General features: G+C 75.3%; 55 protein-coding genes (1 of these 55 only partly in view). 31 read left to right on the top strand and 24 right to left on the bottom strand.

Annotation, left to right across the window (positions count from 1 at the left end; all coding sequences use genetic code 11):
- Positions 1-13: 13 nt before the first annotated feature.
- The 4 genes from ASF82_RS07700 to ASF82_RS07715 form a co-directional block, all read right to left on the bottom strand.
- On the bottom strand, positions 14-1,315 hold the full coding sequence (locus tag ASF82_RS07700) for an ABC transporter permease (protein WP_082514479.1): 1,302 nt from the start codon (positions 1,313-1,315) through the stop codon (positions 14-16).
- The gene (locus tag ASF82_RS07705; RefSeq protein ID WP_200931990.1) at positions 1,312-2,004 is read right to left on the bottom strand and encodes an ABC transporter ATP-binding protein; all 693 of its coding nucleotides are present in this window, start codon (positions 2,002-2,004) and stop codon (positions 1,312-1,314) included. The genes ASF82_RS07700 and ASF82_RS07705 overlap by 4 nt, the downstream gene beginning before the upstream one ends.
- A gap of 11 nt (positions 2,005-2,015) precedes the next feature.
- Positions 2,016-3,125 (bottom strand): peptidoglycan-binding protein, encoded by a 1,110-nt coding sequence (locus ASF82_RS07710; protein ID WP_162240266.1) that lies wholly within the window; start codon positions 3,123-3,125, stop codon positions 2,016-2,018.
- Positions 3,126-3,229: 104 nt separating this feature from the next.
- Positions 3,230-3,865 (bottom strand): hypothetical protein, encoded by a 636-nt coding sequence (locus ASF82_RS07715; RefSeq protein ID WP_056056045.1) that lies wholly within the window; start codon positions 3,863-3,865, stop codon positions 3,230-3,232.
- Positions 3,866-4,047: 182 nt separating this feature from the next.
- Between ASF82_RS07715 and ASF82_RS07720 the strand changes: the two genes are divergently transcribed.
- The gene (locus tag ASF82_RS07720) at positions 4,048-4,701 is read left to right on the top strand and encodes a response regulator transcription factor (RefSeq protein ID WP_056056153.1); all 654 of its coding nucleotides are present in this window, start codon (positions 4,048-4,050) and stop codon (positions 4,699-4,701) included.
- Positions 4,698-5,948, top strand: a complete 1,251-nt coding sequence (locus tag ASF82_RS07725; RefSeq protein WP_056056047.1) for a HAMP domain-containing sensor histidine kinase — start codon at positions 4,698-4,700, stop codon at positions 5,946-5,948. The genes ASF82_RS07720 and ASF82_RS07725 overlap by 4 nt, the downstream gene beginning before the upstream one ends.
- A 93-nt stretch (positions 5,949-6,041) precedes the next feature.
- Here the strand turns inward: ASF82_RS07725 and ASF82_RS07730 are convergent, their stop codons facing one another.
- The 3 genes from ASF82_RS07730 to ASF82_RS07740 form a co-directional block, all read right to left on the bottom strand.
- Positions 6,042-6,644, bottom strand: a complete 603-nt coding sequence (locus tag ASF82_RS07730) for a nitroreductase family protein (RefSeq protein ID WP_056056155.1) — start codon at positions 6,642-6,644, stop codon at positions 6,042-6,044.
- 111 nt (positions 6,645-6,755) lie between these two features.
- A complete protein-coding gene (locus tag ASF82_RS07735; protein ID WP_056056048.1) occupies positions 6,756-7,802 on the bottom strand; it encodes a low specificity L-threonine aldolase in 1,047 nt (348 codons plus the stop codon).
- Between the two features lie 34 nt (positions 7,803-7,836).
- A complete protein-coding gene (locus tag ASF82_RS07740; RefSeq protein ID WP_082514480.1) occupies positions 7,837-8,973 on the bottom strand; it encodes a carbonic anhydrase in 1,137 nt (378 codons plus the stop codon).
- 14 nt (positions 8,974-8,987) lie between these two features.
- Between ASF82_RS07740 and ASF82_RS07745 the strand changes: the two genes are divergently transcribed.
- Both ASF82_RS07745 and ASF82_RS07750 read left to right on the top strand, forming a co-directional pair.
- Positions 8,988-9,572, top strand: coding sequence for a hypothetical protein (locus ASF82_RS07745; RefSeq protein ID WP_056056052.1), 585 nt, complete (start codon positions 8,988-8,990; stop codon positions 9,570-9,572).
- 90 nt (positions 9,573-9,662) lie between these two features.
- Entirely contained in the window at positions 9,663-10,583 is a 921-nt protein-coding gene (locus tag ASF82_RS07750) for an AEC family transporter (protein ID WP_056056054.1), read from the top strand.
- Here ASF82_RS07750 and ASF82_RS07755 read toward each other — a convergent pair.
- The 6 genes from ASF82_RS07755 to ASF82_RS07780 form a co-directional block, all read right to left on the bottom strand.
- A complete protein-coding gene (locus tag ASF82_RS07755) occupies positions 10,580-11,938 on the bottom strand; it encodes a lipopolysaccharide biosynthesis protein (protein ID WP_056056056.1) in 1,359 nt (452 codons plus the stop codon). The genes ASF82_RS07750 and ASF82_RS07755 overlap by 4 nt on opposite strands.
- On the bottom strand, positions 11,935-13,281 hold the full coding sequence (locus tag ASF82_RS07760) for a hypothetical protein (protein ID WP_056056058.1): 1,347 nt from the start codon (positions 13,279-13,281) through the stop codon (positions 11,935-11,937). Before ASF82_RS07760 ends, ASF82_RS07755 begins: the two co-directional genes overlap by 4 nt.
- A gap of 15 nt (positions 13,282-13,296) precedes the next feature.
- Positions 13,297-14,583, bottom strand: coding sequence for a glycosyltransferase (locus tag ASF82_RS07765; protein WP_056056061.1), 1,287 nt, complete (start codon positions 14,581-14,583; stop codon positions 13,297-13,299).
- Positions 14,580-15,260, bottom strand: coding sequence for a sugar transferase (locus tag ASF82_RS07770; protein ID WP_082514488.1), 681 nt, complete (start codon positions 15,258-15,260; stop codon positions 14,580-14,582). Before ASF82_RS07770 ends, ASF82_RS07765 begins: the two co-directional genes overlap by 4 nt.
- A complete protein-coding gene (locus tag ASF82_RS07775; RefSeq protein ID WP_056056063.1) occupies positions 15,247-16,401 on the bottom strand; it encodes a DegT/DnrJ/EryC1/StrS aminotransferase family protein in 1,155 nt (384 codons plus the stop codon). The genes ASF82_RS07770 and ASF82_RS07775 overlap by 14 nt, the downstream gene beginning before the upstream one ends.
- Before the next feature lie 133 nt (positions 16,402-16,534).
- A complete protein-coding gene (locus tag ASF82_RS07780; protein ID WP_056056065.1) occupies positions 16,535-17,371 on the bottom strand; it encodes an exodeoxyribonuclease III in 837 nt (278 codons plus the stop codon).
- A 153-nt stretch (positions 17,372-17,524) separates the two neighbouring features.
- Here ASF82_RS07780 and ASF82_RS07785 point away from each other — a divergent pair, with 153 nt between their 5' ends.
- The 5 genes from ASF82_RS07785 to ASF82_RS07805 are packed head-to-tail and all read left to right on the top strand — an operon-like array spanning position 17,525 to position 22,411.
- The gene (locus tag ASF82_RS07785; RefSeq protein WP_156369998.1) at positions 17,525-17,773 is read left to right on the top strand and encodes a hypothetical protein; all 249 of its coding nucleotides are present in this window, start codon (positions 17,525-17,527) and stop codon (positions 17,771-17,773) included.
- The gene (locus ASF82_RS07790; RefSeq protein WP_056056069.1) at positions 17,758-18,390 is read left to right on the top strand and encodes a GntR family transcriptional regulator; all 633 of its coding nucleotides are present in this window, start codon (positions 17,758-17,760) and stop codon (positions 18,388-18,390) included. Before ASF82_RS07785 ends, ASF82_RS07790 begins: the two co-directional genes overlap by 16 nt.
- A gap of 54 nt (positions 18,391-18,444) precedes the next feature.
- Complete coding sequence (locus ASF82_RS07795; RefSeq protein WP_056056071.1) at positions 18,445-19,746, top strand: O-antigen ligase family protein; 1,302 nt, start codon at positions 18,445-18,447, stop codon at positions 19,744-19,746.
- Entirely contained in the window at positions 19,743-20,294 is a 552-nt protein-coding gene (pyrE, locus tag ASF82_RS07800) for an orotate phosphoribosyltransferase (RefSeq protein WP_056056073.1), read from the top strand. Before ASF82_RS07795 ends, pyrE begins: the two co-directional genes overlap by 4 nt.
- Positions 20,291-22,411 carry a septum formation family protein gene (locus ASF82_RS07805; protein ID WP_056056075.1) on the top strand — a complete coding sequence of 707 codons (2,121 nt, stop codon included), beginning with the start codon at positions 20,291-20,293 and terminating at the stop codon, positions 22,409-22,411. Before pyrE ends, ASF82_RS07805 begins: the two co-directional genes overlap by 4 nt.
- A 27-nt stretch (positions 22,412-22,438) precedes the next feature.
- On the opposite strand, the gene ASF82_RS07810 is transcribed toward ASF82_RS07805, so the two are convergent.
- Positions 22,439-23,251 (bottom strand): HAD-IIA family hydrolase, encoded by an 813-nt coding sequence (locus tag ASF82_RS07810; RefSeq protein WP_056056078.1) that lies wholly within the window; start codon positions 23,249-23,251, stop codon positions 22,439-22,441.
- 110 nt (positions 23,252-23,361) lie between these two features.
- On the opposite strand from ASF82_RS07810, the gene ASF82_RS07815 reads away from it, so the two are divergent.
- The 6 genes from ASF82_RS07815 (at position 23,362) to ASF82_RS07840 (ending at position 27,378) form a co-directional block, all read left to right on the top strand.
- On the top strand, positions 23,362-23,607 hold the full coding sequence (locus ASF82_RS07815) for an acyl carrier protein (RefSeq protein WP_056056082.1): 246 nt from the start codon (positions 23,362-23,364) through the stop codon (positions 23,605-23,607).
- Entirely contained in the window at positions 23,604-24,623 is a 1,020-nt protein-coding gene (locus tag ASF82_RS07820) for a 3-oxoacyl-ACP synthase III family protein (RefSeq protein ID WP_056056084.1), read from the top strand. The genes ASF82_RS07815 and ASF82_RS07820 overlap by 4 nt, the downstream gene beginning before the upstream one ends.
- Before the next feature lie 88 nt (positions 24,624-24,711).
- Entirely contained in the window at positions 24,712-24,945 is a 234-nt protein-coding gene (locus ASF82_RS07825; RefSeq protein ID WP_056056085.1) for a phosphopantetheine-binding protein, read from the top strand.
- The gene (locus ASF82_RS07830; protein ID WP_056056087.1) at positions 24,942-25,691 is read left to right on the top strand and encodes an SDR family NAD(P)-dependent oxidoreductase; all 750 of its coding nucleotides are present in this window, start codon (positions 24,942-24,944) and stop codon (positions 25,689-25,691) included. Before ASF82_RS07825 ends, ASF82_RS07830 begins: the two co-directional genes overlap by 4 nt.
- Positions 25,688-26,359, top strand: coding sequence for an acetyltransferase (locus ASF82_RS07835; RefSeq protein WP_056056089.1), 672 nt, complete (start codon positions 25,688-25,690; stop codon positions 26,357-26,359). Before ASF82_RS07830 ends, ASF82_RS07835 begins: the two co-directional genes overlap by 4 nt.
- Positions 26,356-27,378: a 3-oxoacyl-ACP synthase III family protein gene (locus ASF82_RS07840; RefSeq protein ID WP_056056091.1), complete on the top strand. Its 1,023-nt coding sequence runs from the start codon at positions 26,356-26,358 to the stop codon at positions 27,376-27,378. Before ASF82_RS07835 ends, ASF82_RS07840 begins: the two co-directional genes overlap by 4 nt.
- Before the next feature lie 78 nt (positions 27,379-27,456).
- On the opposite strand, the gene ASF82_RS07845 is transcribed toward ASF82_RS07840, so the two are convergent.
- A complete protein-coding gene (locus ASF82_RS07845; protein ID WP_056056093.1) occupies positions 27,457-28,917 on the bottom strand; it encodes a polysaccharide biosynthesis tyrosine autokinase in 1,461 nt (486 codons plus the stop codon).
- A gap of 60 nt (positions 28,918-28,977) precedes the next feature.
- Here ASF82_RS07845 and ASF82_RS07850 point away from each other — a divergent pair, with 60 nt between their 5' ends.
- Complete coding sequence (locus ASF82_RS07850; protein ID WP_082514483.1) at positions 28,978-30,309, top strand: glycosyltransferase family 4 protein; 1,332 nt, start codon at positions 28,978-28,980, stop codon at positions 30,307-30,309.
- A gap of 10 nt (positions 30,310-30,319) precedes the next feature.
- Here the strand turns inward: ASF82_RS07850 and ASF82_RS07855 are convergent, their stop codons facing one another.
- On the bottom strand, positions 30,320-32,068 hold the full coding sequence (locus ASF82_RS07855; RefSeq protein ID WP_156370000.1) for a nucleoside-diphosphate sugar epimerase/dehydratase: 1,749 nt from the start codon (positions 32,066-32,068) through the stop codon (positions 30,320-30,322).
- A 206-nt stretch (positions 32,069-32,274) separates the two neighbouring features.
- Here ASF82_RS07855 and ASF82_RS07860 point away from each other — a divergent pair, with 206 nt between their 5' ends.
- Positions 32,275-32,937 (top strand): RNA methyltransferase, encoded by a 663-nt coding sequence (locus tag ASF82_RS07860; protein ID WP_056056098.1) that lies wholly within the window; start codon positions 32,275-32,277, stop codon positions 32,935-32,937.
- Between the two features lie 68 nt (positions 32,938-33,005).
- Positions 33,006-33,422 (top strand): DUF3151 domain-containing protein, encoded by a 417-nt coding sequence (locus ASF82_RS07865; RefSeq protein WP_056056100.1) that lies wholly within the window; start codon positions 33,006-33,008, stop codon positions 33,420-33,422.
- Between the two features lie 10 nt (positions 33,423-33,432).
- On the opposite strand, the gene ASF82_RS07870 is transcribed toward ASF82_RS07865, so the two are convergent.
- The 3 genes from ASF82_RS07870 to ASF82_RS07880 are packed head-to-tail and all read right to left on the bottom strand — an operon-like array spanning position 33,433 to position 36,985.
- Positions 33,433-35,520, bottom strand: coding sequence for a YhgE/Pip family protein (locus ASF82_RS07870; RefSeq protein ID WP_056056102.1), 2,088 nt, complete (start codon positions 35,518-35,520; stop codon positions 33,433-33,435).
- Positions 35,517-36,293: a hypothetical protein gene (locus ASF82_RS07875; RefSeq protein ID WP_056056103.1), complete on the bottom strand. Its 777-nt coding sequence runs from the start codon at positions 36,291-36,293 to the stop codon at positions 35,517-35,519. Before ASF82_RS07875 ends, ASF82_RS07870 begins: the two co-directional genes overlap by 4 nt.
- Complete coding sequence (locus ASF82_RS07880; RefSeq protein ID WP_235491228.1) at positions 36,290-36,985, bottom strand: TetR/AcrR family transcriptional regulator; 696 nt, start codon at positions 36,983-36,985, stop codon at positions 36,290-36,292. The genes ASF82_RS07875 and ASF82_RS07880 overlap by 4 nt, the downstream gene beginning before the upstream one ends.
- A gap of 331 nt (positions 36,986-37,316) precedes the next feature.
- Between ASF82_RS07880 and ASF82_RS07885 the strand changes: the two genes are divergently transcribed.
- Both ASF82_RS07885 and ASF82_RS07890 read left to right on the top strand, forming a co-directional pair.
- The gene (locus ASF82_RS07885) at positions 37,317-38,282 is read left to right on the top strand and encodes a GDSL-type esterase/lipase family protein (RefSeq protein ID WP_056056107.1); all 966 of its coding nucleotides are present in this window, start codon (positions 37,317-37,319) and stop codon (positions 38,280-38,282) included.
- A 246-nt stretch (positions 38,283-38,528) separates the two neighbouring features.
- On the top strand, positions 38,529-39,299 hold the full coding sequence (locus ASF82_RS07890) for a hypothetical protein (RefSeq protein ID WP_056056110.1): 771 nt from the start codon (positions 38,529-38,531) through the stop codon (positions 39,297-39,299).
- Positions 39,300-39,347: 48 nt separating this feature from the next.
- On the opposite strand, the gene ASF82_RS07895 is transcribed toward ASF82_RS07890, so the two are convergent.
- The gene (locus ASF82_RS07895) at positions 39,348-39,581 is read right to left on the bottom strand and encodes a hypothetical protein (protein ID WP_056056112.1); all 234 of its coding nucleotides are present in this window, start codon (positions 39,579-39,581) and stop codon (positions 39,348-39,350) included.
- A 307-nt stretch (positions 39,582-39,888) separates the two neighbouring features.
- Positions 39,889-41,082 (bottom strand): xylose isomerase, encoded by a 1,194-nt coding sequence (xylA, locus tag ASF82_RS07900; protein ID WP_056056114.1) that lies wholly within the window; start codon positions 41,080-41,082, stop codon positions 39,889-39,891.
- A 261-nt stretch (positions 41,083-41,343) separates the two neighbouring features.
- Here xylA and ASF82_RS07905 point away from each other — a divergent pair, with 261 nt between their 5' ends.
- The 6 genes from ASF82_RS07905 (at position 41,344) to ASF82_RS07930 (ending at position 49,340) form a co-directional block, all read left to right on the top strand.
- Positions 41,344-42,360 (top strand): LacI family DNA-binding transcriptional regulator, encoded by a 1,017-nt coding sequence (locus ASF82_RS07905; RefSeq protein ID WP_056056116.1) that lies wholly within the window; start codon positions 41,344-41,346, stop codon positions 42,358-42,360.
- Between the two features lie 124 nt (positions 42,361-42,484).
- A complete protein-coding gene (locus tag ASF82_RS07910; RefSeq protein WP_056056118.1) occupies positions 42,485-43,777 on the top strand; it encodes an ABC transporter substrate-binding protein in 1,293 nt (430 codons plus the stop codon).
- Positions 43,778-43,783: 6 nt separating this feature from the next.
- Positions 43,784-44,824 carry a carbohydrate ABC transporter permease gene (locus ASF82_RS07915; protein ID WP_082514485.1) on the top strand — a complete coding sequence of 347 codons (1,041 nt, stop codon included), beginning with the start codon at positions 43,784-43,786 and terminating at the stop codon, positions 44,822-44,824.
- Positions 44,824-45,738 carry a carbohydrate ABC transporter permease gene (locus ASF82_RS07920; protein WP_056056121.1) on the top strand — a complete coding sequence of 305 codons (915 nt, stop codon included), beginning with the start codon at positions 44,824-44,826 and terminating at the stop codon, positions 45,736-45,738. The genes ASF82_RS07915 and ASF82_RS07920 overlap by 1 nt, the downstream gene beginning before the upstream one ends.
- Before the next feature lie 67 nt (positions 45,739-45,805).
- Positions 45,806-48,109 (top strand): alpha-xylosidase, encoded by a 2,304-nt coding sequence (gene yicI / locus ASF82_RS07925; protein ID WP_056056123.1) that lies wholly within the window; start codon positions 45,806-45,808, stop codon positions 48,107-48,109.
- Positions 48,110-48,137: 28 nt separating this feature from the next.
- Positions 48,138-49,340, top strand: a complete 1,203-nt coding sequence (locus ASF82_RS07930; RefSeq protein ID WP_235491229.1) for an ROK family protein — start codon at positions 48,138-48,140, stop codon at positions 49,338-49,340.
- Positions 49,341-49,449: 109 nt separating this feature from the next.
- Here ASF82_RS07930 and ASF82_RS07935 read toward each other — a convergent pair whose 3' ends face one another.
- Positions 49,450-50,172, bottom strand: coding sequence for a metal-dependent transcriptional regulator (locus tag ASF82_RS07935; protein ID WP_056056128.1), 723 nt, complete (start codon positions 50,170-50,172; stop codon positions 49,450-49,452).
- Between the two features lie 95 nt (positions 50,173-50,267).
- Positions 50,268-51,734, bottom strand: a complete 1,467-nt coding sequence (xylB, locus tag ASF82_RS07940; RefSeq protein ID WP_056056130.1) for a xylulokinase — start codon at positions 51,732-51,734, stop codon at positions 50,268-50,270.
- A gap of 123 nt (positions 51,735-51,857) precedes the next feature.
- Here xylB and ASF82_RS07945 point away from each other — a divergent pair, with 123 nt between their 5' ends.
- Positions 51,858-53,144 carry an adenylosuccinate synthase gene (locus tag ASF82_RS07945; RefSeq protein ID WP_056056131.1) on the top strand — a complete coding sequence of 429 codons (1,287 nt, stop codon included), beginning with the start codon at positions 51,858-51,860 and terminating at the stop codon, positions 53,142-53,144.
- Between the two features lie 53 nt (positions 53,145-53,197).
- Here the strand turns inward: ASF82_RS07945 and ASF82_RS07950 are convergent, their stop codons facing one another.
- Entirely contained in the window at positions 53,198-53,806 is a 609-nt protein-coding gene (locus ASF82_RS07950; RefSeq protein ID WP_162240268.1) for a maleylpyruvate isomerase family mycothiol-dependent enzyme, read from the bottom strand.
- A gap of 76 nt (positions 53,807-53,882) precedes the next feature.
- Between ASF82_RS07950 and ASF82_RS07955 the strand changes: the two genes are divergently transcribed.
- From ASF82_RS07955 to ASF82_RS07970, 4 genes are all read left to right on the top strand, one after another.
- Positions 53,883-54,509, top strand: a complete 627-nt coding sequence (locus ASF82_RS07955; RefSeq protein WP_056056135.1) for a GNAT family N-acetyltransferase — start codon at positions 53,883-53,885, stop codon at positions 54,507-54,509.
- A 21-nt stretch (positions 54,510-54,530) separates the two neighbouring features.
- The gene (locus ASF82_RS07960) at positions 54,531-54,950 is read left to right on the top strand and encodes an organic hydroperoxide resistance protein (RefSeq protein WP_056056163.1); all 420 of its coding nucleotides are present in this window, start codon (positions 54,531-54,533) and stop codon (positions 54,948-54,950) included.
- A 177-nt stretch (positions 54,951-55,127) separates the two neighbouring features.
- Positions 55,128-55,484 carry a chorismate mutase gene (locus ASF82_RS07965; protein ID WP_056056136.1) on the top strand — a complete coding sequence of 119 codons (357 nt, stop codon included), beginning with the start codon at positions 55,128-55,130 and terminating at the stop codon, positions 55,482-55,484.
- Positions 55,485-55,489: 5 nt separating this feature from the next.
- Positions 55,490-55,580: the 5' end (the start) of a beta-propeller fold lactonase family protein gene (locus ASF82_RS07970; RefSeq protein WP_162240269.1), read on the top strand. Its footprint extends 1,001 nt past the window's final position; only the first 91 of its 1,092 coding nucleotides appear in the window; its start codon is at positions 55,490-55,492; its stop codon lies beyond the right edge, outside the window.

The raw sequence follows: 55,580 nt of genomic DNA on the forward strand, positions 1-55,580 counted from the left end.
GACGGGCCCCCGGTCACGCGGCGGCGAGCGCCGACGTCGGCGGGATGCGCGCCGCGCGCGACGCGGGCCACCAGCCGCTGACGCCCCCGATGACGACGGTCGCGAGGAGCCCGCCGACCACGGCCCAGGCCGGCACGACGACCGGCCAGCCCTGCACGAGGCCGAACCCGGCCGTGACGGCGACCCCGAGGGCGACGCCGACCGCACCTCCCAGGCCCGACAGCAGCAGCGACTCGACCAGGAACTGGTCGCGCACGTGCCGCCGCCGAGCCCCCAGGGCGCGGCGCACGCCGATCTCGGCGCGCCGCTCGAGCACGGTGATGACCATCGTGTTCGCGACCCCGATGCCGCCGACGAGCAGCGCGACGCCGCCGATGCCGAGCAGCAGGCCGGTGAACGACTCCTCCGTCGCCTGCTGCGCCGCGAGGGCGTCCGAGGGGCGGGCCACGTCGACGGACGCCGGGTCCTCGGGCGAGATCGACGCGGCGAGCAGGTCGCGGACGGCACCGACGCGGGCCGGGTCGGCCCGGGCGAACACCTGCGTCGGGTGCCCGTCGAAGCCGAACTCCGCCGCGGCCGAGCCGCTCGGCACGAAGGCCGACGCGTCGAGCTGGGGCGCGAGCGGCAGCGGGTCGAGCACGCCGACGACGGCGACCCAGCGGCCGCCGATCCAGACCCGGGTCTCGGGCGCGACGTCGGTCACCCCGAGGGTCGCGGCGGCGGTGGCGCCGAGCACGACCTGGGGCAGCTCGCTCGCCGCGTCGCCGAACCACCGGCCCGACGCGAGGTCGGCGTGCAGCACCCCGCGGAGGTCGCCCAGGGCGACGTCGAGCGAGATCCCGCCGGAGGCGGCGGCCGGCACCCGGTCGGTCCGGTACACCTTCTGGTCGTCGACGCGCCCGACGCCGGCGACGCCCTCGACGTCGCCCCGTCGGTCGAGCGCCGAGAGGGCCGTCTCGGGCAGCGGCGCCGTCTCGCCGCGGGCGTCCGTGCCCGGAGCGGCCACGAGCAGGTTCGTGCCGAGGCCGTCGAGCACCCGGTCGAGGGCCGCCTGGCTCGACGACGAGATGCCGACGACGGCGATCATCGCGGCGATGCCGATCGCGATGCCGAGGGCCGACAGCACGACCCGGGTCGGCCGGGTGCGCAGCCCGAAGACGCCGAGGCCCAGCAGGTCGCGGGCCGAGACGTGCCCGGGCCGGGCGCGGGCCGGGCGAGGGGCCCGGGCCGGGCGCGCGCTGCGGCCCGGTCGTGGACCAGGAGCCGTGCGGGAGTCGCGCTCCGGCCCCGCTCCCGGGGCCGCCGCCCCCCTCACGAGGCGACCTCGGCGTCGACGAGGCCGTCGCGCATCGCGACCCGGCGCGGCAGCGCCGCCGCCAGCTCGCGGTCGTGGGTGATGACGACCACGGTCGTCCCCGCCGCGTTGAGCTCGCGGAGCAGCGTGACGACCGCGGCGCCGGAGACGGAGTCGAGCGCGCCGGTCGGCTCGTCGGCCAGCAGCAGCGTCGGGTCGCCGACGACCGCGCGGGCGATCGCCACGCGCTGCTTCTCGCCGCCCGAGAGCTCGTGCGGCCGGTGGTCGAGGCGGTGCCCGAGCCCGACGCGGGCCAGGGCCTCCCGGGCGCGCTCGCGACGCTGCCGTCGCGGCACGCCCCCGTAGAGCAGGCCGTCCGCGACGTTCTCCGTCGCCGTGGCCCCGGCCGCGAGGTGGAAGTGCTGGAAGACGAAGCCCACGTGCTCGGCCCGGAGGCGCGACACGGCGTCGTCGGTCATCTCGGACACCTCGTGGCCGGCGATCCGCACCGAGCCGGAGCTCGGCCGGTCGAGCGTGCCCATCACGTTGAGCATCGTCGACTTGCCCGAGCCGCTCGGGCCGACCACGGCGACGAGCTCGCCGCGCCGCACGACGAGGTCGACCCCGCCGAGCGCGGTCGTGTCGCCGTAGGTGCGCGTCACGGCGCGCAGCTCGAGCACGGGCGCCCCGCTCTCGGTCGACGCGCTCACGGTCGCCCCGCTCACGAGGGCACCACGACCTCGTCGCCCTCGGCGAGCCCCTCGCCCGAGACCTCGACGCGCCCCTGGGCGAAGGCGCCCACGGTCACGGCCACGCGATCGACCGAGCCGTCGGCCGACCGCACCTCGACGACGTAGCCGCCGTCTCCCGCCGCCAGAAGCGCGGTCACGGGCACCGAGAGGACGTCGACCCGCCGTTCGCCCTCGACCACGAGGTCGACCGAGCCGGCGGTCGCGGCCCCCTCGGGCAGCTCGGCGTCGAGCCCGACGGCGACGGTCACGCGGTCGGCGCCGGTGCCGGAGCCCGCGCCCGCGCCCGACCCGGAGCCGGCACCCGAGCCGCCGGCCCCGGAGCCGCCGCCGGCCCCGCCGCCGGAGCCCGCGCCTCCCCCCGGCCCCTCCACCGAGCGCACGGTGCCGGGCACGCGCGCGCCGCCCGGCAGCCCCACCTCGACGGGCGCGCCGACGCCGAAGCGGCCCTCGTCGACCGGCGAGACCTCGGCCGTGACGACGAGGGTCGTGGAGGTCCAGCTCCAGACGACCTCGCCGGCCGGGTCGCCGACGCGGCCGACGACCTCGGCGACCCGGACGTCGCCCGGCACGAAGGCGATGTCCGCCGCGCCGAGGGTGCCGGTGACCTCGCGGTCGCGGTCCTCCTGCCAGGCGCGGACGGCCCGGGCCGTGCGCCGCCCGAACACGTCGTCGTCGGCCACGTCGTAGCCGAGCGCGAGCAGGGCGTCGTTGAGCTGGGCCACGTCGGCGCCCTCCGTGCCCTGCTCGAGCGTGCGCCAGAGCGGCACGGTGCCGTGCATCGACCGCACGGGCGACTCGTCGACCGCCCAGAGCACACCGTCGAGCCCGATCACCTCGCCGTAGGAGGGCAGCTGCGTGATCGTCCCCTCGCCCGGCGCCACGAGGGGCGTCGGCGAGCCGTGCCCCAGCGTGCCGGCGATCGTGCGGGAGTCCACGAGGTCGCCGCGCACGACGGGCGCGGTGGGCAGCCCGGCGGCCGGGGAGGCGCTGCTGCTCGCCGCGTCGTCGCCGGCTCCGTCGGCCGAGCCGGTGAGGCCGCACCCGCTGAGCAGGAGGGCCCCGGCGACCGTCCCGGCCACGAGGGCCGTCGCGGCGAGGGGACGGCGTCGCGTGCCTTCGCCCGGGCCGCCGACCCGGCGTCGGCCGGCGCGCCCCGGGTGCCCGGCCCCGCGACTCACCCTCGTCATCGGCCGGCCCCGGCGCTGTTCGGGCCGTGCTCCTCCGAGCAGGCGAGGAAGGCCTCGTCCTGGGCCCCGCGCGCCGAGGGGTCGGTGCTCATCGACGTGCCCGACGGGAAGACCCCGTCGACCGGGTCGGCGAAGTCGGTGAAGCCCTTCTCCCGCACGCAGCGGGCCACCTCGAGGTTGGCCTCCTGCAGCTCGGCGAGGTCGTCGGCCGAGGGGGCGGGCTGGCCGCCCTGGTCGGCGGGCAGCTCGGCGCGGCAGTCGGTGAAGGCGGTCACGTAGGCGTCGATGTCGACCCCCGCCGGCGGGGCGATCACCATGCCGCGGCTGAGGTCGGGGTCGTCGACGTCGAAGCCCGCGTCGCGGAGGCACGACCCGAGCTGGGCGCTGGCGCTGGCGCTGCTCGTGCTGCCCGTCGCCCCGGACGAGGCGCCGGCCGTCGGGTCGTCGGCCGCCGTGCTGCACGCCGCGAGCACGGGAGCGACCAGCAGCAGGGCCGCTCCGAGGAGGGCCGCCGAGGAGGCGCGGCGCTGGCGGACGCCCCCGTCGCGCCGGCTCGTCGGGGTCGCCGTCGCGGTCGCCGTCGCCCGGCGGGCGGCCGTCGTCGTGGTCGAGGTGGTGGGGGAGGTGGTCATGGCGAGGTCCTCTCGTCGGGGGTGAACGAACGGTGACCACTCCACCTGCCGGGCCGTCTCCGGAGCGTGCCGCGCGGAGTTACGTCCACGAAACACCACGGTGTGTACGATGCATGTGACATGTCGTCATGATCTGCCCGACCCGCGGGCAGGGCGGTTCGACCGAGAGAGAGGGCGATGCCGTGCGCGTGCTGGTCGTCGACGACGAGGTGGCCCTGGCCGACCTCGTGGCTGCGGGCCTCGCCCGCCAGATGATGGCGGTCGACGTGGCCTACCGCGGCGACGACGCCGACGAGCTGCTCGCCGTCAACGACTACGACGTCGTCGTGCTCGACCGCGACCTGCCCGGCATGCACGGCGACGCCGTCGCGCGGGGCGTCGCCGAGCGCGGCAGCCCCACGCGCATCCTCATGCTCACCGCGTCCGGCGGCCTCGACGACCGCGTGCGCGGGCTCGAGCTCGGCGCCGACGACTACCTCGCGAAGCCCTTCGAGTACCCCGAGCTCGTCGCCCGGGTCCGCGCGCTCGGCCGCCGATCCGCCCCGGCTGCGCCGCCCGTGCTCCGGTCGGGCGACATCGTGCTCGACACGTCGCGGCACCACGCCACCCGGGGCGGCCTCGACCTCGGCCTCTCGACGAAGGAGCTCATGGTGCTCGAGGTGCTGCTCCGCGCCGACGGCCGCGTCGTCAGCGCGGAAGAGCTGCTCGAGAAGGCATGGGACGCCCACGTCGACCCCTTCACCAACGCCGTCCGCGTCACGATGAGCAAGCTGCGGAAGAAGCTCGGCGACCCCGACCCCGTCCGCACGCTGCCCGGCCGGGGCTACGTCCTGTGACGGGCCGGTCAGGAGTCGCGGGTCGGCTCGCCGCCCTCGCTCCCCGTCACTGGGGCATCGGCCTGCGCACCGCCGTCACGTTCGGCGTGGTGTCGGCGCTGCTCGCCGCCCTGGTCGTGGTGCTGGTGTCGGCGACGACCACGGCCGGCATCACGGTCGGCCTCGTCGCGGTGGCGGAGTCCGCGGCGTCGCCCGCGACGCCCCTCGCGCCCGACGGAGCCGCCTGCGACGACGGCGGGTGCGCCTCGACCCGGGTGGTCGAGGGGGCGGACGGCGTGCCGGTGGCCACGGCCGTCGGCGACGTCGTCGTCGCGCAGCAGTGGCCGGCCGCCGCCCTCGGCGTCGCGCTCGCCGCCGTCGTGGCCGGGGTCGTCGGCTGGTTCGTCAGCCGCCGCCTGCTCCGACCGCTCGACGCGGTCGTCGAGACGACCCGGCGCATCACGGCGAGCACGCTCCACGAGCGGGTGGCGCTCGCCGGCCCTCGCGACGAGGTCGCCCGGGTCGCCGACACCATCGACGGCCTGCTCGACCGCCTCGAGGCGTCGTTCGAGGCCCAGCGGCGCTTCGTCGCCGACGCCTCGCACGAGCTGCGCACGCCCCTCGCCGTGCAGCGGGCCGCGATCCAGATCGGCCTCGACGACCCGACGCCCGCCGAGCTCGAGCGGACGAAGCGGCAGCTGCTCGACGCGAACCGCCGCAGCGAGGCGCTGCTCGAGAGCCTGCTCGCGCTCGCGACGGCCGATCGCGGGCTCGCCGACGCCGGGCGCGAGGTCGGGGTGGGCGACGTGGTCGACGAGGTGGTGACCGGCCTGCTCGACCGGGCCCGCGCCTCCTCGGTGGAGGTGATCGTGGCCCGCGGCACGTTCGGACGGGTGCGGGGCGACGAGGTGCTCGTCGGGCAGCTCGTGCGCAACCTGGTCGCGAACGCGGTCGACTACAACGAGCCCGGCGGCTGGGTGCGCGTGCACGGCGGGCCGGGGGCCGTGCTCGTCGTCGAGAACACGGGGCCGGTGGTGGACGAGGCGGAGGCGGCGACGCTCACGCGCGCCTTCGTGCGCGGTGCGGGGCCTGCCCGGGTCGGTGGCGGCGGGCTCGGCGGCGGCGGCCAGGGCGCGGGCGAGGGCGAGGGCGACGAGCGGCACAGCGGCCTCGGGCTCGCGATCGTGGCGTCGGTCGCGGTGGCGCACGGCTGGCCGCTGAACGTCGAGCCCCGGGCGGAGGGCGGCCTGCGGGTCACGGTGGGCTGACCCTGCCCACGGCGCCGAGCGGTCACGACCTGCTGCTCCCACCGTGACGGGGGAGCAGATCGTGACCACTCGATGGCGACCTCGACCGGGCGGCTAGCTGCGGGCGATGACCAGCTCGCTGAGCGGCAGGCGCGTGCGGGGCGCGGTCTCGCGCTCGGCGAGGGCCTCGGCCAGCTTGTCGGCCGTGTCGACGACGCCGACGGCGGTGATCGTCATCGGCTTGAGGTTCTCGGCCAGGTCGAACGCGGCGACGATCTGGTCCCACTCGACGCCGGCCATCTGGTGGGTGTGCAGGCCCTCGGCCTGCGCCTGCACGACGAGGTGCGCGACGGCCGCGCCGAGGTCGTACTCGGCGTACGAGCGCAGGTCGCCCTCGACGGTCGAGGTCTCGGCGATGCCGACGACGAGGGCCGACGCGTTCACGGCCCAGGCGGCGTTGAAGCCGACGAGGGCGTGCACGATCGTGTCGAAGTGGTGGGTGCCGCGGCGGGCGACGATGAAGCGGCGGGGCTGGAAGTTGTTCGCCGACGGCGCCCAGCGGGCGGCCTCGAGCAGGGCGTCGAGCTGCGCGTCGGTGACGGTCGCCTCGGGGTCGAACGAGCGGGGGCTCCAGCGGGCGTCGAGCTCGGCGACGATCGGCACGATCGTGTCGGCGGAGCGGGCGGTGGTGGGCAGGGCGGACTCGGTGATCGACATGGCGCCGGCTTTCTCGAGGAGGGGCTGGGAGGAGGAGGCGCGTCGTCGGGCCACGCGCACCACAACGTCGTGCGCCGCCCCAGTATTTCGTGCCGAGCGTGCACCGGCTCGCTAGGCCGTCAGGCGCCGGGCGTCGGCGAGGAACGCCTCGACGTGCTCCTCGGTCGTGTCGAACGAGCACATCAGCCGCACCTCGCCCGTCGTGCGGTCCCAGTCGTAGAAGTGGTGCGCCTCGCGCAGCGGCTCGACGACGTCCGCCGGCAGGACGGCGAAGACGGCGTTGGCGTCGACGCTCTGCGTCACGGTGACGCCCGGCACGTCGGCGAGGCCGGCCGCGAGCTGGGCGGCGCGGGCGTTGGCCCCGCTCGCCGACCGCAGCCACAGGTCGTCCTCGAACATCGCGAGGAACTGCGCCGAGACGAAGCGCATCTTCGAGAGCAGCTGCGCGTCCGTCTTGCGCAGGTAGGCCAGGCCGACCCGCGCCTCCTCGGCGAAGGTCACGATCGACTCGCCCAGCACGAGGCCGTTCTTCGTGCCGCCGAGCGAGACCGAGTCGACGCCGACGTCGCGCGTGATCGCGCGCAGCGGCACGCCGAGCGAGGCGGCGGCGTTCGCGAGACGGGCCCCGTCGAGGTGCACTCGCATGCCGAGGGAGTGCGCGTGGTCGGTCAGCGCCCGCAGCTCGTCGGGCGTGTAGACGGTGCCGAGCTCGGTGCTCTGGGTGATCGTGACGGCGAGGGGCTGTGAGCGCTGCTGGTCGCCCCAGCCGTGCGCCTGCCGGTCGACGAGCTCGGGCGTGAGCTTGCCGTCGGGCGTCGGGACGGTGAGCAGCTTGAGGCCGCCGAGGCGCTCGGGCGCGCCGCCCTCGTCGGTGTAGACGTGCGCCGAGGCGGCGCAGACGACGGCGCCCCAGCGGGGCACGAGAGCCTGCAGCGCCGCGACGTTGGCCCCGGTGCCGGTGAGGACGGGGTCGATCGTCGCGCCCTCGCCGAACTGCTCGACGACGACCTCGCCGAGCCGGCGCGTGTACGGGTCGGCCCCGTACGAGCCGACGTGCCCGCCCGCGGCGTCGACGATCGCCTGCAGCACCTCGGGGTGCGCGCCGGCGTAGTTGTCGGAAGCGAACGTGTGGGCTGCGGGGTCGTGGAGTCGCGTCACCCGTCCATCCTGCCGCCTCGCGGGCGGCGCGGTGTCAGAGCACGGGCGCCGTGCCGGTCAGCAGGCGGTCGCCGAGCTCCTGCACGGGGCGGGCCGTGTCGCCCCCGCCGGCCAGCACGGCCAGCTGCTCGGCGCTCATCGTGACGGGCGAGCTGAGCACCGCCCAGCTCACCCCCTCCGTGCACGGAGGCGTCGTGAGGCTGCCGTCGTAGCGCACGTGGTCGAGAGTGCCGGGCAGCAGGGTCGCCAGGTCGACGCGGGGGTCGTCGAGGTCGTCCGTGGGGAGGTCGTCGTCCCGATCGTCGTCGAGGTCGTCGCCGGGGCGGGGCGCGCCGCCGCGGGGGTCGATGCGGGCCCCGGTCTCCGTGGTCGCCGAGGCGCGGGAGGCGAGGTCGTCGGCCGGTGCGGCCGCCCGTGGCCCCGGCGCCTCGGCGACCACCGCCGCGACGACCGGCTCCCAGGCGGGGGAGTGCTCGCCGACCTGCACGAGCAGCCCGACCACGGCGAGCGACCCGTCGGCCGCCCGGTGCACGAAGTGGACCTCGCCGGACGCCGGGCGGCCGTCGACGACGTGCTCCGACGGCGCGTGTGCGTGGAACTGCACGAGTTCGTGGGCCCGGCCGTCGAGGGCGGCCGTGGCGGCCCCCTCCGTCTCGAGGTGCGCCCCGTGGCCGTCGTCGTCGACGTCGAGCTCGACCGGGCCCCAGGCGAGCGAGAGGGTGGGAGCGGCCGCGGGTGAGCCGGCCGCGTCGGTCGCCGGGCCCGCTCCCGGCACGGCCCCGGCGAGGTCGACCGGCGACTGGCGCAGGCCGGTCGCGCAGGTGCTCCAGGCGCTCGACAGCGAGCCCCACCGGTCGGGCCCGGTCTCGCCGCCGTAGCTCCAGGTCGCGCTCGCGGGCGGCACGCGCACGGGGTCGAACGGGGCCTCGGCCCCGCCGCCGGGCAGCGAACAGCCCGCCAGGGCCGCGACCGCCAGCCCGGCGCCCACGGCCAGGGGCAGCCGGCGTCGTCGTCGGCCGTCGGCTCGACGGTCGACCGTCGACCGGTCGTCGTTCCGGCCGCGCGCGGAGCGGGAGGCGGAGGGGGAGGAGGGGGAGGTCGAGGAGGCGCGGGGCACGTCGGATCCGATCGTCGAGCAGGTGCGGCGCACCTTGTGGAATCGGAATATCATACGTAGAGTCAGTGATGAAGAAGTTCACGGGCCCGGCCGAGAGGTCGGCACGACCCGTCCCCGCCGGCACCCGCTCCGCGCCGGTCCCCCCGACCCGCATCCGCCCCACCAGCGGCCGCCCTCCCGAGAGGTCCCTCACCATGTACTTCGCCCACGCGCCCAAGCTCGTCCTCACCGGCTCCTCCGACCTGCTCCGCCCCCTGGGCGACCGGGCCGCCGTGCTCGGGGCCGAGGTCGTCGTCGTCGACGCCGACCCCGGCCTCCCCGTGGGCGACGTCGACGGGTTCGACGTCGCCGTCGTGGGCGTCGGCGGCGTGGCCGAGGCCGCCCGCGACCTCGGGCGTGCGACCGAGGTGCTCGCGCCCGGCCTGCGGCGCGGCGCCCTGCTGATCGTCAGCTCCCCGGCCGGCCTCCGCTCGCTCGAGAGCGAGGGCCGGGCCTTCGCGGCCTGCCTCGCCGAGCGGTCCGGCCTCGACCTCGGCGACGAGTTCTCCGTCGTCGCGAAGGAGGGCGACGCGATCACGTGGCACACGGGCGAGGAGGGCGCCGAGGTCGCCCGGTACCTCGTGTCGCGCATCGCGGCCGTCCCGACGGTCTGAGCCCCTCGGGCTGAGCCCTGAGCCTCGCGGGCTGAGCCCCGCGGGCGCCGGTCGGCGTCGCAGGGCCGCCGCCTGCGCGAGGATGGACGCATGGGCGGAGTGCTGATCGGGTTCGCGATCATCGGCGCGGTGATCGCGACCGGCTGGGTGGTCGGGCGCATCGACCTGCTCGGCCCCTCCGGCCACCAGGTGCTCTCGCGCCTCGTCTTCTTCGTGCTGACGCCCTGCCTGCTCTTCTCGACCATCTCGCAGGCCGACGTCCACGTCCTCTTCTCGCGCCTCCTCGTGGTGTCGGCCAGCGCCTCCCTGCTGGCGGCCGTGATCTCGGTGCTCGTCCTGCGCCTCGTGCTGCACCGCTCGGCGGCGGAGACGACCATCGGCACGATGGGCGGGGCCTACGTCAACGCCAACAACATCGGCCTGCCGGTCGCCACCTACGTGCTGGGCAGCGCGACCTTCGTGGCCCCCGTGCTGCTGTACCAGCTGCTCGTGATCACGCCGGTCGTCCTCGCGGTCATGGACACCGTCACGAACCGGGGCAGCAGCCTCGGCCGGGCGATCGTGCGGCCCCTCACCAACCCGCTGCTGATCGGCTCGGCCCTCGGCGTGCTGGTGGCCGTCACGGGCCTCGAGATCCCGGCGCCGGTGCTCGAGCCGTTCCTGCTCGTCGGCGGGGCGGCGGTGCCCGTGGTGCTGCTCTCGTTCGGCATGTCGCTCTCGGGCACGCGCCCGCTGCAGGCTCGCGAGGGGCGCCCCGACGTCGTGCTCGCCACGGTGCTCAAGCTCGGGGTGATGCCGGTCGCCGCCTGGCTGCTCGGCGACTTCGTGTTCGACCTGAGCCGCGACGAGCTCTTCGTGGCCGTGGTGCTCGCCGGCCTGCCGAGCGCGCAGAACGTGTTCACGTACGCCCAGCGCTACCAGACCGGCGTGGTCGTGGCCCGTGACACGGTGCTCGTGACGACGGTGCTGTCGGTGCCCGTCCTCGTGCTCGTCGCGGGGCTGCTGGCCTAGGTGCCGGGGCTGCGGGCCACCGCCACCGCCTCCGCTCCCGCCTCCGCCTCCGCCTCCCGGTCGTGGCGGCGGGCGGCCGTCACGACCAGCAGCAGCAGCGCCCCGTAAGAGACCGTGCCGGCCGTGACGAGCGCCGCCACCGTCTGCACGGGGGTCGCTCCGAGCGTCGCCACGACGCTGACGCTGCCGAGCGTCGCCACGAGCCGCGCGGCGTCCCAGCACAGCTGACGCCCCTGCCTCTCGAGCAGCGTCAGCACCCGCCCGACCGGCACGACCGCGAGCTGCGCCGCGCACGAGACGGCGAGCAGCTGGACGTACGGCACGGCCGGGGCCCAGGCCGCCCCGAAGGCCGGCACGACGACCAGGGGGGAGGCGGCGGCCACGACCCCGGCACCGGCGACGCCCGCCGCGCCGGTCCGGAGCACGCTCGTCACGACCAGCCGCGTGAGCCCTGCGCTCCGGCCCCTGACCAGCACCCCGACGCGCCCGTCGACGTGCTGGCCGAGCACCTCGGCCAGCAGCCCGACCGGCGTCGCGACGACCCTCGAGCCCAGCGCCACGAAGCCGAGCGCTACGGGCCCGGCCGCGGCCGCCAGCACCGCGGTGGGCAGCTGCAGGCCCGCGGAGTTCAGCAGGCCGGACCAGGTCGACACGAGGGGGAAGCGGCGGTACCGCCGGGCTGCGGTCGCGACGGCCCGGCGGGTGGGCACCGCGCTGCGGGCCGCCGGGTGCGGGGTCGACGGTCGGCGGGACCTCGCGCCCGCGGAGCCGAGCAGGCCCGCCGCCCGCCCGGCCGCGAGCCCGAGCACGAGCCCCAGCGCGCCTCCGGCCGGTGCCAGCAGCACGCTCGTGGCCACCTGGCCGAGGCCCTGCGCCGCCGACCGCGCGGCCGCCGACCGCCACGCGCGTCGACGGGTGAGCAGGGCGCCCACCGTGCGCTGCGCACCGATCAGCGCCACGACGAGGGGCAGCACCCACCAGAGCTCGACGAGGGCGGGCGAGCGGAGCCACTCGGCCGCCCGGTGCCGGAGGGCGCCGCTCAGCACGGCCACGACGACCGTCACGAGCAGCGTCGACAGCCCCGCGAGGCCGACCAGCGCGCGGGCGAGCGCGTCGGATCGCGCCGCCACCACGGCGCGGTCCCAGCCGGTCGTGGCCACGGCCCCGCCGATCGCCGCCAGGCTCGTCACGAGGGCGAGCACCCCGAGGTCGGCCGGCGAGTAGAGCCGGGTGAGCAGGGGGGAGGCGGCCAGCACGGCCCCCTGGCCCACCCCGGTGCCGAGGAGCAGCACGGCGACGGGACGCCGGGCGAGAGCGCGCAGGCGGGCGACGAGGCGACGATCGCGCGCGCTCATCGTGGCGCCCCGGCCCGACGGGGCGACCAGCCCGTGCGGGGCGCGACGGCGAGCAGCACGGCGGCCGCGAAGACGCCGTGCGTGAGCATCGACGTCAACAGGGCGGTCTGTGACAGGATGATGCTCGGCATCACGACCAGCACCGTTGTGACCGGCACCGGCAGGCCCGCCGAGCACCGGTCGAGGAACCTCAGGTAGACGGCGAGGACGGCGACGGCCCCGACGACCCCGGCCCAGCCGAAGTTCGAGAAGCCGTCGGCCACGAGGTTGGCGTTCGCGGCGAGGCCCGAGCCGGGGAGGAGCTGGTCGCCCACCTCGAGCGACGGGGGCAGCCGCCCGTGCCCGCCCGTCCAGGGCCCGAGGACGGAGAGCGCGAGCAGGGCGGGAGGCGCGGTCGAGTAGTGCTCGACGAACGCGGCGGAGAGGGTGCCCGGCGTGACGAGGAACCTCCTCGACAGGACGCTCGTCCAGGTGTCGCCGCCCTGCGCGGCGTCGGCCGCCGTCGCGCCGACGAGCACGGCGACCGGGGCGACCGCGAACCCGGCGGCCCGGAGCCGGTCGAGGCGCAGCAGCACGAGGGCCCCGACCAGGATGAGGGGCGTGGAGAACAAGACCATCTTGAACCCGGTCGCCGAGAAGATCAGCACCTGCCCGAGCGCCCCCGCCGCCACGAGCCACGGACTGCGCGTCGCCACCCCGCGCACGACGAGGTAGGGGTTGACGACGTACGACTGCGGGCTGAGGAGGTAGCCGAGCGGCCCCGCGTCCGCCATGGCGTCGCGGAACTCGTCGCGCACGTCGTAGATGGAGTCGAGGCTCGGCACCCGGAGGCGCAGCCCCGTCGTCACGGCCATCAGCCCGTACGTCGCGGCGGAGAACGCCCCGAGGACGACGCCCAGGGCGCCCGGCGTCAGGGGAGGGACGAGGGGGGTGCTCGGCAGCGGGCGCCGCACCGTCCACCCCACGGCGGCCCACAGCGCCCCGACGACGAGCGTGAGGGTGAGCGCCGTCCGCGTGTCGAGGTAGCCGGAGTAGTGCGGCGTCAGCATGGTCGGCACGACGGCGACGCCGAAGACGATCCAGGTGACGGCGTGGGAGGGGCGCTCGACGCGACGGGGGAGGCTCGCCGCCACCGCGGCCGCGGCGACGACCGCGAGCACGGAGACCGCGGGAGGGCCCGGCACGTAGGAGTACCCGAGGTAGCCGAAGGTCGGCACGATCAGGTGCTCGAAGACGTGGCGGAGGGTGAGCGCGTAGACGACGAGGCAGCAGCCGACCGTGACGGCGTGGGCGGTCAGGCTCCGAGCCGCCGCGACCTCAGCGACGACGGGCACGGAGGGCACGGCCGCCTCGGCCGCTCACCGGGCGGGGCCGGGGCGGGTGGCACCACGGCGCACCCGCACCGAGCCCGGGGCGACGGGGCCGTCGCCGACGGCCGCCCGGTCGGGGGCGCCGAGCGCGGCCCAGACGCCGAGCAGGGCGGGTTCCTCCTTCGCCCAGTCGAAGACCTCGACCGCGGCTCGTCGGGCCGCGGCGCCCTGCCGGGCCAGCTCGTCGGGGTGCTCCGCGTACCACGCGAGGGCCCGGGCGACGGCGTCCGGGTCGGTCGGGTCGACGAAGCGCACGCAGCCGTACGGCTCGACGACCTCCCGCCAGACGGGGAAGTCGGAGCACACCACCGGGAGGCCCGCGGCGAGGTACTCGAAGAGCTTGGTCGAGAAGACCTTCTCGTAGGCCGTGCCGGGCTGCAGCACCACCACGCCGACGCGGGCGTCGAGCAGGAGGTCGCGGGCGTCCTCGGGGGAGAGCAGGCCGTGGACGGTCGCCCGCCCGGCCGCCACGGCGTCGTCGAACACCGAGAGGGCGTCGTCGGGGTAGGGCCCGCCGGCCACGTCGAGGTGCCACCCCGCGGGGAAGGCCGGGCTCGTGGCGGCGTCGGCCATCACGCGGGAGCCGCGGGCCTCGCTCACGACGCCGATGAACGCGGCGCGCGGCGCGCGGTCGGCCAGGGGCCGGAGGGCCTCCTCCTCGGCCCGCAGCCGCGGGAAGTTGTGCACCACGGTGGTCTTGTGGGCCGGGTAGTCGCGGGCCGTGATGGCCGTCGCCACCACGACGTGGTCGCAGGCCCGGCCGGCGAACCAGACGAGGAGGCGTGACAGCAGGACGAAGGGTCGGCGGAGAGCCTCGGGAACGTAGTCCTTGTCGGCGGTGGCCTCGCTGATCACCTCGTGGGCGTCGAAGACGACCCGTCGGCCGGCGAGCTTCAGCACGGGGACGACGAAGAGCAGCTCGGGGTCGTGCAGGTGGACCACGCCGGCGCCGGAGCGGAGGGCCAGGAGCGCTGCCCGCGACGTCGAGAGCACGACCCTCGCCGCTCGCCGACGTCGGGGCAGCAGGACGACGTGCACGCCGGTCTCGGGGACGGTGGTGGGGCTGTCGACGGCGACGAGGAGGGTCCGGTGGTGCTTCGCCGCGGTGGCGGCCTCGCGCATGTGCACGCGGTTGTCCGTCCAGCGGTGGACGCTGCTCAGGTGGGCGACGTCGAAGGCGGGCCCGCGGCGGCCGCGGAGCAGGCGCCGCAGCGCTCGAGCGATCCCGGGTCGACGGGCCTCGGGGACGGCGAGGGCGGGAGGGGACGAGGTCATGCGGGCTCCTGGTGGGCGTCGGCGGGGGGCTTCGGGGGGAGGAACTCGGCGGAGGTCGCCTGGCCGTGCTGCGCGGTCCCGCGCCGCCCGAGGACGACGCCCACGGTGCGCGCGAGGATCACCAGGTCGAGCCGGGTGCTCCGGGCGTCGACGTACGCGACGTCGAGCGCGAGGCGCGCGGGCCAGTCGAGGGCGTTGCGCCCGCCGACCTGCGCCAGGCCGGTCACCCCGGGGCGCACGTCGTGGCGCCGCGCCTGCTCGGCCGAGTACCGGGCGAGGTAGCGGACGGGCAGGGGGCGCGGCCCGACGAGGCTCATGTCGCCCCGCAGGACGGCGAGCAGCCCGGGCAGCTCGTCGATGCTGGTCGACCGGAGGAGGGCCCCGAGACGGGTGAGGCGCTCCGCGTCGGTCTCGTGCCCGCGCGCGGGGTCGACCTCCCTCATCGTCCGCAGCTTGGCCAGCGTGAACGGGGAGCCGTGCAGCCCGGCGCGACGCTGTCGGAAGACGACGGGCCGGCCCAGGTCGACGGCGACCGCGGCGGCGGCGACGGCCAGCAGCGGAGCGGTCGCCGTCAGCACCAGGGTCGCCCCCGTGACGTCGAGGGCGCGCTTGGCCCGGTCGCGGAGGGCCGCCCGGGCGCGCCCGCCTCCCGCGCGGGAGGCGTCACGCGCGGCCACGATCACCGGCTCCGGGTCGGGAGAGGGCGGTCGCGAGCGCGGTCAGCACGTGGTCGAGGTCGTCGCGGTCGAGCGACGACCCGCTGGGGAGCGTGAGGCCGGTGGCGAAGAGCTCGTCGGCGACGCCGGAGACGCGGCTCTCGGAGGCGTGGAAGGCGCCCTGCCGGTGCAGCGGCTTCCAGAGGCGTCGCGTCTCGATGCCCTGCTCCGCGAGCGACCGGGCGACCTCCGCCGGTGCGAGGCCCGACGCCGGGTCGAGCACGACCGACGTCAGCCAGCAGTTGTCGTCGGCGTCGTCGTCGGCCGCGAACAGGTCGACGCCGGGCACGGCCCGCACGAGCTCGCGGTACGCCCGCCGCACCGACCGGCGCCGGGCGGCCATCTCGGGCAGCCGAGCGAGCTGGGCCCGGCCCAGCGCGGCGAGCACGTTGCTCAGCCGGTGGTTCCAGCCCACCTCGGCGTGCTCGTAGTGGTCGACGGGCAGGCGGGCCTGCGCGGCGAGGCTGCGGGCCCGCCCGGCGATCTCGTCGTCGTCGCAGGTGACGGCGCCCCCGCCCGAGGTGGTCACGATCTTGTTGCCGTTGAACGAGATCGCGGAGGCGAGGCCGTGGGCCGCGGCGGGGCGGCCGGCGTGGCGGGCCCCCAGCGACTCCGCGGCGTCGACGACCACCGGGAGGCCGTGGCGCGCGGCGACGGCGGCGATGGCGTCGTGGTCGGCGGCTCGGCCGTAGATGTCGACCGGGAGCACGGCCGAGACGGGCACTCCCCGACGGCGGAGGTCGTCGAGGGAGTCGGCCAGCAGGGCCGGCGAGAGGTTGCCCGTGTCGCGGTCGACGTCGACGAAGAAGGGGCGGGCGCCCGCGTGGTGGATCGCGTTGGCGGTCGCGGCGAAGGTGAACGTGGAGGTCGGCACGACGGTGCCGGGGCCGACCCCGGCGACGACGAGCGCCAGGTGGAGGGCCGCCGTGCCCGACGACGTCGCGACGACGTGCGCCCGGTCGACGGTCTCGGCGAGCTCCCGCTCGAAGGCGTCGACCTCGGGGCCGAGCGGTGCGAACCAGCTGCCCTCGCCCACCCGACGGAGCGCCTCGCGCTCGAGCGGCCCGACGTCGGGCGGTGACAGCAGGACGGTTCGGCGCATGGGGCTCCTGACGCTCGGTCGCCCGCTCGTCAGGCTCCTCGTGATGCGTCAGTGTACTACGTGACATTTCACGCGTCGACCGATCCGTCTGCCCTGGCCCGCCGATCGTGCGGTCAGCCCGGCGCGCGCGGGGTCAGAAGATCATGGGCCGGTCGTCGTCGAGCTCCGTCTCGAGCTCGAGGTCGACCACCACGGGCACGTGGTCGCTCGGGGCGTCGCCCTTGCGCTCCTCGCGGTGGATCGCCGCCGCGGTGACGAGGTCCGCGAACGCCGGCGACCCCATCACGAAGTCGATCCGCATGCCCTCGTCGCGCGGGAACCGGAGCTGCTTGTAGTCCCAGTACGTGTAGCCCTCCGGCACGAGGGGCCGCACCACGTCGCGGAGGCCGACCCGCTCGAACTCGGCGAAGGCCGCCCGCTCGGGCTCGCTGACGTGGGTGTGCCCCTCGAAGACCGCGACGTCCCAGACGTCGGCGTCGAGCGGCGCCACGTTCCAGTCGCCCATCAGCGCGAGGGGCAGGTCGGGGCTCTCCTCGAGCCACCCGCGGGTGCGGTCGGCGAGCTCGGCGAGCCAGTCGAGCTTGTAGGCGTAGTGCGGATCGCCGAGCTCCCGCCCGTTGGGGACGTACAACGACCACATCCGCACGCCCTCCACCGTGACGCCGATGGCCCGCGCCTCCTTCGGCTGGTCGGGCCCTTCCTGGCCCTTCAGGAACCCGGGCTGGCCGGGGAAGGTCACCTCGACGTCGTCCATGGGCAGCCGGCTCGCGAACGCGACGCCGTTCCACTGGCTGAGGCCGTGCAGCTCGACCTCGTAGCCCGCCTCGCGGAAGGCCTCGTACGGGAACTGCTCCGGCTTGCACTTGATCTCCTGCAGGCCGACGACGTCGACGTCCTCGCGGACGAGCCAGTCGACCACCCGCCCTGCTCGGGCGCGGACGGAGTTGACGTTCCAGGTGGCGACACGCATGCGCCCACGCTAGCGGCGGGCGTGCCGATCGGTACGGGAGGCCCCCGGGGAGGCGCGGTGGCGGCCCCCCGGTCCAGACCGGTCCGACCCCGGCTCACAGCAGAACAAAAGATTTCACGTGACGGCGTGGCGAACGCCCGCTACAACGGTGACATGACAGCACAGGAGCGACAGGTGTCGCCGGGCCCCGCCGGGACGGTCGACGAGAGGCTGGCCCGGGTCGCGCAGGGGGTGGTGCGGGTCCAGGACTTCTTCTGGCCGCCCCTCACGCTGGAGGTGCTGGAGGCGTGCACGTCCCGGTGGCTGCGCTCGCGTGACGCCGGCGACGGCCCCGGCTGCGACGGCGACGGCGGCCTCGACCGCGGCGCGGACGAGGGGGGTGCGCCGTGCCCGTCCCGCTGACGCCCCGACGGATCCCGAAGCGCGACGACGCCGCCGGCCGGGCCTACGGCGAGCTGCGCGACGCCCTTCTCTCCGGCGCCCTCCGGCCCGGCGAGCGGATCGACCTGGGCGCCGTCGCGCACTGGCTCGACATGTCGCGGACCCCGGTCGACCACGCCATCACGAGGCTGTGCACGGACGGTCTCGTGACCGTCGAGCCCTACCGGGGCACCTTCGTCCGGCCCGGCGATCCGGAGCGGTTCGAGGCCACGGCGCAGGTGCTCGACATCGTCCACGACGCCGTGCTCGCGACGGTGGGGGCCGCCCTGGCCCCCGCCGAGCGGGAGCGCCTCCTGGAGCTGACGGCGGCCGCCGCGTCCGCCGCGGCCGACGAGGCGCCCGAGCGCCACGACCGGTGGCTCCTCTTCATGGCCGACCTCGCCGGCCGGGTCGGCAACGACGTCCTCGCCTGCGAGGAGGCCCGGCTCCGGATGCTCGTGCAGCACGCCCGGGTGGGGGCCCCGCCCGAGGTGCTGACGGAGCACGCGAGGCGTCGCGTCGAGTCCCTGCGGGCCCGGGGTGCCGGGTGGCTCGGCGGAGCGCGGCTCGACGAGGACGGAGCGCCACTCCTGTACTGACACATCACATTCAGAATCCCGGGCTATCATCGGCGGACCGATCCCGGAGGTCCGATGTCCCGCACGAGCCAGACGTCGGCGTCGTCGACCCCGCCCGGCGCGCCGTCGCCGAGGTCGTCCCTCCGCGACCACGTCGTGGCGGCGCTCTGCTCGGCGGTCCTGGTCGTCGGCGGCGTCAAGGGCAGCCCGGCCCTCGCGGCGGTGCCGGTCGACCTCACGGTCGCCCTCGCCGCTGCCCTGTGCATCGGGGCGGCGTTCCACCTCGCGCCCCGCCTCCGGGTCGTCCGGGTGCCCCCGGGCGCCGTCCTCGTCGTCGTCGCGCTCCTCCCCGGAGCGCTCGTCGAGGTGCCGCAGGGCTACCAGGGCGCGAAGCTGGCCGGGATGGCCCTGACGCTCGTCGTCGTGGCGACGAGCGTGGTGCTGCTCTCGACCCGTCGGCGGCGGAGGCTCTGGCTCGCCTGGACGGCGGGGTGGGGGCTCGCGACGGTGGCCGCCCTCCAGGTGCTCCCGCGCGACGAGTCGCAGTGGGGGCGAGCGGCGCTCGAGGGGTCGAACACCATCGCGGCGGGGCGGGCGACCGCCACCGCGGCGCTGATCCTCGGGGCCGCGCTCGTCCTGCCCGGCCGGAGGCCCCGCCTGCGCCTGCTCGCCGGCGCGGCCGCGGCCGCGCTCGCCGCCGTCGCGACCGGCTCGCGGGGCCCCGTGCTCGCCGCGGCCGTCGCCCTGGTCGTCGTCGCGCTCGTCGTGCGGGAGGGGCGCCGCCGCCGGCTCGGGGGGCTGGCCGTCGCCCTGGTCGCGTCCGGCGTCGGCGTCGTCGTCAGCGACTCGCCGGGCGCCGACCGGCTGGGGCTCGTGCTGACGGGCGAGGTGACCGGCGCCGAGGGGCGGCTCCCCCTCTGGCGGGCAGCGTTCCGGGCGCTCCGGGACGGGGGCCCGGGCGGCACCGGGTGGGGCGGCTTCGTCACGGTGCTCGGGGAGTCCGAGGCGGTCCCCGGCTCCGGCGACCGTCAGTACGCCCACAACCTCGTGCTCGAGGCGTTCGTCGAGGGCGGCTGGCCGGCCGGCGCGGCGGTGCTCACGGTCGTCGTCGCCTCCCTCGTGCGGCTGCTGCACCACGCACGGCGCGGCGCGGAGGGAGGCGGCGTCGACGGGGTGGCCGTCGTCCTGCTCGGGGTCGCGGTGGCGGCGGTGCTCAACGCGTCGGTCTCCGGAGACCTCTCGGGCAACCGTCTCGCCTGGGTCGCCCTGGCGCTCGCCTGGTCGGGGCCCCCGGGCGGGCGGCCGGATCCGCGCCGCCGAGGGTCGACGACCGCCGGGCGCGCTCGGAGCCACCTGCTCTACGCTGGTCAACCGTGACCGACGCACGCACGCAGCTCATCCAGTTCATCGGCTCCGAGGCCGTCTTCCACGGCGACTTCACGCTCACGAGCGGCAAGAAGGCGTCGTACTACATCGACCTCCGGAAGGTGAGCCTCGACCACCGCGTCGCGCCCCTGATCGGCCGGGTCATGGTCGACCTGATCGACGAGGTCCCCGACGTCTTCGCCGTCGGCGGCCTCACGATGGGCGCCGACCCGATCGCCGCCGCCGTGATGCACCAGGGCGTGGCCCTGGGCAAGGACTACGACGCCTTCGTCGTCCGCAAGGAGCCCAAGGACCACGGCCGTGGTCGGCAGGTCGAGGGCCCCGACCTGGCGGGCAAGCGCGTGGTCGTGCTCGAGGACACCTCGACGACCGGCGGCTCGCCCCTCACTGCGGCCCGGGCCCTCGAGGCCGTCGGGGCCGAGATCGCGGCCGTCGCCGTCGTCGTCGACCGGAGCACCGGAGCCCGTGAGGTGATCGAGGCGGCCGGCTACCCCTACTACGCGGCCATCGGCTTGGCCGACCTGGGGCTGGAGCCGTGACCGACGATCGGCCCGGGCGCGACGAGGCGCCCGAGCCCGACGACGCCAGCGACTGGCTCGCGGCCCAGTTCGACGGCGAGGGCGTGCCGACCGACGAGGAGCTCCCGCCGGAGGGCGGCACCTCGACCGACGGGGGCGACGAACCCGACCTGCCCGACGAGCCCGTCGTGAGCCCCGAGCCCGACGCGGCGACGACCGCGCTCTCGTTCTCCTCCCAGGCCGACGCCGTCCCGACCGAGGCGCCCCGCGCCCCGCTCGCCGTCCCGCCGCCGCCCGCGGCTGGCGACGACGTCCCGCGGAGCGGAGGCCATCCCCTGGCGCTCGACCTGGGCGCCCTGGCTGGCACCGTCCCGCCGGCGACGCCTTCCGGGCCCGTCTCCGGGAGCGAGCCCGGCGGAGAGCACGAGCCGCAGCCCCAGCCCGAGTCCGCGCCCGAGCCCGGCCCCGACGGAGCCGCCGAGGTCCCCGGCCCGTTCACCGCCCTGCTCGCGGCGGCCCCGGCTGCGGGCTCCGCGCCTCCCGCGTCCTTCGACTGGGAGGCCCTGCCGCCCGCCTCGGCGCCCGCCGGCGAGGCCCCCGAGGAGTCGCGGGTCGAGACCGACCTGCCGACGCGCGCCCTCGAGGTGCCCGCGACCCCGCTCCCCGGGGCGGCGGCTGCGGCGACGCCCGAGCCCGAGCCCGAGCCGGAGCCGGAGCCGGAGCCGGAGCCCGAGCCCGAGCCCGCCCAGGACGCCGCTGGCTCGACCGCCCCCTGGTGGGTCGAGGAGCACCACGAGATGACCCGCCGCGAGCGTCGCCTCGCCGAGGCGGCGGGTGTGGCCGTGCCTCCGGCGCAGCCCCTCTCGTCGCCGCCGCCGCCCCCGCCGCTGCTCGACCACGACGGCGCCCCCGCCCCGTCCGCCGCGACGGTCGTCCAGCCGGCCGCGTCGGCGCCGGTCGTCGAGCCCTCGTTCACTCAGATCCTCGGCATCGTGCCGCTCGCGGCCGGTGCCGCCGAGCGTGACCCGTCCGGCGACCCGGGCGCCCTCGACGACGTCCCCGGCGAGGTCGAGTCCGACGCCGGCCGTGACGACCCGGTCGTCGAGGAGGTCCCCCTCGAGGTCGAGCGTCTCGACGCCGAGACGCTCGACGCCCCCGGTGCCGACGACGCGGTCACGAGGTCGTGGTCGCTGGGCGGCGACGACGTCGGGCACGACGAGGCCGAGCGCGGCGAGACCACGCCGGCCGACCTCGGGGGCTCGGCCTCGGCCACGCCTCCCGCGGCCGCCGCCTCCGGGTTCCCGGAGCCCTACCGCCCGCCCGTGCCCCCGTCCGCTCCCGCCGAGCCCGTCGAGCGCGCGCGCACCGCGCCGCCCGAGGCCGCGGGCGAGCTCCCCGGCCTCTCGTTCGGGGCAGGGGCAGGGGCTGGTGCTGAGAGCCCGGCCCGCGCCTCCTCGGCCTGGGTGCCGCCGACGGCGGCGGGTGCTCACGACGAGCGCCGCGGGCGCCGGGAGCCCGCGGGCCGACTCGCCGCGGTCGTCGGGTCGCCGCGCGGGCGACTCGTGCTCTTCGTCGTCGGCGCCGCGGTCGTCGTCGTGCTCGCGCTCGTGGCGCTCTTCTTCCTCGGGCGCTCGCTGTTCTCCGGCGACTCGGCCTCCGCCGACCCCGCCGCGACCAGCGAGCCCGCCTCGGCACCGACCACGGTGACGGCGGACCCGGCCCCCGTCGAGGAGCCCGCGGCCGCGACCGGACCGCTCCCGGCGGGCAGCCACCCCTGGAGCGACCTGCAGGGCGGAGAGTGCTTCTCGTCGTTCGAGGACGCGTGGCAGCAGGACTACGACGTGGTGGACTGCGCGGCCCCGCACGTCGCCCAGCTGGCGTCGCAGGGCGCGCTGCCCGGCGACGCCGGGGCGCCGTGGCCGGGCTCGGAGACCCTGCAGAACCAGATGTCGGTGCTGTGCACGTCGCCCGAGGCCCTCGACCTCACGGCCGCCGGGGCGTACCGCGACGTCCAGTTCGTCGCGAGCTGGCCGGTCACGGCCGCCGACTGGGACGCGGGCGACCGCACCTACTCGTGCTTCGTGACGCGCTCGAGCGGCGAGCCCTTCACCACGAGCCTCGCGCCGACGGCGGGCTGACGCCCCAGCCGGGGGCGTCGACGGCGCCTAGAGCTCGGAGGGGACGACGTCGCTCTCGAGCGGCTCGGCCCGGACGAGCTCGTGCACCCCGCTGAGCACCTCGTTGGGCCGGAAGGGGTACCGGTCGATCTCGGCCTGGTCGCTGATGCCGGTCATGACGAGGATGGTGTGCAGCCCCGCCTCGATGCCGGCCATGATGTCGGTGTCCATCCGGTCGCCGATCATCGCGGTGTTCTCGCTGTGCGCCCCGATGCGGTTCATCGCCGACCGGAACATCATCGGGTTCGGCTTGCCCACCACGTAGGGCGTCTTGCCCGTCGCGGCCTGGATCATCGCGGCGATGGCGCCCGTGGCGGGCAGCACGCCCTCGGCGCTCGGCCCCGTCGCGTCCGGGTTCGTGACGATGAAGCGGGCCCCGGCCCGGATCAGCCGCACGGCCTTGGTGATGGCGTCGAAGGAGTAGTTGCGGGTCTCGCCGACCACGACGTAGTCCGGGGCCGTCTCGGTCATGATGAACCCGGCCTCGTGCATCGCGGTGGTCATGCCCGCCTCGCCGATCACGAAGGCGGAGCCGCCGGGCATCTGCGACCGGCAGAAGTCGGCCGTCGCGAGGGCCGAGGTCCAGATGCGCTCCTCGGGCACGTCGAGGCCGGAGGCGCGGAGGCGCGCGGCCAGGTCGCGCGGCGTGAAGATCGAGTTGTTGGTGAGGACGAGGTACGGCGTGCCCTCGTCCTGCCACTGCTGGATGAGGTCGGCCGCCCCCGGCAGGGCGTGGTTCTCGTGCACGAGCACGCCGTCCATGTCGGTCAGCCAGCACTCCACGTCGCTTCGATCAGCCATGGCGACACCTTACTGATGCCCGGTGGGCCCGTGCCCAGCGGCTCGGGGGCATCTAGGCACAGTGCCTCCAGGGGGCTACACTATGTTTCACATGTCACCGGAGGAGAACCATGCACACGTCCGACCTGCTCGACACCCTCGCCTCGGCGGCCCTCATCGACCGGGAGCGCGTCCGGCCCGGGGTCGCGCTCGCCGACCTCGGCTGGGACTCCCTCACCGACGTGACCCTGATCGTCGAGCTCGAGGTCGGGCGCGGGCTCGTCGTCCAGCCTGCTGACCTCGCGGCCTGTCGGACGGTCGACGACGTCCTGGCGGTCGTCCGCGCCGCCGGCCCGACGGTCGACGGCGCCCCGTGACCGCACCCGTCCACGCCCAGCTGGCCGCCCTCTCGTCGTACCTCCCCGAGGCCGTGCTGACGGACGACGACCTCGCCGCCCAGCACCCCGGCTGGGACGTCGCGCGCGCTGCGGCGAGCACCGGCGTCCACGCCCGGCACGTCGCGGCCCCGGGGGAGTGGACGTCGCACCTCGCGGCGTCCGCCGTCCGGCGGCTGCTCGCCGAGCACGACCTCGACCCCGCGAGCGTCGACGCCCTGATCGTCTGCACCCAGAGCCCCGACCTCGTCCTGCCCGCCACGGCCTGCCTCGTCCAGGAGCGCGCGGGCCTCGGCTCCCACGTGGCGGCCCTCGACGTCTCCCTCGGCTGCTCGGGCTGGGTCTACGGGCTCGCCCTCGCGCGGGGCCTCGTCGAGACGCGGCAGGCCGAGCGCGTGGTGCTCGTCACCGCCGACGCGCTGACGCGCCTCGTGAACCCGGGCGACCCGCAGCTCCGGGTGCTCTTCGGCGACGCGGCGACGGCCGCCCTCGTCACCGGGGGCGCCGAGGGCCCGCGGTTCCTCGGCGCAACCTTCGGCACGGACGGGCGGGGGGCCCGACACCTGCTCGCGGTCAACGGCGGCCTCGCGCCGGGGGAGGAGCGCGCGCCGGGGTCGTCGCCGGAGGCGCGGGGCCTGACGCCGTCGGGCCGGGACGTCTACATGGACGGCCCCGAGGTGTTCGCCTTCACCCTGCGCACGGTCCCGGGGGCCCTCGACACCTGCCTGCGGCGGGCCGGGCTGACCGTCGACGACGTCGACCTCTTCGTCTTCCACCAGGCCAACGCGGTGATGCTGGAGAGCCTCCGGCGCCGCATCGGCCTCCCCCCGGAGAAGTTCGTCGTCGACCTCGCCACGACGGGCAACACGGCCTCGTCGTCCGTGCCGCTCGCGCTGCAGGCCGCCGTCCGCGCCGGGCGCGCGGGGCCGGGCGACCGCGTCGCCCTCGTGGGCTTCGGCATCGGCTACTCGTGGGCCGCCGTCGTCGTCCAGCTCTGAGAGCTACCGGTCGGTCGACCCGCCTGCTAATGTATCAATTGCACATCAGCCATGTCCCCACGCGGGGCTCGACCCGAAGGGCCCTCCCGTGGAGACCTCCGACCTGCTCGCCCTCGTCCACGACCTCGTCGAGGCCGACGACAGCGCCACGGCGCTCTCGCTCGACGACGAGCTCGACGACCTCGGGTGGGACTCCCTCTCGAACGTCGAGTTCATCGCCCGGGTCGACGTCGCGCTCGGCGTCACGGTCGACGCGCAGCGCCTCGCCGACTGCACCACCGTCCGCGACCTGCACGACCTCACCCTCCCGTCCGTCGCGTGACCGCGTCGCCCGCCCCGCTCGTCCTCGTCACCGGCGCCTCGTCGGGCATCGGGCGGGCCACCGCGCTCGACCTCGCCGCGAGGGGCCACCGGATCGCCGCCGCCGGCCGTGACGTCGACCGGCTCGCCGCCGTCCTGGCGGAGCTCCCGGGCGAGGGCCACGCCTCCTGGGTCGCCGACCTCGCCGAGCCCGACGCCTGCAGCAGCCTCGTCGACCGCGTCGTCACCGAGCAGGGGCCCCTGAGCGGGCTGGCGCACTGCGCCGGCGTCCAGGCCGTCCAGCCCGTCCGCGCGTCGTCGGCCGAGCTGGTCGACCAGATGCTGACGATCAACGTGCGGTCGGCGCTGCAGCTGACGCGGGCCTTCCGTCGGCGGTCCTGCCGGGTCCAGGGCGCCTCCGTCGTCCTGGTCTCGTCGGTGCTCGGCCTCGTCGGCCAGCCCGGTGCAGCCGCGTACTCGGCCTCGAAGGGGGCCGTCGTCACGATGACCAAGTCGTTGGCGCTCGAGCTGGCGCGGGAGTCCATCAGGGTCAACTGCGTCTGCCCGGGCACCGTGGTGACGCCGATGATCGACCAGCTGCGGCGCGCCATCGGGCCGGAGGGGCTCCAGCGGGTCGTCGACGCCCACCCTCTCGGCCTGGGCCGCGCGGAGGACGTCGCGGCCGCCGTGCGCTTCCTGCTCTCCGACGACGCGAGGTGGATCACCGGCAGCTCGCTCGTCGTCGACGGCGGGTACACCGCGCGATGACCCCGTCACCGTCCGCCTCCGGCGCCGCCCGTCTTGTCCTCGTCGGGGCCGGGGGCGCCGGCCACGAGGTCGCCGCGATGATCTCGTCCGCGGTCGGCTGGCGTGACGCACGGGGCATCAGCGACGTGGTGTTCGTCGACGACGTCGCCCGCGGGCCGGGCGTCGTCTCGACCGTCGAGGCGCACGTGCCCCGGCCCGGCGACCTCGTCCTCTGCACCATCGCCGACCCGTCCGCCCGGCGCCGGGTGACGGGGGCGCTCGCGGAGAAGGGCGCCGTCTTCACGACCTTCGTGCACGAGACCGCCATCCTCCTGGCCGGGGCGGAGCTCAGCCACGGATCGGTGCTCTTCCCCCACGTGGTCGTGTCGACCTCGACCCGCATCGGCCGTCACGCCCTGCTCAACACCGGGGCCCTCGTCGGCCACCACGTCGTCGTCGGCGACCACGTCTCCGTCCACGGGTACGCCCAGCTGCTGGGCGCCGTGACGGTCGGCGACGGCGCGGTGGTGGGCAGCTCGGCCACCGTCCTGCCCCGGGCACGCGTCGGGGCCGGTGCGACGGTCGGGGCCGGGAGCGTCGTGCTCCGACGGGTCGCGCCCGGCGACACCGTCTTCGGCAACCCGGCGGTCGTGGTGACGCCCGCCGGCCGCGCGGCAGGGCGACCGTGACCGCGCCGAGGCGGTTCGCCGCCCTCCGAGCGGTGGCGGGGCACGTGCCCGACACCGTCGTCGACAACGCCCGGCTCGATGCTGAGCTGGCCCCGGTCAGCGTGGCGAAGATCGCGGTGAAGACCGGGATCGACAGCCGCCGCGTCGTCGCGCCCGGCGAGACGACCGCCGATCTCGCCGTGGCCGCCGCCGAGGCCCTCTTCCGCGAGCAGGGGCTGGAGAGAGCGAGCATCGACTTCGTGCTGCTCTGCACCCAGACGCCCGACTACGCCATGCCGTCGACCTCCTGCCTCGTGCAGGACCGCCTGGGCCTGCGCACCGACGTCGGCGCGTTCGACCTCGGCATGGGCTGCTCGGGCTACGTCTACGGCCTCGGCGCCGCGTCCGCGCTCATCGACTCGGGGCAGGCCGACTCGGTCCTGCTGCTCACCGCCGACACCCTGAGCCGCTACGTGAACCCCTCCGACGCTCCGCTCCGCACGATCTTCGGCGACGGGGCCAGCGCGACCCTCGTCGCCGCGTCGGCCGGGTCGCCGACGTTCCGGGGCTTCAGCTACGGGACGGACGGCTCCGGCGCCCGGCACCTCATCGTGCCCACCGGCGGCCTCGCCGACGGCGATCGTCTGGCTCCTGCGGCGTCGCCGGGGGCGCGGGGCCTCGAGAGCAACGGCCACGACCTCTTCATGGACGGCGCCGAGGTCTTCGGCTTCGCGCTGCGGGCGGTGCCGCGAGCGATCGCGGAGACCCTCGCCCGCGCCGATCTCACCCTCGACGACATCGACGCCGTCGTGCTGCACCAGGCGAACGCCTTCATGCTCGAGACGCTGCGACGCAAGCTCGACCTCCCGACGGAGAAGTTCGTGGTGGAGATGAGCGACGTGGGCAACACGACGTCCTCGTCGATCCCCCTGGCCCTGGCGGCGGCCCTCCGGACGGGCCAGGTCCGCCCGGGCATGCGGCTCCTCCTGGTCGGCTTCGGCGTCGGTCTCTCCTGGGGGGCCGTGGTCGTCGACCTCTGACGCCCGCTGAGCCAGGAGGAGGATCGACGCCGCGCCCCCGTTCGTCAGCGCGCATCCAGAACGGGTCGGGCTGGACCGTCAGGCACGGCGCTCGTCGTCGGCCCGGCGCGGTGCCGCCCGGCGACCGCGGGCGCGACGCTCGGAGCCCGTGGAGGCGGGGCTGGTCACCAGGGGCTCAGACGCCGCCGAGACCGGCGCGTAGGGGGCGCTGTAGGCACCTCCCCGGCCGACCGGGTGCATGGTGAGGACGACGCCGACCACCCGCGTTCCGATGCGGTGCAGGTGGGCGAGGGCCTCCTCCAGGCGGGCCCTCGGGGTGTGGCCGAGCGCGGCGACGACGAGGGCTCCGTCCGCGACGTGGCTCAGGACGGCGGCGTCCGTGACCGGCAGCAGCGGGGGTGCGTCGAAGAGGACGTAGTCGTAGGTCGCCCTCAGCTCGACCAGGAGCTCGCGCATGCGCGTCGAGCCGAGCAGCTCGCTCGCGTTCGGCGGCACCTGGCCCGCGGCGACGACGTCGAGGCCGTCGCGGCCCCAGGGCTGGGCCACGTCGCGGAGCCCCGCCCGGCCGATGAGGACGTCCGTCAGGCCCGCGGCGCCCTCCAGCCCCATCATCTCCGCGAGGCGTGGCCGGCGGAGGTCGGCGTCGACCAACGCCACCCGGGCGCCGGTCTCCGCCAGCGTCACGGCGAGGTTCGCGGTGGTCGTGGTCTTGCCCTCGCCGGGCAGCGCCGAGGTCACCACGACCACGCGGGCGTCGCTGCCCGCGTCGGCGAACTGCAGGCTCGTCCGGAGCGAGCGGTACGCCTCCGCCCGCGTGCCGCGGGGGTCGTGCTGCACGGTCAGCGGGCGGAGCTGGGCGTCGGGGTCGTGGAGCGTCGCCCCGAGGACGGTCTCGCCCGCCGCCTCGACGTCGTCGCCGGAGCGCACCCGGGTGTCGAGCAGGTGCCGGGCGAGGGCGCCCAGGTAGCCGACGGCGGCGCCGAGGGCGAGGCCCAGGGGCAGGTCGCGGGAGGTGCGGGGCGAGACGGGCGCGCTGCTCGCGACCGCGGGCTCCAGCACCTCGAGGCCGACGAGGCTCGCCCCGCCGTCGGGCGAGGCCTCGAGGCTGCCCACCACGACGTCGCGGAAGCTCTCGCTGACCGCGTCGGTGATGAGGGCCGCGCGGGCGGGGTCGGTGTCGCGGACGCTGATGGTCAGGACGACGCTGTTCGCGGCCACCGTCGCGGTGACGGCCTCGGCGAGCTCGCTCGTGCTCATCGGCAGGGCGAGCCGCAGCACGACCGGCTCGAGCACGCGCGAGCTGGTGACGACGTCGGTGTAGCTGCGGACCTTCTGCTGCGCGGCGGCGCTGCCCTGACCGACCTCGATCGCGGTGCTCGTGCTCGTGCCGCGCACCGAGACGAAGAGCTGCGTGCTCGACTCGTACACCCGCGGGGAGGCGCCCGAGACGACGGCCGTGACCGCCAGCCCCAGCAGGGTCACGAGGGCGACGAGCCACCAGGAGCGGCGCAGGACGTGGAGGTGGTCGGACAGGGACATCGGCTCTCGCTCCGATCGGGTGCGGACTCTCGACGGCGGGCCGAGCAGTCGGTATTGTACATGTGCAACATCACAGGCGGGGGAGTGCCCACGACCTGCCGTCTCCGTCGGAAGGCCGTCGTGCGCGTCGTCTACCTCCACCAGTACTTCCTCACCCCCGCGCAGGCCGGCGGGGTGCGGTCGTTCCACGTCGCGACGGCCCTCGCGCGTCGCGGGCACGACGTCCACGTCGTGACGGCCACGCCGCCCGTCGACGCGGCCCCCGCGAGCGCGCACGGCGCTGACGCCGACGAGGTCCACGACGGCGTGACGGTCCACCGCCTCCCCGTCGACTACGCCGCCGCCATGGGCGACGGACGCCGCATCGTCGCGTTCGTCGCCTTCGCCCTGCGCTCCTCGCTGCTCGCCCGGTCGCTCCGCGGCGACGTGGTCGTCGCGACCAGCACCCCGCTGACGATCGCCGTGCCGGGCATCGCGGCGACCCTCCTCCGCCGGGCGCCGCTCGTCTTCGAGGTGCGTGACAGCTGGCCCGAGGTGCCCATCGCGATGGGGGCACTGCGGCACCCCCTCCTGAGGGCGGCCGCGCGCCTCCTCGAACGCGCGGCCTACGCCTCGTCGTCGACCGTGGTGGCCCTCTCGCCCGGCATGGCCGACTCGGTCGTCCGCGCGGGTCACCCGCGCGACCGCACCGTGGTCGTGCCGAACATGAGCGACCTCGAGCGGTTCGACCCGGCCCGTGCCCGGCCGGAGGCCTTCACGGGCCGCCACCCGCGCCTCCTCGGGCGTCGCCTGGCCGTCTACTGCGGCACCTTCGGGCGGGCCAACGGGCTCGACCACCTGGTCGACGTCGCCGTGGAGCTCGACCGGCGGGGCCACGACCTGGTCGTCGTGCTGCTCGGGGCGGGGGCCGAGAAGGAGGCGGTGCGCGAGCGGGCGCGCCGGCTCGGGGTCCTCGACCGGTCGCTCGTCGTGCTCGACGCCGTGGCCAAGGCCGACCTGCCCGACGTCCTGGCGGCGTCGACCGTCGCGCTCAGCTCGTTCGCCGACGTACCGGCCCTGCGGGCGAACAGCGCGAACAAGTACTTCGACGCGCTCGCCGCGGCGCGGCCCGTCGCGGTCAACGTCGGCGGCTGGCAGGCGGAGGCGCTGGTCGAGACGGGCGCGGGCCTGCAGCTCGACCGTGACCCCGCCCGTGCCGCGCGTGCCCTAGCCGACTTCGTCGACGACGCCGCCGGGCTCCGGCAGGCCGGGCGGGCGGCCCGGCGGCTCGCGGAGGAGCGCTACGCGCAGCCCCTGCTCGTCGCCCGGCTCTGCGACGTCGTCGAGTGCGACGCTGCGGCCGCCGCGTCCCCTCCGGGTCGGAGCCGAGGCCGTTCGGCCCGCCGCGACTAGGCCGTCCCGCTCAGGCCGTCGCGACGCGGCGCTCGCCCGCGGGGGGAGGGCCGTTCGTCATCGACCGGACGTCGAGGTCGTCGGCGGCGAGGGGCGGCACCACGGTGTGCGAGATGAGCGGGTGGACCGGCCGCTCGTCGACCTCGCCGACGCCGGTGAGCTCCTCGTGGAGCTTCTCGCCCGGGCGCAGGCCGGTGAACACGACCTCGACGTCACGCCCCGACAGGGCGATCATCCGCTCCGCGACGTCGAGCACCCGCACGGGTTCTCCCATGTCGAGCACGAGGACCTCTCCGGGCCCGCCGATGGCCCCGGCCTGCAGCACGAGCTGGCAGGCCTCCGGGATGGTCATGAAGAACCGCGTCGCGTCGGGGTGCGTGACCGTGAGGGGCCGGCCCGCCGCGATCAGGTCGCGGAACAGCGGCACCATGCTGCCGCGGCTGCCCAGGACGTTGCCGAACCGCACCGAGAGGTAGCGACGGCCGCTGGCCTGGGCGGCGTGCGCCGTGAGCCGCTCGGCCACGCGCTTCGAGCGGCCGAGCACGCTGGTGGGGTTCGCCGCCTTGTCGGTCGAGATGGTCACGAACGTCTCGACGTCGACGGCCTGCGCGGCCTCCAGCACGTGGAGCGTGCCCATCACGTTGGTCTGCCAGGCCTCGCCGGGGTACTGCTCGAGCAGCGGCAGGTGCTTGAGGGCTGCGGCGTGGAACACCACCTCGGGGCGACGGGCCCGGAAGACGGCTCCGAGCGCCACGGGGTCGCGGATGTCCGCGAGGACGACCTCGCGGGTGTCGAGCAGGCCGTGGCCGGCGAGGGACACCTGGACCGACTGCAGGGCGGTCTCGTCACGGTCGAGGAGGATGAGCTCCGCCGGGCCGAGCGCCGCCAGCTGGCGGCAGAGCTCGCTGCCGATCGAGCCGCCCGCGCCCGTGACGAGCACGCGACGGCCCCGGACGCTCGCGGCGACGGCCGCGACGTCGGTCTCGACCGGGCGTCGCCCGACGAGGTCCTCGAGCGAGACGTCACGGAGGTCGGTGACGCCCGACCTGCCCTCGAGGATCTCGTCGATGGTGGGGACGGTCAGCACGCGGAGGCCCGCCGATTCGCCGTGGTCGGTCAGCTCGCGGACCAGGGCGGCGTCGGCCCGGGCCATCGCGAGCACGAGGGTGCCGGCGCCCGTGCGGGCCGCGGCCTCGGCCAGCACCTCGCGCCCGCCGAGCACCTTCAGCCCCGCGATCCGCATGCCGTGCGTGGCCGGGTCGTCGTCGAGCAGCGCGACCGGGCGGTGGCGGCAGCTCGGGTCGGTGAGCATCCGCCGGACGACGTGCTCGCCCACGGAGCCCGCACCGAGCACGAGGGCCGGCGTCGGAGCGCCGCGGGGGCGGAGCCGCGCCTCGAGACGGCCCCGGAGGAGCGCCCGGGCCGAGCCCATCGCGAGGGCGGCGACGCCGAGCGCGACGAGGGGCAGGGCCGGCGGCCAGTCGATCCACGGGCCGAGCCGGGAGGGCGAGACCAGGGGCAGGAGCGAGACCGCGGCCGCGGCCACCGCGGCGCAGGCGACGAGGCCGCGGGCCTCCGCGGCGCTGCCGGCGACCCACCGGGGGCGGTAGAGGCCCCAGGCCGTGCCCACGGCGAGCTGTACGACGGCGGCTGCGCCGGCGCAGGCGGCGACGTGCGGTGCGGTGCCCGGCCCGACGAGGTCGACGAGCAGCGCCACGGTCGCGACGGCCACGAGCCAGGCCGCCGCGTCGGCCGCCACCAGCGCTCCGCGGACGGCGGCGGCGCTGCCCGGCCAGCCGTGACGCGGAGGGGGAGAGGGGTCGAGGTCGGTCTCGCTGATGGGGCACCTCTGCGGGTCGGGCCGGCGCTCGTCGATCGGCTCGAGCAGGGTAACATTCCACGTGTCACACGTGCAATGACCGATCGGTCTGCGGGCCACGGCACCGGCCGACGTACCCTGGGGTCGTGCCCGTCGACGACCCGCGTCCCTCCCCGCTCCCGGACGACCCCGACGAGCCCCGTCTCGCCCACGGCGTCGGCCCGTGGCCCGGGGGCGAGGCCGCCTGGCCCGACGACCCCCGCTACGACCGCGAGCTCCTCCGTGACGGCGACTCCCGCAACGTCGTCGACCGGTACCGTTGGTGGAGCATGGAAGCGATCGTCGCCGACCTCGACGAGCACCGGCACCCCTTCCACGTCGCCGTCGAGAACTGGCAGCACGACATGAACATCGGCTCCATCGTGCGCAGCGCGAACGCCTTCGCGGCCGACACCGTGCACATCGTCGGTCGCCGCCGCTGGAACAAGCGCGGCGCGATGGTGACCGACCGCTACCAGCACGTGGTCCACCACCCCGACGTCGAGACGTTCGTGGCCTGGGCACGCGACCACCGCCTCCCCGTGCTCGGCGTCGACAACGTCGAGGGGTCGGTGCCCGTCGAGACGTTCGACCTGCCCGAGCGCTGCGTGCTGCTCTTCGGCCAGGAGGGCCCGGGCCTCAGCGAGGAGGCGGTGGCCGCCTCGGAGGCGCTGCTCGCGATCTCGCAGTTCGGCTCGACCCGCAGCCTGAACGCGAGCGCGGCGGCGGCCGTGGTCATGCACGCCTGGGTGCGGCAGCACCGCTTCTGACCCGCGCCGCGGCGGGCCGGGGGGAGTCGCGGGCCGGGTCGTCCGGCAGCACGGGCTACCGTGGGGGCATGCCCTCCCAGAACCTCCTCGGCGTGCCCGAGACGCTGCTGCCCGCCGAGCCCGACGTGCTCGCCGACCTCGGGTCCCTCGAGCTGGCCGAGGTCGTCGTGGCCCACCCGACGTCGTCGCTGGCCTGGGCGCTGCTCAGCGACGAGGCCGCCGCGCGCGGCGCCGACCTCGAGGCCTACGCCTACGCCCGCGTCGGCTACCACCGCGGTCTCGACTCGCTGCGCCGGGCGGGCTGGCGGGGCCAGGGGCCCGTGCCGTGGTCGCACGAGCCCAACCGCGGCGTGCTGCGCTCGCTCTGGGCCCTCCGCCGCGGCGCCGCCGCCATCGGCGAGGCCGACGAGGTCGAGCGCCTGACGACCTTCCTCGACGACGCCGACCCGGCCGCCGCTCCGGCGCTGGAGGCCGAGCGCGCCTGAGGCCCGGCCGCTAGCCGATCAGCGACGGCCGCAGGTCGCGCAGCGTGCGGCGACGGGTCATCCGCCGCGCCGCGAGCAGCGAGAGCAGCAGCGCGCCGAGGCCCCACAGGGCGAGGACGCCCGCGTCGCCCCAGGCGGTGGCCGTGCTGCCGCCGTACATCAGCTGGCGCAGGCCGTCGGTCGCGTAGCTCATCGGCAGCACGAAGTGCAGGGCGGCGAGCGGCGCCGGCAGCGTCTGCCACGGGAAGGTGCCGCCCGCGGTCACGAGCTGCACGACCATCAGCACGAGGCCGAGGAACTGCCCCACGCTGCCGAGCAGCACGTTGAGCGTCATGATGATCGCCGCGAACGTGACCGAGGCGAGGGCCATCAGGCCGATGGTCGCCCAGGGGTGCACGACGTCGAAGCCGAGCGCGAACCGCACGATCGTGAAGAGCGCGAGCATCTGGACGACGCCGAGCAGCGCGGGGGCCGCCCAGCCCGCCACGACCACGCGCCCGGGGGCGCGCACGGCCGTGACGGCGCGCTTCGAGAAGGGCTTGACGATCAGGAACAGCGCGTAGATGCCGATCCAGGCCGCGAGGCTGATGAAGAACGGCGCGAGCCCCGCGCCGTAGGTGCCGGCGCTCGTGACGGCCTGGTCGGAGACGGACACCGGGTCGCTGATGGCCTCGGACTGCGCGTCGCGGGTCTGCTCGGTGCTCGCGGGGATCTCGCCGAGGCCGGTCTGCAGCCCGTCGCGGAGCTGCGTGGCGCCCGTGTCGAGGGTGCCGAGGCCCTCGCGGAGGCTCACCGTGCCGTCGCTGAGGGTGTGCAGCCCGCTGGAGAGCCCGGCGGCGCCGGTGTCGAGCGTGCCGAGCCCCGTGGCGAGCGTGTCCGCGCCCGTCGCGGCGGACGCGGCGCCCGTGTCGAGCTGGCGCGCCCCGGCGGCGGCGTCCGAGATGCCCGTGGCGAGGGCCGGGGCCTGCACGTCCAGCGCCGCGGCGCCGTCCGAGACCTGCCGCGCACCGGTGGCGAGCTGCCCGACCTGGGCGTCCAGCCCCTGCACCTGGGCGTTCGCGTCGCTCAGCGACTGCGAGAGCGGGGCGAAGTAGCTCGCCACCTCGGCCGCTGACGCCGCCGCCTCCTCGGGGGTCTGGCCCTGCCCGACGAAGTACTCGACGAGCTGCTGCCCGATCGCCTGCTGCGTCGCCGGGGCGGCGTCGATCGCGGCCTGGCTCGCCGTGGCGGCCTGGGCGACGCCGGCGGCCAGGGCCTCGTTCCCGTCGGCGACCTGGTCGGCGCCGGTCGCGAGCTGGTGTGCGCTGCCCGGCAGCGTCGACGTCGCGGTCTCGAGCTGGTCGAGCCCGCTCGACAGGGTCGAGGCGCCGGCGCTCAGCTGGTCCGTGCCGTCGGAGAGCGCCCGGGCGCCCGCCGCGGCCGACGAGGCCCCGGCCGAGAGCTGGTCGGCTCCGGCGGACGCGTCCGAGGCGCCGGTCACCAGCTGGTCGGTGCCCTGCTCCGCGGAGACGACGCCGCCGACGAGCTGGTCGGCACCGTCCGCCGCGTCGCCGAGCGACGTCCGGATGTCGGCGAGCCCGACGAGCAGCTGGGCCGCCGCCTCCTTGCCGACCTTCTCCGTCACCGAGGCCCGGATCGTCTTGCCGGCCTGGCCGGCGATCGTCGTCGCCAGGTAGCTGTTGGTGTCGTTCGTCGCGAGGGTGATCTGCGCCCGGGTCGGGTCGTCGGTCGTGGCGCTGGTGAGGTCGGCGCTGAAGTCGCGCGGGATGGTGAAGGTGAAGTCGTACGTGCCGTCTCGGAGGCCGGCCGCGGCCTCCGCGGCGCTGACCGTGTGCCAGTCGAAGTCGCCGCCGTCGACGACCTCGTCGGTCACCTCGTCGCCGTAGTTCGTCGCCGTGCCGTCGACGGTCGTGCCGGCGTCGTCGTTGACGAGCGCCGCGGGCACCTGGTCGAGCTTCGCGTACGGGTCCTGGTTCGCCCAGAGGTAGAGGCCGCCGTAGAGCAGCGGCACGGTCATCAGGGCGACGAGGGCGAGGCGGGCGAGCCCGGTCGACGTGAGCCGCTGCAGCTCGGAGCGGACGAGGGCGATGATCTTCACGAGCGGGGGCTTCCTGGGGTCGGGGCAGCGGTGTCGTCGTCGGGACGGGCGGCGGGGTCGTCGTCGGGACGGGCGTCGAAGTGGGTGTCGGAGTCGGCGCCGGGCGCGGTCTCGGTGTCCTCGTCCTCGCCGGGCGCGGCCTCGGCGTCGTCGTCCTCGTCCTCGCCGAGGTCCGGGGCGGGCAGGGCGCGGACGGTCGCCAGGGCGGCGACGCCGGTCACGGTCAGCACGACGACCCCGCGGCGGGCCAGGTCGTGCACGACGCCGAGCCAGGCGGCGACGTCGCCGCCGTGCCGCTCGGGGCTGGTGAGCACGAGGCCCTCCACGCCCGGGCGCAGCAGCGCCAGCTCGCAGAGCAGCCGGACGCGCAGCTCGGTCGGCAGCGACGCGAGTCGGGTGCGGCGGTGCTCCGTCAGCCCGACGACGTCGAGGAACTCGGCGACGGAGGCGCGGTCGGCCCGGTGGCCGGCCAGCGCCAGCTCCTCCCGGGTCACCTGCGCCACGGTCAGCGTGCTGAAGGGCTCGGCCACCGTGGGGGTGTCGACGAGGGCGAAGGAGGCGCGGACCGCGTCGGCGTCCTCGCTCCCGTCGAGCGTCACCCGGCCGCGGTCGGGGGCCATCCGCCCGCCGGCGACGAGGGAGGCGAGCGTGGGGGCGCCCTCCGTCTCGACGGCGACGAAGCCGGGGGCGCGGCGGTCGGCCACCACCGAGACGGCGGGGAGCGGAGCGCCGGGGCCGTCGCCGAGGGCGACCTGGTCGAGTTCGAGTCTCATGCGGAGGGCTCCGGGGTCGGGGTGGGGCGGGGGTCGGCGGTCGAGGGGTCGGCGGGCGGCGGTGCGAGGGCCAGTCCGGGCGTCGCCCTCACCAGCTCGTCGGCCTCGCGCCAGCCGAGCCCGACCATGGCGAGCACGGCGAGCATCACGAGGCGGTGGCCCTCGGCGCGGTCGAGGTCGCGGCCGGTCGCTTCGTCGAGCACCGTGAGCGCAGCGCCCTCGACGAGCCGGGCCAGCGTGTCGACCGCGATGTCGTCGCGCATGCGCCCGTCGGCGACGCCGCGACGCACGGTCTCGCGGAGGAAGGCCCGCAGCGGCGCCAGCGCGCCGCCCACCTCGGCGGCCAGGGGCCCGCGCACCGTCAGCTGGGCCAGCACGCGCACGTGCTCGACCTCCGACCACAGCCGCGCGCCGAGGGCGGCGAGCTGGACGACCGGGTCGTCGACGTGGTCGGGCAGCGCGGCCACGCCGATGCGGGCGGCGCCGCGCAGGGTGACCTCGCGCACGAGGTCGTCGCGGGTCGCGAAGTGCCCGTAGACGCTGCGACGCGACAGGCCCGCCTCGGCGGCGATCGCCTCGAGGGGGGCGGCGGCGTCGACGTTGAGGAGCCGGACCGCGGCGGCCATCAGGGCCTCGCGGTTGGCGGCGGCGTCGCGGCGGGGGGCTCGCGGGGTCTGCTCGGTCGTGGTCACGAGGTCCATCGTACGATCTTGCACACTGCTGTGCAAGATCAGATCGTGGACGCGGCGACAGGGCAGGGACATGCCCCCAGTTGGCGGGGTGGGTGGATGGCCACCGAGGCGCGTCCCGCGGGCGCGTCCGCGCCTCCTCGGGTCTTCGTGGGGCTCTGACCTGGACTTTCCCTCGAGGCGTGTCCTCCTTTCGGCCGACCCGGGTCCATGCGTTCGCATTGTCCAGGAAGCGCACCGGCCGCCCGCGGCGCCCCTCCGACGGCGACACTCGAGACGGGCCCCAGGACGGGTCCGCCGAGGAGACTCGGTCACCGCACGGACGCAGGACACGATGGACCACCGCACCGCCCCCGACGACGCCCCGACCCCGCTCGTCGCCCCCCGCCGCCACCGAGGCGTGCCGGCGCCCCTCGCCGCGCTGCTCGTCGGCGCGGCTCGACCGCTCTTCCGCGTGCACCTGGAGCTCTACCGCCGCGAGATGGCGTCGTCGATCTTCCCGCGCGACGAGCGCGCCCCCCTCATCGCCGGGCCCCGGCCCGAGCGGCTCGCCTTCATCGGCAGCGTCGCGGTCTCCGGCCTCGGCGTGCTGAGCCACGGCATGACGACGTCGAGCCAGACCGCGGCGCGGGTCGCCGACCGGCGCGGCCGCGGCCTCAGCTGGAGCGAGCTCACCTCGCCCGTGCTCACGATGCACACGGCCGCGACGATGCCCTCCCTCACGACGGAGGGCGCCGACGTCGTCGTCGTGCTGCTCGGCATCGCCGACGTGCTCGCGGCGACCAGCGCGACCTCGTGGGAGGCCGACCTGCGCCTGCTCGTCGACCGCGTGCGCCAGGAGGCCGGCCCCGAGGTCGGGGTCGTGGTGGCAGAGCTGCCGCCCATGGCCGAGTTCCGTCCGATCCCGCCCGTCGCCCGCCGCCTCATCACCGCGCAGATCGCGCGCCTCGACGCCGCGAGCCGTCGGGTCGCCGCCGACGACGACGCGGTCACCGTCGTGCCCTTCCCCTCGTGGAGCCTCGACGGCCTCTACGTCCAGGAGCTCTTCTCCTGGGCCTCCATGCACCGCAAGTGGGCCGAGGCCCTCGCCCCCGGGGTGGTGGCCGCCCTCGAGGCGGTCGACGACCGTCGGGCCGCCCCGACGCGGCGGCACCGCGCGGCGTCGGCGCTCGCCGGGGCCGTCGCTGCGGAGCTCGCCGGCCCGGCGAGCGAGGTCGGCGCCGGTGATCCGGCTCCCGTCCGGCGCCGCGCACGGCGACGCGCTGCCCGCGCCGCCGCCGGGGCGCTCTCGGCGTCCTGACCGCCCGCGTCGAGGCCGCTCTCCCCTGACCCGCACGACCTGCTCCCCTGCCCGGAGCGTCCGTGCTCCCCGGCGGCCGGTCGGCCGTGCCGGATGGGTACGGTCGATCGATGACCCTCGCCGACGCCGCCCAGCAGCTCTACGCCCTGGTGCCCGGCGAGTTCGTGGCGGCCCGGGACGCGCTCGCCGCCGAGGTGCGCCGCTCCGGCGACCGCGACCTGGCGGGCAGGATCCGCCGGCTGCCGCGTGCCGCCCCCCGCGGCCTGGGCGGTGGACCTGCTCGCCCGCGACGACGCCGGGCAGGGCCTCGCCGGCGCGGCGGCCCTGGGCGACCGGTTCCGCGCGGCGCAGGCGGAGGGCGACCGGGCAGCGCTCGCGACGCTGGCCGACGAGCGGAAGGCCACGCTCGCGCAGCTCCTCGCCCGTGGCCGTGAGCTCGCCGAGCAGGCGGGCGCGCCCCTGGCCGGCCCGGCCGTGGTGGCCCTCGAGCAGACCCTGCGAGCCGTCGTGGCCGACGCCGACGCGGCGGAGGCCGCCCGGTCGGGTGTGCTCGTCCGCCCCCTCGCGGCGGACGGCCTCGAGCCCGCCGACCTCGACGGGGCCGTGGCCGGCGAGGCCGTCGACCGGCCCCGGCCCCGGCCGCGCCGCGCGGGCGCCGGGGCCCCCGGCGGGCCCGAGTCCGCGAGCGGCCCCGACCGACGGAGCCGGCAGCGGGACGCACGGCGCGTCGCGCGGGAGGAGCTGCGGCGCGCCGAGCAGGCCGCCGACCGGGCCGAGGCGGACCGGGACGAGGTGGAGTCGCGGGTCGCGGAGCTGGACGACGCTCGCGACCGCGTCGCCGACGACCTGCGTCGGCTGCGCGACGAGTTCGCGGCCGCCGAGGCTCGTCGGGCCGAGCTCGACGACCGCGAGCGGTTCCTGCGCCGGGAGCGTCGTCGGGCCGTCGAGGACGCGACCGCAGCCCGGCGTGAGGCGGAGTGGGCCCGTGAGGCGCTCGAGGGGCTCGACGCCGACTGATCGACGCGGCCAGGGGTCCCGACTCCTGCGGAGGGGCCGGGGGAGAGATCAGTGGGCGTGCAGCCACGCTCCGAGGCGGGCCCGCCAGCCCCGGGGAGGCGCGGTGACGGCCTCGGCCGCGTCCCGCTCGGCCCGCGGTGGGAACGAGATCGCCTGGCACCGTGTGCAGACCTGGATCTGCCGGTGCACCGAGAGCCCCGTGCCGAAGTAGGGGTTGTCGGCGAGGCGGGCCGGTGCCCGACAGATGCGACAGCGGAGCTCCGCGGCGGCGCCCTCGACCATGTGACCTCCTCGTTCGAGGGACACCATCGGCCGCCCTGGTCGCTCGGTCAGCAGCGGCGGGGGATCGTACGCATCCCGGACAGGCGGTGCGCTGCGGTGCAGGACGGCGGGCGTGGCGACGCCCGGCCCCGAGTGTCGGGGCCGGGCGTCGTGGGTGTGGCTGGCGCTGGCGCGCCTGCTCCTAGCTCCGTCTGACGCGCCAGGGCGCGTCAGCGCACGCCACGCAGTCGCTTCGCGCCTGCTCTCAGTGGCGTCTGACGCGCTGGCGCGCGTCAGCGCACGCGACGCAGTCGCTTCGCGCCTGCTCCTAGTCGCGTGCGCCCATCAGGTGCTCGAGGGCGAGCTGCTGCAGACGGACGAAGCCGTAGCCGTGACCGCCGAAGTGGGCGGAGGCGTCGTACTCCTCGTAGGAGGCACGGTCGGCCAGGAGCTGCTCGTAGCCCTCGCCCTCGCCCAGGGTCGGCACCGAGAGCTCGGCGACCTGGCTGGCGGCCAGCGCCTCCTGCACCTCGGGGTCGGCGCGGAAGGCCTGCGCACGCTCCTTGAGCAGCAGGTACATGCGCATGTTGGCGGCCGCGGACTCCCAGACGCCGTCGATCGACTCGGTGCGGGAGGGCTTGTAGTCGAAGTGGCGGGGGCCGTCGTAGGAGGGGCCGCCCTGGGGGGAGCCGTGCTCCAGCAGGTCGACGAGCGAGAACGCGTTCTGCAGGTCGCCGTGGCCGAAGACGAGGTCCTGGTCGTACTTGATGCCGCGCTGGCCGTTGAGGTCGATGTGGAAGAGCTTGCCCTGGTAGAGCGCCTGGGCGATGCCGGCGGTGAAGTTCAGGCCCGCCATCTGCTCGTGGCCGACCTCGGGGTTCACGCCCGCCATCTCGGGGTGCTCGAGCGTCTCGATGAACGCGATCGCGTGGCCGAGCGTCGGCAGCAGGATGTCGCCGCGGGGCTCGTTCGGCTTGGGCTCGATCGCGAAGCGCAGGTCGTAGCCCTTGTCGAGCACGTACTGCGAGAGCATGTCGACGCCCTCCTTGTAGCGCGAGAGCGCCGCCTGGACGTCCTTGGCGGCGTCGTACTCGGCGCCCTCGCGGCCGCCCCACATGACGAAGGTCTTCGCGCCCAGCTCGGCGGCGAGGTCGATGTTGCGGAGCACCTTGCGGAGCGCGAAACGGCGCACGCCGCGGTCGTTCGAGGTGAACCCGCCGTCCTTGAAGACGGGGGCGCTGAAGAGGTTGGTGGTGACCATCGGCACCACGATGCCGGTCGCGTCGAGGGCGCCCTTGAGGCGGTCGATCTGCGTCTGGCGCTCCGCGTCGGTCGAGCCGAAGGCGAAGAGGTCGTCGTCGTGGAAGGTGAGGCCGTAGGCGCCGAGGCGGTCGAGGTTCTCGACGGCCTCGACGACGTCGAGGTCGGGGCGCGTGGGGCCGCCGAACGGGTCCGCGCCCGTGTAGCCGACCGTCCAGAGGCCGAACGAGAACTTGTCTTCGCGAGTGGGGGTGACGGACATCGATGTCCCTTTCCGAGAGTGCGTCTGCGACGAGGCCTGGTCGTCGCGACGGGGCCGCGACGAATGTTGTGTGCCTCAACATATCCGGTCCGCGGCCTGAACGGAAGCCCGGTCGGCATTTGTCGTCCGCGGCAACGAAACACTTGCGCCAGCCGTCGCGGCTGTCGTAGTGTCTCGAACCGCGAGCAGTCGAAGCGCTTCCGCACCGAGCGGGAGAGCGTCGGTCTCGCGTCTCTCCACCCACCAGACAGCGAGGTCCCGATGGCGACGATCCACGACGTGGCAGAGGCCGCCGGCGTGTCCATCTCCACGGTCTCGTACGCCCTCTCCGGCAAGCGCTCGATCGCGTCGACGACGCGTCAGCGCGTGACGGAGGCGGTCGACCGGCTCGGCTACCGCCCCCACGCCGGGGCCCGGATGCTGGCCGGAGCCCGCACGAACATCCTGGCGCTGAGCGCCCCGGTGCGGCCCGACAACCACCAGCCCACGCAGATGCGCTTCGTCACCGCCGTCGTCGAGGCTGCTCGTCGTCGCGACTACGACGTGCTGCTGCTCGCCACCGATGACGAGGTGTCGGGCATCCGGCGCGTCGCGTCGAGCTCGCTGGTCGACGGCGTCGTCGCGATCGGCGTCGCCACGGTCGACGAGCGCGTCGACCTCGTCCGCGAGCTCGCCCTGCCGGCCGGCTTCATCGGCATCCCGCAGGGGGCCGACGACCTCGCCTGCATCGACCTCGACTTCGAGACCGCCGCCGCGATGAGCGTCGACCGCCTCGCCGACGCCGGCCACCGCGTCGTCGGCGTGGTCGGCCACCCCGCCTCCTACCAGGAGCGCGACACGGGCTTCATCCGGCGCTTCGACGACGCGTTCGCGGCGCGGGCCCAGGTGCGCGGCCTCGAGACCGTCACCATCCCGACCGACCTCAGCCGCGCCTCCGGCGGGCGGGCCTTCGACGAGCTGCGGGCCCGCCTCCCCGGCATGACCGCGCTCGTGCTGCACTGCAGCGAGCCGACGGCCGAGGCCGTGCTGCAGCGCATCCGGCAGCTGGGCCTCGAGATCCCCCGCGACCTCTCCGTGCTCGCCGCCGCCGCGAGCTACGCGGCCGACGAGCTCGAGCCGGCGCTCGACATGATCCCGCTGCCGATCGACGAGATGTGCCGCCGCGCGGTCGAGGCCGCCTTCGAGCGCATCGACGGCCGGCTCGACCGCGGGGTCGAGCTGATCGCCCCCGTCTACCTCGCGCAGGGCTCGGTCACCGTGCCGACCCGCGCCTCCTAGCCTTCCCTGTCCCTCACCCACCAGCACCACCGCACCACCACCGCACGACACCGCAGATCACCGCCCCACGACGATCGTCGAAACGCTTCGACGACGCGAGGGGCCTCTACGAGGAGGTAGAACCATGAAAAAACGACGCGTGCTCGCAGTCGGCACGGCCCTCGCGGCCACCGCCGGGCTGCTCACCGGCTGCTCGGCCGGCGGCGGGTCCTCCGACCCCGACACCCTGAAGCTCTGGCACTTCGAGAGCGAGACCAGCGCGATGGGCATCGCGTGGGACCAGGCCATCGAGACCTTCGAGGAGGAGACCGGCGCGACCGTCGAGTTCGAGGCGAAGAGCTTCGAGCAGATCCGCTCGACGGCCAGCCAGGTGCTGAACTCCGACGAGGCGCCCGACATCCTCGAGTACAACAAGGGCAACGCGACGGCGGGCCTGCTCGCCAGCCAGGGGCTGCTGGCGAACCTCGACGACGCCGTCGCCGAGTACGGCTGGGACGACGACCTCGCCCCGTCGATCGCCACGACGTCGAAGTACGACGAGCGCGGCATCATGGGCTCGGGCAGCTGGTACGGCATCCCGAACTACGGCGAGTACGTCGAGGTCTACTACAACAAGGACGCCTTCGCGGCGCAGGGCGTCGAGGTGCCCACGACCTACGACGAGTTCGAGGCGGCGCTGCAGACCTTCGCCGACGCGGGCATCACCCCGCTCGCCGAGGCGGGCGCCGAGTACCCGCTCGGGCAGCTCTTCTACCAGCTGGCCCTCTCGCAGGCCGACCGCTCGTTCGTCGACGACTACCAGCTGTACGAGGGCGACGTCGACTGGCAGGGCCCCGAGCTCAGCTACGCGGCCGACAAGCTGCAGGAGTACGTCGAGAACGGCTGGATCTCGAAGGACGTCACGGGCATCAAGGCCGAAGACATGGGCACGACCTTCATGAGCGGCGGCGCGCCGATCATGGTCTCCGGCAGCTGGTGGGCCGGCCGCGTCGCCGACGAGGCGACGTTCGACTGGGGCACGTTCCTCTTCCCCGGCAGCGAGATGGCTCCGGGCTCGGGCGGCAACCTCTGGGTGATCCCCGAGAACGCCGCCAACAAGGAGCTCGCTGAGAAGTTCATCGACATCACGATGCGCCCCGAGATCCAGAACCTCATCGGCAACAACGGCGGCGTGCCCGTCAATGCCGACCCGGCCGACATCACCGACCCGAAGAGCCAGGAGCTGATCGCGAACTTCAACACGCTCCTCGAGCGCGACGGCCTCGCCTTCTACCCCGACTGGCCCACGCCGACCTTCTACGACCAGCTGGTCGCCGGCACCCAGGAGCTCGTCAACGGCTCGGCCTCGCCGGAGGAGATGCTCGAGACCCTGGGCGGGCAGTACCAGAGCGGCGTCGACGACATCACCGGGGAGTAGCCAGCCATGACCTCCCTCGACACGAAGGAGGCGCGGGAGACCCGGGAGGGCCGGCGCGCGACGTCGGCCCTCCCGGGCTCCGGCCCCCGCGCCGCCCGCGCCGCCCGCACCGCCCGCCCGGCCCGCCCGGCGGAGGAGAGCCTGCTGCCGGGCTCCGGCCGCCGTGGCTTCTGGCTGTACCTCGTCCCCGGCTTCGCGCTGTTCGCGGTCGTCGTCCTGGTGCCCCTGGTCTGGAACGTCTACCTCAGCTTCACCGACTACCGCGGCATCCGTCCGCCGACCTGGGCCGGGCTCGACAACTGGCGCGAGCTGATGGCCGACGAGCGCTTCTGGACGTCGTTCCTCAACAGCGTCTTCCTGATCCTCGCCATGGTGGTCGTGCCGACCCTGCTCGGGCTCCTCCTCGCCGCGATGCTCTTCGACCTGATCGGCCGCAAGTTCGGCGGCCGCCTGGCGTCGTTCCTCCGGGCCACCTACTACCTGCCGCAGATCCTGCCCGTGGCCATCGCCGCGATCGTCATCGGCTGGATCCTCCGGCCCGAGAACGGCGCGCTCAACAGCGTCCTCGACGCCGTCGGGCTCGGCGCCCTCCAGCACAACTGGCTCGGCAGCCCCGACACGGCTCTGCTCAGCATCATGGTGGTGATGGTCTGGGTGCAGCTCGGCTACCCGGTGGTCATCTTCATGGCGGCCCTCCAGCGCGTCGACCCCGAGCTCTACGAGGCCGCCGAGCTCGACGGCGCCGGCTGGTTCCAGCGGTTCCGAGCGATCACGGTGAGCATCATCCGCCCCGAGATCTTCGTGGTCGTGCTCACCTGCACCATCGCGGCGCTCAAGGTCTTCGGGCCGATCTACGCCCTCACCCGCGGCGGCCCCGGCGACTCCACGATCGTGCCGAGCTACTACGCCTACAGCGAGTTCTTCCAGAGCCAGCAGGTCGGCTACGGCGCCACCATCGCGACGGCGCTCACCCTCGTCATCGTCGTGATCACCATCTTCTTCATCCAGGCCCAGAACCGGGTCGAACGAGCAGAGAGAGGCCGCTGATGGCCACGACCGTCGTCCCGCCGGTGGAGGGCGACCGCATCCGCCCTGCGGTGCCCAGCCCGCGCCTCCCGAAGGCCAAGCAGCGGAAGAGGAAGAAGACGGTCACCGACTGGGTGATCCTGGCCGCGGCCCTGCTCTTCGGGCTGCTGATCGCGCTGCCCTTCCTGCTGATCCTGGTGAACTCGTTCAAGTCGCCCGCCGACTACACGAGCGGCGGGCCGCTGAGCCTGCCGACGTCGCTGTACTTCGACGGCCTCGTGAACTTCTGGAACAGGGTCGAGTTCCCGACGAAGCTCTGGAACAGCTTCGTCATCGCGGGCCTCGTCGCCCTCTTCGCCGTCGTCATCTCGGTGTTCAACGCGTACGCCCTCGGCATCGGCCGGGTGCGCGGCCGCACCTGGATCATCGTGCTCTTCCTGCTCGCCAACATGCTTCCGCAGGAGGCGCTGCTCTACCCGCTGTACTTCCTGTTCAAGCAGGTGGGGCTCTACGACAACATCTGGGCCGTCATCATCATCTTCACGGTCATCCAGAGCGCCTTCGGCACGTACCTGCTGTCGAGCGTCTACGGCACCTTCCCGAAGGAGGTGCTCGAGGCCGCGTCGCTCGACGGGGCCAGCCGGTGGCAGATCCTCTGGCGCGTCATCGTGCCGATCAGCCGCCCGACGCTGTCGGTGCTCGCGATCTTCTTCTTCATCTGGACCTGGAACGAGTTCCTCATCCCGTTGACGTTCCTCGTCTCGAACGACAACCAGACGGTGCCCGTCGCCATCACGGCGTTGCAGGGCGACCGCCTGATGGACGTCACGACGACGAGCGCCTCGGCGCTGCTCGGGCTCATCCCGACGCTCGTCTTCTTCCTGCTGTTCCAGCGCACGCTCACCCGCGGCATCACGGCCGGAGCCGTCAAGTGACCGGGCTCCCCGCCCGCCGCGCTCCCCGGCCCCTCGCCCCGCGACTCCCCTCGAAAGGCACCGCATCGTGAAGTTCACCGACGGCTTCTGGCAGACGCGCCCCGGCGTCTCCTCCCTGTTCGCCCAGGAGGCCTACGACGTCGAGCAGGGCGCCGACGGCCGCTCGCTCGTCGTGACGGCCCCGACCAAGGTCATCGCGTCGCGGGGCGACACCCTCAACCGCCCGGTCATGACCGTCACGCTGCGCTCGCCGATGGAGGGCGTGATCGGCGTCACCGTCGAGCACTTCTCCGGCGGGCGCGACGAGATCGGCTTCGACCTCGTCGGGGCCGAGGGCGGCGAGGCCGGGGTCGGCACGGCGACGGCGACCGAGGGAGGCGCCACCCTGACCTCGGGCCGGCTCACGGCCACCGTGGGTCGCGGGGCCCCCTTCGACCTCTCGTTCAGCGACGGCGACACCGTCCTCACCCGCTCGGGCGCGAAGTCGGTCGGCTACCACTCGGTGGCCGCCGACGCACAGCTCGACGGCGCGATGGTGGGCAACGCCCGGGCGGGCACCGCGCGCACGTTCGCCCCGCACTACGTGTCGCAGCAGCTGTCGCTCGGCGTGGGCGAGTTCGTCTACGGCCTCGGCGAGCGCTTCGGCCCGCTGGTGAAGAACGGCCAGACGGTCGACGTCTGGAACGCCGACGGGGGCACGTCGAGCGAGCAGGCCTACAAGAACGTGCCCTTCTACCTGACGAGCCGCGGCTACGGCGTGCTCGTCGACCACCCCGGCCACGTCTCGTACGAGATCGGCTCGGAGGCCGTCGAGCGGGTGCAGTTCTCGGTCGCGGGCGAGGGGCTGACGTACTACGTGATCGCGGGGCCGACCCCGGCCGACGTGCTCGACCGGTACACGCGCCTCACCGGCCGCCCGGCGCACGTGCCGGCCTGGTCGTACGGGCTCTGGCTCTCGACGTCGTTCACGACCGACTACGACGAGGCGACCGTCACCTCCTTCGTCGACGAGATGGCCCGGCGCGACATGCCGGTCAGCGTCTTCCACTTCGACTGCTTCTGGATGCGCGAGTTCCAGTGGTGCGACTTCGAGTGGGATCCTCGGGTCTTCCCCGACCCCGAGGGCATGCTCGCCCGCCTGCACGAGCGCGACCTGCGCGTCTGCGTCTGGATCAACCCGTACATCGGGCAGCGCTCGGCGCTCTTCCGCGAGGCGGCCGACGCCGGCTACCTCGTGCGGAACCCCGACGGCAGCGTCTGGCAGTGGGACCTCTGGCAGGCCGGCATGGGCCTCGTCGACTTCACGAACCCCGAGGCGACCGCGTGGTTCCAGGGCAAGCTCCGCGCGCTGCAGGCGCAGGGGGTCGACGCGTTCAAGACCGACTTCGGCGAGCGGATCCCCACCGGGGTGGTCTGGCACGACGGCTCCGACCCCGAGCGCATGCACAACTGGTACACGCAGCTGTACAACGAGGCCGTCTTCGAGGTGCTCGAGGAGGTCCGCGGCGAGGGCGACGCCGTCGTCTTCGCCCGCTCGGCGACCACGGGCGGACAGCGCCTGCCGGTGCACTGGGGCGGCGACTCGACGTCGACCTTCGAGTCGATGGCCGAGACCCTCCGCGGCGGCCTCTCGATCGCGATGAGCGGGTTCTCGTTCTGGAGCCACGACATCGGCGGCTTCGAGGGCACCCCCGACGCCGAGGTCTACAAGCGCTGGACGGCCTTCGGCCTGCTGTCGAGCCACAGCCGCTTCCACGGCAGCGGCTCGTACCGGGTGCCGTGGGCCTTCGACGAGGAGGCCGTGGAGGTGACCCGGCGCTTCACGACGCTGAAGCTCTCGCTGATGCCGTACCTCTACGCCGCCGGGCTCGAGGCCTCCCGCACCGGCCTGCCGGTGATGCGGCCGATGGCCCTGGCCTTCCCCGCCGACCGCGCCGTCGCCCACGTCGACACGCAGTACATGCTGGGCGACGACCTGCTGGTGGCCCCGGTGTTCTCCGCCGACGGCACCGTCGAGGTCTACCTGCCCGCCGGCCGCTGGACGAGCTGGTTCACCGGCGAGGTCGTCGACGCGGGCACCGGCACCTGGCGCACCGAGGTGCACGACGTCCTCTCGCTGCCGCTGTACGTCCGCGAGGGCGCCGTCGTCCCGGTCGGCGCTCGCGACGACCGCCCCGACCACGACTACCTCGACGGCCTCGTGCTGCGGGTCTTCCCCGGGGGCGACGGCGACCGCACGGTCACCGTGACCACGCCCGACGGCGTGCGGGCCGACTTCGTCGTCCGGCGTGCGGGAGGCGCGGTGACGGTCGAGACCACCGCCTCCGGCTGGAGCCTGGACGAGGTCGGGGGAGACCCCGCGTCGCAGTAGGGTCGGAACGACGAAGGGGGGCGGCATCGTGACGATCGACCAGGTCGCGCGGACGGAGGGCGCTCGCCAGTCGAACCTGGCGGCCGTGCTCGGCCTCGTGCACGCTCGTGGCCCGCTCTCCCGGTCGGAGCTGACGCGCCTGACCGGCCTCAACCGCTCCACCATCGCGACGCTCGTCGGCGACCTCGTCGACCGGCAGCTGGCCCACGAAGCGGACCCCGTGGGGGTCTCGCGCGTGGGGCGGCCGAGCCCGGTCGTCGAGGCGCGCTCCGACGTCGTGGCCTGGTCGGTCAACCCCGAGATCGACGCGGTGACCGTCGGGGCCGTGGGCCTCGGCGGGGCCGTCCGCGCGAGGGTCCGTCGCGAGACGGCGAGCGTGCCCACGGCCGCCGAGGCCGCCGCGCTCGCCGCGGAGACCATCGACGAGCTGCGCCAGGTGCTGCGGAGCAGCGGGGGAGTGGTGGCCGAGGTGGGCGTCGGCGCCGCGGTGCCGGGCCTCGTCCGGGCCGACGGCGGCCTGGTCCGCCTCGCGCCGCACCTCGGCTGGGTCGACGAGCCGTTCGCGGCCCTCGTCTCGGAGGCGACCGGCCTGCCGACCGAGGCGGCCAACGACGCGTCGCTCGCGGCGATGGCCGAGGGCCGCTTCGGGGCCGGGCGCGGGGTCGACGACCTGGTCTTCCTCAACGGCGGCGCGAGCGGCGTCGGCGGCGGCGTCATCGCGGCGGGCCGACCGCTCGCCGGGGTGGGCGGCTACGCCGGCGAGATCGGCCACACCCTGGTCAACTCGGTCGGCCGGCTCTGCCACTGCGGCGCCACCGGCTGCCTCGAGACCGAGGTGGGCCAGGCCTCGCTGCTCGCCGCGACCGGCCTGTCGCGCGCGCAGGCCGACGAGCTCGACGCGGCCCTGCAGGAGGCGCGCCCCGGCTCCGAGGCGCGGGCCGAGGTCGAGCGCCAGGTCGACCAGCTCGCGGTCGCCCTGCGCACGGTCGTCAACGCTTTCGACCCGTCGATGATCGTGCTCGGCGGGTTCCTGGGGTCGCTGCTCGCCGCCGCCCCCGATCGCCTGCTCGACCGGGTCACGCGGCAGGCGCTGCCCGGCCCGGCCGACGACGTCAGCATCGTGCGGGCACAGCTGGGCGCGGACCGCCTGGTGATCGGGGCGGCCGAGCTCGCGTTCGCGCCGCTGCTCTCCGACCCGGCGTCGGCCTCGCTGCCGCGCACGGCGCGCTAGGCCGACCCGACCCGGCCTGGCCCTTGCCCCGGCCTCGGCCTCGGCCTCGGCACACGCCGGCCGGGTCGGGACGGCGGACCGATCCGACGCAGCCAGAGGTCCGGCGTGGTCAGGCGTGCGTGTGCGGCTCGGAGTTCGCCCACACCGACGAGGCGGCCGCGCCCGCGAGCTCGACGGTGCCGAGCGGCCGGTCGTGCACGTCGGTCAGCACGACCTCCATCGACCCCGCGTAGTCGCGGCGCTCGCCGACGCGCACGTGGGCGCCGACGCGCAGGTCGAGCGAGGCGAGGTAGCGCAGCAGCTCGGGCTCGTCGTCGGAGACGCGGACGACGAAGCCGCACTCGCCGCTCGCGAACTGCTGCAGCGGGTGCGCGACGGGCCGGGTCACCGTGCCGTCGGCGGCGGGGATGGGGTCGCCGTGCGGGTCGGCGGCCGGGCGGCCGAGCTCGACGTCGAACGCCTCGAGGAGGCGGTCGCTGACCGCGTGCTCGAGCACCTCGGCCTCGTCGTGCACCTCGTCCCAGCCGTAGCCCAGCCGCTCGACGAGGTAGGTCTCGATCAGGCGGTGGCGGCGGACCATGCCGACCGCGACGCGCCGCCCGAGCTCGCTCAGTGCGATGCGCCGGTAGGGCTCGTAGTCGATGTAGCCGTCGCGCTCGAGCTTGCGCAGGTTGCCCGACACGGTCGAGGCGCCGACGCCGAGCGTCGCCGCGATCTCGTTCGTGGTGATGCCCCGGTCGCTCTCGCCGGCGGCCCACTCCTCGGCCTTCCAGATGACCTTGAGGTAGTCCTCGGTCATCGTGGAGGGGGTCGGCTGGGCGTCCGTCGGCATGTCACCGATCCTAGGTGTCGCCGCTCTGCCGACCCGGCCCGCGCCTCCGACGGGGCCCGCGCCTCCCGCCCGCCCGCGCCTCCCGCCCGCCCGCCTCAGCCGCGGGGCAGCGACCCGAGCTGCTGCGCCGCGCGGTACCGCGCCGCGATGGCGGGCACCGGCGACGCGTCGGCCGACGACCGGATCGCGACCTCCCACCGGGGGCGGCCCCCGGTGAGCGCCCACGCCGCCTGCCGCGCGGCCCCGTCGGCGACGTACTCGCCCGGCGACGGCACCGAGACGGGCACGTCGAAGACCTGAGCGGCGACGGCCTGCACGGCCGGGTTCAGCGCGGCCCCGCCGATGAGCAGCACGCGGTGCACCTCGACGCCCTGGTCGCGGACGGCGGCGGCGCCGTCGGCCAGCGCCGAGAGCATGCCCTCGACCGCGGCGCGCGCGAGGTTCTCGCGGGTCGTCGAGGCCAGGGTCAGGCCGGCGAGGGTGGCCGTGGCGCGGGGCAGGTCGGGAGTCCGCTCACCCTCGAAGTAGGGCACCAGCGAGACCCCGCCCGAGCCGGGCTCGGCGGCGAGGGCGAGCCGGGCGAGCTCGTCGTGGTCGACGCCGAGCAGCGCCCCGATCGACGAGAGCACCCGGGCGGCGTTGAGGGTCGCGACCAGGGGCAGGAACCCGCCGGCCGCGTCGGCGAAGCCCGCGACCGTGCCGCTGGGGTCCGCCACGGGGTGGTCGGTGACGGCGAAGGCGGTGCCGCTCGTGCCGATGCTGATCACGAGGTCGCCGACCCCGGCGTCGAGACCGAGCGCAGCGCCCGCGTTGTCGCCGGCGCCGGCCGCGACCACCAGCCCGGCCGGCACGCTCGCGTGGGCGACCGTCGTGCCCGCCGCCTCCGACGGGCCGAGCACGCGGGGCAGCACGACGCCCGTGCCGTCGCCGCCGGCCACCCGGCCGGGGCGGCCGAGCGCGCGCTCGAACAGCTCGAGGTCGTAGCCGTCGTCGGCCGGGCTCCAGTACGAGGTGCCGCTCGCGTCGCTGCGGTCGGTCACGAGCTCGTCGAGGTCGGGGCCGAGGGGCGTGGAGTCGCGGGGCCCGTACCCGAGCAGCCGCCAGGTCAGCCAGTCGTGCGGCAGCGCCACCGCGGCCACGCGCTCGGCGGAGGCCGGCTCGGCGTCGCGCAGCCACCGCAGCTTCGTCGCGGTGAAGGAGGCGACCGGCACCGTGCCGGTGCGCCGGGCCCACTCGTCGGCGCCGAGCTCGTCGACGAGGTCGCGCGCGGCGTCGGCGCTGCGGGTGTCGTTCCAGAGGAGGGCGTCGCGGACGACCTCGCCCTCGGCGTCGAGGGCGACCATGCCGTGCTGCTGGCCGGCGACCGAGATCGCGTCGACGTCGTCGAGGCCGCCCGCCGCGGCGATCGCCTCGAGCAGCGCGGCCCACCAGGCCGACGGGGCGACCTCGGTGCCCTCGGGGTGCCGCGCGCTCCCGGAGCGCACCAGCGCACCCGACGACGCGTCGCGGACGACGACCTTGCAACTCTGGGTCGAGGAGTCGACCCCGGCGACGAGACTCATGGTGGGTAGTTTGTCGTACCGCGCAACGAATGCGCCAGCCCCGGCCCCGACCGGCGTGGCGCACCTGTCGGTAGACTCAAGTGCGCCTCACCCGGTGCAGTCCCCCGACGTGAGGAGCCCCCCATGCCCGCAGTAGTGATCATCGGTGCCCAGTGGGGCGACGAGGGCAAGGGCAAGGCCACCGACCTGCTCGGCAGCCGCATCGACTACGTCGTCAAGTTCAACGGCGGCAACAACGCCGGCCACACGGTCGTCATCGGCGACCAGAAGTACGCGCTGCACCTGCTGCCCTCGGGCATCCTCTCGCCCGGCGTCACCCCGATCATCGGCAACGGCGTCGTCGTCGACATCGAGGTCCTCTTCGACGAGCTCGACGCGCTGATCGCCCGCGGCGTCGACGTCTCGCGCCTCAAGGTCAGCGCCAACGCGCACGTCATCACGCACTACCACCGCACGCTCGACAAGGTGACCGAGCGCTTCCTCGGCAAGCGCCAGATCGGCACGACCGGTCGCGGCATCGGCCCGACCTACGCCGACAAGATCAACCGCGTGGGCATCCGCGTGCAGGACATCTTCGACGAGGGCATCCTGCGGCAGAAGGTCGAGGCGGCCCTCGACCAGAAGAACCACCTGCTCGTCAAGATCTACAACCGCCGCGCCATCGAGGCCGACGAGATCGTCGAGTCGCTGCTCTCGTACGCGCCCCGCCTGAAGCCGATGGTGGCCGACACGGCGCTCGAGATCCACCAGGCGCTCGAGGCCGACAAGACCGTCCTGTTCGAGGCGGGCCAGGCGACGATGCTCGACGTCGACCACGGCACCTACCCCTTCGTGACGTCGTCCTCCGCGACCGCGGGCGGCGCCTCCACCGGCTCCGGCATCGGCCCGGGCCGCATCGAGCGCGTCATCGGCATCGTGAAGGCTTACACGACCCGCGTCGGCGCCGGGCCCTTCCCGACCGAGCTGTTCGACGCCTCGGGCGAGTTCCTGCGCGCCAACGGCTTCGAGTTCGGCACGACGACCGGCCGCCCGCGTCGCTGCGGCTGGTACGACGCCCCGATCGCCCGCTACTCGGCCCGCATCAACGGCGTCACCGACTTCGTGCTGACGAAGCTCGACGTCCTCACGGGCCTCGAGACGATCCCCGTCTGCGTGGCGTACGACGTCGACGGCGTCCGTCACGACGAGGTGCCCGTGTCGCAGAGCGACTTCCACCACGCCGTGCCGATCTACGAGGAGTTCCCCGGCTGGTCGGACGACATCACCGGCGCTCGCGAGTTCTCCGACCTGCCCCAGGCCGCCCAGGACTACGTGCTCGCCGTCGAGGCGATGAGCGGCGCCCGCATCTCCGCCATCGGCGTCGGCCCCGGCCGCGACGCCATCGTCACGCGCCACGACCTGCTCGGCTAGGCGACCGCCCGCCCCCGCGGCCGCGCCGTGCCCCCTCGGGAGGCGCGGCGCGGCTAGACGACGCTGAACCCGTCGGTGAGGCGGCCGCGCCCCGTCAGCGCGAGCAGCACCTCCTCGCCGTGCCCCTGCATCGTGGCGGCGCGCGCCGCCAGCGCGGCCGTGTCGGCGACGGCGGTCGCGGGCAGCGTGTGCGGCAGCCCGGTCGCCCGCGAGAGGTCGATCGTGTGCACGACGAGCTCGAAGACCCGGGTGCGCAGGTACTCGTCGAGGGGGATGCCCATGCCGCCGATCGAGACGATCCGGTTCGAGAGCGCCCGGGCCAGCGCCGCCCGCGAGTCGGCGAGGGCTGCCGCGACGACGGTGGAGGGGGAGTCGCCGAGCCAGGCGCCGGCCTCCACACCGCGCTGGAACACGCCGTCGGCGTCGGTGAACTGCGAGGCGTAGGCCGAGTACCAGGCCTCCGCCGAGGGGATCGTCACGTCGCCCGGCTCGTCGAGCGCGAGGTACGTCGAGACCGTGAGCACCGCGCGGGAGGCGTGGCCCGCGAGGTCGCGGACGGTCCAGCGGCCGAGCCCCGGCTGGCTCCACTGCTCGGGGCCGACGCGCGACAGGAGGTCGACGAACGACTCGGCGGACTGGCTGAAGGCGGCGGCGGGGCTCATGGCCACGATCATGCCGGACGCACGCCGGTGCCGCGGCCCGCTCGACGGCGACGGCGGGTGGTGGCAGCATCGGGGGATGACCGGCACGCGTCCGCCCCTCGTCCCGCTCGTGGGCCGCCACGTCGTCGTCGAGCCGATCACCCCCGACGACCTCGCCGAGCTGCACCCGGCCATCGCCCGCCCCGAGGTCTTCGCCGGCGGGTGGGGCGGCGGCTCGGCGGCGTTCCGCGCCGACCTCGAGGGCTGGTCGGCCTTCATGCGGGGCTACCTGCTGTGGGGCACGGGCAACGTCTACGGGGTCCGGCTCGTCACCGACGGAGCGCCGGGGGCCCTGGTCGGCACGACGACCCTCGCCGAGTTCCAGCTCGAGAACGAGAGCGCGCACCTGGGCTGGACGGCCTACGCGCCCGAGACCTGGGGCACGGCGGTCAACGTCGAGACGAAGCTGCTCGTGCTCGGGACGGCCTTCGAGCACGGCCTCGGCCGCGTGCAGATCCAGGCCGACGCCGCGAACGCACGGTCGCGGGCCGCGATCGTGAAGCTCGGGGCGACCCCCGAGGGCGTCCTCCGGCGCACGCAGCCCCGGGCCGACGGCACATGGCGGGACACCGCGGTGTACTCCGTGCTCGCCGACGAGTGGCCGCGCGTGCAGGAGGGTCTCACGGCGCGCCTCGCTGCCCATCAGCAACCGTCCAGACTGTAGGTCGACCCTGGAGCCATGACACTGGAGATCGCCTACACCGCCATCGCCCACGCCACCGGAGGCGGCCGCGACGGCCACGTCCGCAGCGAGGACGACCGTCTCGACTTCGAGACCCGCCCGCCGAAGGAACTCGGCGGCAACGGCGAGGGCACCAACCCCGAGCAGCTCTTCGCGGCAGGCTACGCCGCCTGCTTCCTCAGCGCGATGCACTCCGTCGCCCGTGGTCTCGGCGTCGACACGAAGGACAGCTCGGTCAGTGCGAGCGTCGGCATCGGCTCGAACGGCGAGGGCGGCTTCGGCCTCGCGGTCGAGCTCGACATCTACACGCCGAACGTCCCCGCCGAGCGTCGCCAGGAGCTCGCCGACGCCGCGCACCACGTCTGCCCCTACTCGAACGCCACCCGCGGCAACGTCGAGGTGACGCTGACGCTGGTCGACTGACCCGCCCGCTGCACCGCAGCACCGCAGTACAGCAGCACCGAGGAGGCGCGCCCCGCGATCGCGGGGCGCGCCTCCTCGTCCGTCCGCCCCCGTGGTGGCCCCTGCCCCACCGGACGCTCCGTGTCGAGCCCCTCGTCCCGCCCGTCGGGCGCGGGGCGTCGCCGCTAGGCTCGGCCCATGGCACTCGACAGTCCCCTCGGGGCGGACAGCCCCCTCAGCGACGACGACAAGACCGCGATCGAGCAGCTCTCCGGCATCCGGCAGAGCATCGACAACATCGACGCCGCGCTGGTGCACCTCCTCGCCGAGCGCTTCAAGTTCACGCAGTCGGTCGGTCACCTCAAGGCCGCGGCGGGCATGCCCGCGAGCGACCCCGAGCGCGAGCGCGTGCAGATCCAGCGCCTCCGCCAGCTCGCCGAGCAGTCGCACCTCGACCCCGCGTTCGCGGAGAAGTTCCTGAACTTCATCGTCGGCGAGGTCATCCACCACCACGAGCGCATCGCGGCGGACGCCGCGGCGACGCCGGGCGAGTGACCGCGGTGAGCGACGGCACGGCGCCCGAGCAGGAGCCGACGGGCCCGCAGGGGCCGGTCACGGCGGGCCCCGCGTCAGCGGCCGCTCCCCAGCGCC

It is taken from the genome of Frigoribacterium sp. Leaf164, from assembly GCF_001423665.1.
Lineage (GTDB): Bacteria > Actinomycetota > Actinomycetes > Actinomycetales > Microbacteriaceae > Frigoribacterium > Frigoribacterium endophyticum.

Excerpts from the sequence above, each read along its gene's own strand:
- ASF82_RS07715 (WP_056056045.1), bottom strand. The coding sequence starts at position 3,865 with ATGACCACCTCCCCCACCACCTCGACCACGACGACGGCCGCCCGCCGG.
- ASF82_RS07730 (WP_056056155.1), bottom strand. The coding sequence starts at position 6,644 with ATGTCGATCACCGAGTCCGCCCTGCCCACCACCGCCCGCTCCGCCGAC.
- ASF82_RS07740 (WP_082514480.1), bottom strand. The coding sequence starts at position 8,973 with ATGATATTCCGATTCCACAAGGTGCGCCGCACCTGCTCGACGATCGGA.
- ASF82_RS07745 (WP_056056052.1), top strand. The coding sequence starts at position 8,988 with ATGAAGAAGTTCACGGGCCCGGCCGAGAGGTCGGCACGACCCGTCCCC.
- ASF82_RS07750 (WP_056056054.1), top strand. The coding sequence starts at position 9,663 with ATGGGCGGAGTGCTGATCGGGTTCGCGATCATCGGCGCGGTGATCGCG.
- ASF82_RS07755 (WP_056056056.1), bottom strand. The coding sequence starts at position 11,938 with ATGAGCGCGCGCGATCGTCGCCTCGTCGCCCGCCTGCGCGCTCTCGCC.
- ASF82_RS07765 (WP_056056061.1), bottom strand. The coding sequence starts at position 14,583 with ATGACCTCGTCCCCTCCCGCCCTCGCCGTCCCCGAGGCCCGTCGACCC.
- ASF82_RS07775 (WP_056056063.1), bottom strand. The coding sequence starts at position 16,401 with ATGCGCCGAACCGTCCTGCTGTCACCGCCCGACGTCGGGCCGCTCGAG.
- ASF82_RS07780 (WP_056056065.1), bottom strand. The coding sequence starts at position 17,371 with ATGCGTGTCGCCACCTGGAACGTCAACTCCGTCCGCGCCCGAGCAGGG.
- ASF82_RS07785 (WP_156369998.1), top strand. The coding sequence starts at position 17,525 with ATGACAGCACAGGAGCGACAGGTGTCGCCGGGCCCCGCCGGGACGGTC.
- ASF82_RS07795 (WP_056056071.1), top strand. The coding sequence starts at position 18,445 with ATGTCCCGCACGAGCCAGACGTCGGCGTCGTCGACCCCGCCCGGCGCG.
- ASF82_RS07810 (WP_056056078.1), bottom strand. The coding sequence starts at position 23,251 with ATGGCTGATCGAAGCGACGTGGAGTGCTGGCTGACCGACATGGACGGC.
- ASF82_RS07815 (WP_056056082.1), top strand. The coding sequence starts at position 23,362 with ATGCACACGTCCGACCTGCTCGACACCCTCGCCTCGGCGGCCCTCATC.
- ASF82_RS07835 (WP_056056089.1), top strand. The coding sequence starts at position 25,688 with ATGACCCCGTCACCGTCCGCCTCCGGCGCCGCCCGTCTTGTCCTCGTC.
- ASF82_RS07845 (WP_056056093.1), bottom strand. The coding sequence starts at position 28,917 with ATGTCCCTGTCCGACCACCTCCACGTCCTGCGCCGCTCCTGGTGGCTC.
- ASF82_RS07850 (WP_082514483.1), top strand. The coding sequence starts at position 28,978 with ATGTGCAACATCACAGGCGGGGGAGTGCCCACGACCTGCCGTCTCCGT.
- ASF82_RS07865 (WP_056056100.1), top strand. The coding sequence starts at position 33,006 with ATGCCCTCCCAGAACCTCCTCGGCGTGCCCGAGACGCTGCTGCCCGCC.
- ASF82_RS07875 (WP_056056103.1), bottom strand. The coding sequence starts at position 36,293 with ATGAGACTCGAACTCGACCAGGTCGCCCTCGGCGACGGCCCCGGCGCT.
- ASF82_RS07885 (WP_056056107.1), top strand. The coding sequence starts at position 37,317 with ATGGACCACCGCACCGCCCCCGACGACGCCCCGACCCCGCTCGTCGCC.
- ASF82_RS07895 (WP_056056112.1), bottom strand. The coding sequence starts at position 39,581 with ATGGTCGAGGGCGCCGCCGCGGAGCTCCGCTGTCGCATCTGTCGGGCA.
- xylA (WP_056056114.1), bottom strand. The coding sequence starts at position 41,082 with ATGTCCGTCACCCCCACTCGCGAAGACAAGTTCTCGTTCGGCCTCTGG.
- ASF82_RS07905 (WP_056056116.1), top strand. The coding sequence starts at position 41,344 with ATGGCGACGATCCACGACGTGGCAGAGGCCGCCGGCGTGTCCATCTCC.
- ASF82_RS07910 (WP_056056118.1), top strand. The coding sequence starts at position 42,485 with ATGAAAAAACGACGCGTGCTCGCAGTCGGCACGGCCCTCGCGGCCACC.
- ASF82_RS07915 (WP_082514485.1), top strand. The coding sequence starts at position 43,784 with ATGACCTCCCTCGACACGAAGGAGGCGCGGGAGACCCGGGAGGGCCGG.
- ASF82_RS07920 (WP_056056121.1), top strand. The coding sequence starts at position 44,824 with ATGGCCACGACCGTCGTCCCGCCGGTGGAGGGCGACCGCATCCGCCCT.
- ASF82_RS07935 (WP_056056128.1), bottom strand. The coding sequence starts at position 50,172 with ATGCCGACGGACGCCCAGCCGACCCCCTCCACGATGACCGAGGACTAC.
- xylB (WP_056056130.1), bottom strand. The coding sequence starts at position 51,734 with ATGAGTCTCGTCGCCGGGGTCGACTCCTCGACCCAGAGTTGCAAGGTC.
- ASF82_RS07945 (WP_056056131.1), top strand. The coding sequence starts at position 51,858 with ATGCCCGCAGTAGTGATCATCGGTGCCCAGTGGGGCGACGAGGGCAAG.
- ASF82_RS07950 (WP_162240268.1), bottom strand. The coding sequence starts at position 53,806 with ATGAGCCCCGCCGCCGCCTTCAGCCAGTCCGCCGAGTCGTTCGTCGAC.
- ASF82_RS07955 (WP_056056135.1), top strand. The coding sequence starts at position 53,883 with ATGACCGGCACGCGTCCGCCCCTCGTCCCGCTCGTGGGCCGCCACGTC.
- ASF82_RS07965 (WP_056056136.1), top strand. The coding sequence starts at position 55,128 with ATGGCACTCGACAGTCCCCTCGGGGCGGACAGCCCCCTCAGCGACGAC.